The sequence below is a fragment of the Leptolyngbya sp. PL-A3 genome (assembly GCF_039962325.1).
Classification (GTDB): domain Bacteria; phylum Cyanobacteriota; class Cyanobacteriia; order Elainellales; family Elainellaceae; genus Vacuolonema.
Genome location: NZ_JAMPLB010000012.1, coordinates 56,988 through 114,658, shown reverse-complemented (window position 1 = coordinate 114,658; position 57,671 = coordinate 56,988). Strand labels below are relative to the sequence as shown.

The 57,671-nt window shown below is 50.9% G+C and carries 38 protein-coding genes and 1 riboswitch (2 of these 39 cut by a window edge); of the genes, 25 read left to right on the top strand and 13 right to left on the bottom strand.

Annotated features, from left to right (window positions below; translation table 11 throughout):
- Positions 1 to 1,254, bottom strand: partial view of a hypothetical protein gene (locus NDI52_RS11955; RefSeq protein ID WP_348256402.1) — the 5' portion only. It extends 18 nt beyond the left edge of the window; 1,254 of the gene's 1,272 nt are visible here — the first part of the coding sequence; its start codon is at positions 1,252 to 1,254; its stop codon lies off the left edge, out of view.
- Between the two features lie 1,565 nt (positions 1,255 to 2,819).
- On the opposite strand from NDI52_RS11955, the gene NDI52_RS11950 reads away from it, so the two are divergent.
- The 6 genes from NDI52_RS11950 (at position 2,820) to NDI52_RS11925 (ending at position 10,356) form a co-directional block, all read left to right on the top strand.
- Positions 2,820 to 3,275 carry a hypothetical protein gene (locus NDI52_RS11950; RefSeq protein WP_348256401.1) on the top strand — a complete coding sequence of 152 codons (456 nt, stop codon included), beginning with the start codon at positions 2,820 to 2,822 and terminating at the stop codon, positions 3,273 to 3,275.
- A 1,087-nt stretch (positions 3,276 to 4,362) separates the two neighbouring features.
- Positions 4,363 to 4,572, top strand: a complete 210-nt coding sequence (locus NDI52_RS11945; protein WP_190789436.1) for a hypothetical protein — start codon at positions 4,363 to 4,365, stop codon at positions 4,570 to 4,572.
- Between the two features lie 1,162 nt (positions 4,573 to 5,734).
- Positions 5,735 to 6,832: an amino acid ABC transporter substrate-binding protein gene (locus tag NDI52_RS11940; RefSeq protein ID WP_190771570.1), complete on the top strand. Its 1,098-nt coding sequence runs from the start codon at positions 5,735 to 5,737 to the stop codon at positions 6,830 to 6,832.
- 80 nt (positions 6,833 to 6,912) lie between these two features.
- Positions 6,913 to 8,088, top strand: a complete 1,176-nt coding sequence (locus tag NDI52_RS11935) for an ABC transporter permease subunit (RefSeq protein WP_190771569.1) — start codon at positions 6,913 to 6,915, stop codon at positions 8,086 to 8,088.
- Positions 8,089 to 8,130: 42 nt separating this feature from the next.
- A complete protein-coding gene (locus tag NDI52_RS11930; RefSeq protein WP_190771568.1) occupies positions 8,131 to 9,342 on the top strand; it encodes an amino acid ABC transporter permease in 1,212 nt (403 codons plus the stop codon).
- Between the two features lie 228 nt (positions 9,343 to 9,570).
- A complete protein-coding gene (locus NDI52_RS11925) occupies positions 9,571 to 10,356 on the top strand; it encodes an amino acid ABC transporter ATP-binding protein (RefSeq protein ID WP_277874408.1) in 786 nt (261 codons plus the stop codon).
- 241 nt (positions 10,357 to 10,597) lie between these two features.
- Here NDI52_RS11925 and NDI52_RS11920 read toward each other — a convergent pair whose 3' ends face one another.
- The 3 genes from NDI52_RS11920 to NDI52_RS11910 form a co-directional block, all read right to left on the bottom strand.
- Positions 10,598 to 11,278 (bottom strand): queuosine precursor transporter, encoded by a 681-nt coding sequence (locus NDI52_RS11920; RefSeq protein ID WP_190771578.1) that lies wholly within the window; start codon positions 11,276 to 11,278, stop codon positions 10,598 to 10,600.
- Positions 11,279 to 11,419: 141 nt separating this feature from the next.
- Positions 11,420 to 11,515 (bottom strand): cytochrome b6-f complex subunit PetL, encoded by a 96-nt coding sequence (locus tag NDI52_RS11915; RefSeq protein WP_190771577.1) that lies wholly within the window; start codon positions 11,513 to 11,515, stop codon positions 11,420 to 11,422.
- 173 nt (positions 11,516 to 11,688) lie between these two features.
- On the bottom strand, positions 11,689 to 12,657 hold the full coding sequence (locus NDI52_RS11910; protein ID WP_190771567.1) for a putative 2-dehydropantoate 2-reductase: 969 nt from the start codon (positions 12,655 to 12,657) through the stop codon (positions 11,689 to 11,691).
- Between the two features lie 365 nt (positions 12,658 to 13,022).
- Here NDI52_RS11910 and NDI52_RS11905 point away from each other — a divergent pair, with 365 nt between their 5' ends.
- Positions 13,023 to 14,600, top strand: a complete 1,578-nt coding sequence (locus NDI52_RS11905; RefSeq protein ID WP_190771566.1) for an AMP-binding protein — start codon at positions 13,023 to 13,025, stop codon at positions 14,598 to 14,600.
- Positions 14,601 to 14,691: 91 nt separating this feature from the next.
- On the opposite strand, the gene NDI52_RS11900 is transcribed toward NDI52_RS11905, so the two are convergent.
- The gene (locus NDI52_RS11900) at positions 14,692 to 15,351 is read right to left on the bottom strand and encodes a DUF1295 domain-containing protein (protein WP_190771565.1); all 660 of its coding nucleotides are present in this window, start codon (positions 15,349 to 15,351) and stop codon (positions 14,692 to 14,694) included.
- Between the two features lie 285 nt (positions 15,352 to 15,636).
- Positions 15,637 to 15,803, top strand: a riboswitch (cyclic di-AMP (ydaO/yuaA leader).
- A gap of 120 nt (positions 15,804 to 15,923) precedes the next feature.
- Between NDI52_RS11900 and ntrB the strand changes: the two genes are divergently transcribed.
- From ntrB to NDI52_RS11885, 3 genes are all read left to right on the top strand, one after another.
- The gene (gene ntrB, locus NDI52_RS11895) at positions 15,924 to 16,763 is read left to right on the top strand and encodes a nitrate ABC transporter permease (protein ID WP_190771564.1); all 840 of its coding nucleotides are present in this window, start codon (positions 15,924 to 15,926) and stop codon (positions 16,761 to 16,763) included.
- A gap of 98 nt (positions 16,764 to 16,861) precedes the next feature.
- Positions 16,862 to 18,283 carry a CmpA/NrtA family ABC transporter substrate-binding protein gene (locus tag NDI52_RS11890; RefSeq protein ID WP_190771563.1) on the top strand — a complete coding sequence of 474 codons (1,422 nt, stop codon included), beginning with the start codon at positions 16,862 to 16,864 and terminating at the stop codon, positions 18,281 to 18,283.
- Positions 18,284 to 18,356: 73 nt separating this feature from the next.
- A complete protein-coding gene (locus tag NDI52_RS11885; protein ID WP_190771562.1) occupies positions 18,357 to 19,196 on the top strand; it encodes an ABC transporter ATP-binding protein in 840 nt (279 codons plus the stop codon).
- Positions 19,197 to 19,415: 219 nt separating this feature from the next.
- Here NDI52_RS11885 and hisB read toward each other — a convergent pair whose 3' ends face one another.
- Positions 19,416 to 20,051, bottom strand: a complete 636-nt coding sequence (hisB, locus tag NDI52_RS11880) for an imidazoleglycerol-phosphate dehydratase HisB (protein WP_190771561.1) — start codon at positions 20,049 to 20,051, stop codon at positions 19,416 to 19,418.
- A gap of 217 nt (positions 20,052 to 20,268) precedes the next feature.
- A complete protein-coding gene (gene fabI / locus NDI52_RS11875; RefSeq protein ID WP_190771560.1) occupies positions 20,269 to 21,045 on the bottom strand; it encodes an enoyl-ACP reductase FabI in 777 nt (258 codons plus the stop codon).
- Positions 21,046 to 21,654: 609 nt separating this feature from the next.
- On the opposite strand from fabI, the gene ntcA reads away from it, so the two are divergent.
- The 3 genes from ntcA to NDI52_RS11860 all read left to right on the top strand — a co-directional run bounded on the left by ntcA (position 21,655) and on the right by NDI52_RS11860 (position 24,515).
- Entirely contained in the window at positions 21,655 to 22,326 is a 672-nt protein-coding gene (gene ntcA, locus NDI52_RS11870; protein WP_190771559.1) for a global nitrogen regulator NtcA, read from the top strand.
- 174 nt (positions 22,327 to 22,500) lie between these two features.
- The gene (locus NDI52_RS11865; RefSeq protein WP_190771558.1) at positions 22,501 to 23,907 is read left to right on the top strand and encodes a DUF3084 domain-containing protein; all 1,407 of its coding nucleotides are present in this window, start codon (positions 22,501 to 22,503) and stop codon (positions 23,905 to 23,907) included.
- 191 nt (positions 23,908 to 24,098) lie between these two features.
- Entirely contained in the window at positions 24,099 to 24,515 is a 417-nt protein-coding gene (locus NDI52_RS11860) for a pre-16S rRNA-processing nuclease YqgF (protein ID WP_190771557.1), read from the top strand.
- A 42-nt stretch (positions 24,516 to 24,557) separates the two neighbouring features.
- Here NDI52_RS11860 and NDI52_RS11855 read toward each other — a convergent pair whose 3' ends face one another.
- From NDI52_RS11855 to pyk, 3 genes are all read right to left on the bottom strand, one after another.
- Complete coding sequence (locus NDI52_RS11855) at positions 24,558 to 25,943, bottom strand: HlyD family type I secretion periplasmic adaptor subunit (protein WP_190771556.1); 1,386 nt, start codon at positions 25,941 to 25,943, stop codon at positions 24,558 to 24,560.
- Between the two features lie 194 nt (positions 25,944 to 26,137).
- Positions 26,138 to 34,426, bottom strand: a complete 8,289-nt coding sequence (locus NDI52_RS11850; protein ID WP_277874409.1) for a hypothetical protein — start codon at positions 34,424 to 34,426, stop codon at positions 26,138 to 26,140.
- Between the two features lie 1,274 nt (positions 34,427 to 35,700).
- A complete protein-coding gene (gene pyk / locus NDI52_RS11845; RefSeq protein WP_190771555.1) occupies positions 35,701 to 37,503 on the bottom strand; it encodes a pyruvate kinase in 1,803 nt (600 codons plus the stop codon).
- A 416-nt stretch (positions 37,504 to 37,919) separates the two neighbouring features.
- Between pyk and uvrC the strand changes: the two genes are divergently transcribed.
- Complete coding sequence (uvrC, locus tag NDI52_RS11840; protein ID WP_190771554.1) at positions 37,920 to 39,908, top strand: excinuclease ABC subunit UvrC; 1,989 nt, start codon at positions 37,920 to 37,922, stop codon at positions 39,906 to 39,908.
- Positions 39,909 to 40,023: 115 nt separating this feature from the next.
- Positions 40,024 to 40,431: a peptide-methionine (R)-S-oxide reductase MsrB gene (gene msrB / locus NDI52_RS11835; protein ID WP_190771553.1), complete on the top strand. Its 408-nt coding sequence runs from the start codon at positions 40,024 to 40,026 to the stop codon at positions 40,429 to 40,431.
- A gap of 469 nt (positions 40,432 to 40,900) precedes the next feature.
- On the opposite strand, the gene NDI52_RS11830 is transcribed toward msrB, so the two are convergent.
- A complete protein-coding gene (locus NDI52_RS11830; protein ID WP_190771552.1) occupies positions 40,901 to 42,394 on the bottom strand; it encodes a tetratricopeptide repeat protein in 1,494 nt (497 codons plus the stop codon).
- A gap of 15 nt (positions 42,395 to 42,409) precedes the next feature.
- A complete protein-coding gene (locus NDI52_RS11825; RefSeq protein ID WP_348256400.1) occupies positions 42,410 to 42,574 on the bottom strand; it encodes a hypothetical protein in 165 nt (54 codons plus the stop codon).
- Between the two features lie 264 nt (positions 42,575 to 42,838).
- Between NDI52_RS11825 and purD the strand changes: the two genes are divergently transcribed.
- From purD to accC, 5 genes are all read left to right on the top strand, one after another.
- On the top strand, positions 42,839 to 44,113 hold the full coding sequence (gene purD / locus NDI52_RS11820; protein WP_190771575.1) for a phosphoribosylamine--glycine ligase: 1,275 nt from the start codon (positions 42,839 to 42,841) through the stop codon (positions 44,111 to 44,113).
- 321 nt (positions 44,114 to 44,434) lie between these two features.
- Positions 44,435 to 46,414: a two-component system sensor histidine kinase NblS gene (gene nblS / locus NDI52_RS11815; protein ID WP_190771551.1), complete on the top strand. Its 1,980-nt coding sequence runs from the start codon at positions 44,435 to 44,437 to the stop codon at positions 46,412 to 46,414.
- A gap of 441 nt (positions 46,415 to 46,855) precedes the next feature.
- Positions 46,856 to 48,040 (top strand): citrate synthase, encoded by a 1,185-nt coding sequence (locus tag NDI52_RS11810; protein WP_190771550.1) that lies wholly within the window; start codon positions 46,856 to 46,858, stop codon positions 48,038 to 48,040.
- Between the two features lie 1,128 nt (positions 48,041 to 49,168).
- Entirely contained in the window at positions 49,169 to 51,703 is a 2,535-nt protein-coding gene (locus tag NDI52_RS11805) for a glycogen/starch/alpha-glucan phosphorylase (protein WP_190771549.1), read from the top strand.
- Positions 51,704 to 51,845: 142 nt separating this feature from the next.
- Positions 51,846 to 53,198: an acetyl-CoA carboxylase biotin carboxylase subunit gene (gene accC / locus NDI52_RS11800; RefSeq protein WP_190771548.1), complete on the top strand. Its 1,353-nt coding sequence runs from the start codon at positions 51,846 to 51,848 to the stop codon at positions 53,196 to 53,198.
- A 142-nt stretch (positions 53,199 to 53,340) separates the two neighbouring features.
- Here the strand turns inward: accC and NDI52_RS11795 are convergent, their stop codons facing one another.
- Complete coding sequence (locus tag NDI52_RS11795; RefSeq protein ID WP_190771547.1) at positions 53,341 to 53,631, bottom strand: YggT family protein; 291 nt, start codon at positions 53,629 to 53,631, stop codon at positions 53,341 to 53,343.
- Between the two features lie 250 nt (positions 53,632 to 53,881).
- Between NDI52_RS11795 and NDI52_RS11790 the strand changes: the two genes are divergently transcribed.
- The 5 genes from NDI52_RS11790 to NDI52_RS11770 all read left to right on the top strand — a co-directional run.
- Positions 53,882 to 54,004, top strand: a complete 123-nt coding sequence (locus tag NDI52_RS11790) for a photosystem II reaction center X protein (RefSeq protein WP_190771546.1) — start codon at positions 53,882 to 53,884, stop codon at positions 54,002 to 54,004.
- A 444-nt stretch (positions 54,005 to 54,448) separates the two neighbouring features.
- Positions 54,449 to 55,348, top strand: a complete 900-nt coding sequence (locus NDI52_RS11785; protein WP_190771545.1) for a Ycf66 family protein — start codon at positions 54,449 to 54,451, stop codon at positions 55,346 to 55,348.
- Between the two features lie 11 nt (positions 55,349 to 55,359).
- The gene (locus NDI52_RS11780) at positions 55,360 to 55,893 is read left to right on the top strand and encodes a PD40 domain-containing protein (RefSeq protein ID WP_190771544.1); all 534 of its coding nucleotides are present in this window, start codon (positions 55,360 to 55,362) and stop codon (positions 55,891 to 55,893) included.
- A gap of 142 nt (positions 55,894 to 56,035) precedes the next feature.
- The gene (locus NDI52_RS11775) at positions 56,036 to 56,554 is read left to right on the top strand and encodes a PD40 domain-containing protein (RefSeq protein ID WP_190771543.1); all 519 of its coding nucleotides are present in this window, start codon (positions 56,036 to 56,038) and stop codon (positions 56,552 to 56,554) included.
- A gap of 341 nt (positions 56,555 to 56,895) precedes the next feature.
- Positions 56,896 to 57,671 carry the 5' portion of a trypsin-like peptidase domain-containing protein gene (locus NDI52_RS11770; protein ID WP_190771542.1) on the top strand. Its footprint extends 667 nt past the window's final position, so 776 of the gene's 1,443 nt are visible here — the first part of the coding sequence; its start codon is at positions 56,896 to 56,898; the stop codon falls past the right edge of the window.

The following is a 57,671-nucleotide window of genomic DNA, read 5'->3' as shown; positions in this document are numbered from 1 at the left end:
TGGTTGTACATCAGGCGGCAGCCGACTAGGATCCTCCCATAAAAGAGCTAAATGGCAAGCGAGATGTTTATCAGGATCTGAGGCAGACGAACGCTGTTTCCAAAGTAGTTTAGGTAACTTAAACAGAGGACCAGAGGTAAGAAGCCCAGCTATTTCTTGGAGTAAGTCTGATTCTGGGATACTTTGTCTTGACCAAATAGCGATCGGAACAGCAGCATCCAAAAGAGCTAGGAATAGGTCTTCCGAATCATCTTCTGATATAGGACAATTTACTTTAATGCCGACTTGTTCTGTCCCAACAAATTCCGTAATGAATGAATTCCAATTACAACTATCTAATTGGTCAATAGGATAAAAAATACGTTCCTCAGGAATATCATTCAGCAAGTTCTTTACTTTATTCCAATTTTTCAGCCAGTCATTGCGGTAATCCGTTGTCCGATAATCTGGATCATCTAATCTCTCTGAGGATCTGACCGTTATTGGATATTTGGCTCCAATAGGAATTTGTCTACTTCTAAGTTTGATTGCATAACGATCTATTTCAGACCATATATGTAAAATTGGCAGGAAGAGCTCAATACTTAAATCGTATGGCTCTCTAAGAAATTGTTCACTTGATTTAAGAAAACTATTTAATAAATTTGGCAGCTCTGCTTGCAAATCCTTAATGAGATATGAGTTTGCATCCTGTAATTGTGCTTCATTCTCTTTATCCAAGCTTTCTACTATTAGTGAGATACAGTTACCTGGACTTTTTGAATCTGGAATTAACCACGCTTTGAGGCGAAACTGATCAGGCTTAGCTCGGTCAGGACGTAGCGCAAGCATTAAGTATGCTTGAAGATTTTCCAGAGATTGGCTGCTGAGCAAACCCTCAAGCTTTTTAGCAAATTTCTCTAAGCTTCTAAAGTCTTGAAGTTGCTGTATTGCACTCCCTAAATCAGTAGTACCTTGCCGAGACACACGGGAATCGGGTGGCAAGGAATCACGAAAAGCTTGAGTGATTTGGGAACTATCAGCTGCGTTGATCAGCCCTTCTAACTGCTGAAGTAGTTGAGCGGTAGTGCCAGCTTCAGTACCCGTTGGGGACACAATAATATTAAAAATTGTGTTTTTATTGACATCACGCCCAGCAAGATCCTGCCCGGCGCTATTTGTGTCTCCGTAATTTAAATTTACTGGACCTTCAGGTTTATTAATTACCCCCTGTGCCCCACCTGCCTCAATAGTGTCTCCAATATCTCCGCTCATTTAAGTCTATGCTACACGTGTTACAAACTTTGATTCTGAACTTGAGCAGCCATGCTGGGAGAACCTAGCAGCTTCAAAAGCCAATTGATACTTAAATTCAGTGATAACACTAGAGTTTCCGGAGTTGGAAAAATTAAAGTATTCTAAAGATAATAGTGGTCAAGTTCTTTAGATGATCATCAAGCTCAATTTGTCAATGAGTACAAATCCTTTTTATTTAGTTTAACCGAGGCTGGACGATTAAGTCCCTATAACCAATCTTGGAGCATAGCTTGTGAAGAGGTTATTCTGATAATCCCTTTAGCTAAAAAACCTTATTGAATCTGGGTTAAGGTGCTGTCAAATGGGTTGAGCCAGTGGAGTGAATCTATTTAGCTTGAAGCTCAATAGCTTTATCTTCACACAGTTAACTCAACTGCTTTGGGACATCCTTTTCACCGCCAAACAGCATTCTCCGAGGAAAAATTGGAGCAATCGTCTATTGGTTTAGCTATAGCTCATCTCCGATACCATTACCCAGGCTACAAAAAGCTTACGTCGGTGCTGCTTATGTCTGACTTTAGGGCTTATCTACTTGTTCTCTTATACACCTTCAAGGATGTGATAGGTAAAATCTCACACCTCACTTGCGACCCATGCACGGTTTTCAGACAAGGTATTTAGTCATTTCACATTAAGGATGAGAGAAAAGTCTAATTTCGCAAGCCCCTCTAACAGGATTTGCAGAAACAGCAATTATTTTTCTCTTCGCATGAATAAGACTATCCAAGATAAAAAGAGTCCTGGAAGAATAATTTACAACTCTGGAGGTAACCTCAAGAAAAAGTTCAACAGCGATGCAAATCTCGGTTGAGGAAGAATAATTACAGAATAGTGGCAGCAGGACAGAGGCGAAATTTCTTCAGAGGCTGAAACTTATATCCCTTAAGGGTTTTAAGCAAAGGAGAAGAATTAATCCCGATTTTTTCACTTAGTCCGCATTTAAATTTCACTTAGTCCGCTATTGTGAAGTCTGGAATGCCCGCAATCTCGTTCAAAAAATTTCACTTAATCTGCGAACTGGAAAGTTAGCGACAAAGATAGGTCCAGGACCTTGGCAACCTTGGGGCAGCAAATGGAACGATCCAATGCGGCAACTTTTAAGATCTAGTGGGAACTTTGCAGTTTGGGGCGGTAGGGGTAGATTTTGGTAAGTGCAATCGCTGAAGCACATCAGTGATGCCAAAGCTCAGGGTCAGGCTATGTATTATATGCCTAACCAACGCTTGGAACGAACTGCTAATCTGGATTTGATCGTTATTGTGACTTCAGCAGCAATCGCTTAAAGGGGTGATCGAACAATACTGCGCTTCTTGGAAGGATATTGGCCCAAATGACTGAGGCTATTGTATCGAGTCCGTACCCAACAATATATCAAGCAGTGGGAGCAAAACCTGCAAGACTGGAGCGAGTTATGTGGCAAATTACAAAATGAAGAGGAGGATAACCTTACCTCTAATGAATTGAACAAATACGCTTAACTCGATTGGTTAATCGTACATTCCTCCTCCAAGAAGAACCAGTTCATGCCTTCTCGTTTAAGGAATCTCCGAGCATCCAAATATCGCCCAAAGGAACGGTATGGATTAGATGCAGTTGTCTGCTGGCCTCGCCTCTGGCTGCTGCCTGATAGCACCCGAAAAGAATTGCAGGAAGCTTGGGCTACCCTCAATACATCTGTTCGGATTTGTCTTTGGAGCCTCCTCTTCTTGGTCTGGACTCCTCTGGCATGGTGGGCAACACTATTTGCCTTTCCCGCAGCTTGGTTAAGTTACCGCATGGTGCTGAACACTGCCTCCGTCTACGTGGACTTGCTGGAAGCGACATTTGACGTGCATCGCAATCTGCTCTATCAATTCCTACGAGTCAAGCTCCCCAAAAATCCGGTTACAAAATCTAAGGATGGTAAAAAACTAACCCAATACCTATGGAGAGAGCCAGATCAGTCTATGCCTGATTTCTGGGATTCACCTCAAAAATAAAGCATAATAAATGCTATCACAAAGGTATGTTGCAAGAAGGTCTCAAATGCTTGTATAGCAAGGTCTTAAGCGATTATGGAGGGTAGTAAGTGGCATTATATTTCAGAAATTTGCAGTTTATGCGCAATTTATCGGGTATATTTGCAGTTTATGTGCGAAAAAATTTTAGCTTATTGCGACTGAAGCAAGCTAAAACCCTCTATTTTGGCTTTAAAAATTGCAGCTTATGTGCGATCCGATACTCCGTTGTAAAGCAAGTTGTGCACGGTATTGAGTACTGTGCACATTTTTTTGCCCTTCTCTGAGAGGTTTGGGGCGATCGTAGTAAACCTGAGTCGGGGTTAAGGGTGTTTTCGAGTGCCGCGCAACGTGCGGCACTTGAAAACACTCATTTTGGCGTGCGCAAAGCGCACGCCAAAATGAGCACTTCAGCTTATTCCGAACTGAGGTTAGTGAGTTATCGGGCTGTGCTCAGAACAAGGTATTTTTGAAAAGCCGTACATAACAGTTTTTCAAAAATACCCTGTTCTAAGCACGTAATACTATACGCAGCGAAAGAACCCTAACTCTTTTTCTTTAAAAAAGGCTTTGCAATTACAGCCCTTAAAAGCGCTGTAAGAGGCTGTTTGAAAGATCCGCCAAGAGACGAATTTTTCGTACGTATAGCGCATGAAGAATCAATTTTTCATGCAGCCTCTCAAGTGTTCTTTACTATACGGGCTGTTCCGTCAAGCCTACTAAGTAACACTATCGTGTTGCAAATTATTGAGGTTGCCAAGCGTTTAATAAGGCCCTGTATGTAACCGAAAATTACGTTAATTCCTTAAACAGATTAATGCTGTATGCCCTCCAGAATAAGCATTTCAGCTTTTTGATTTACCTGGTTAGAGGATGTTCGTAATATAAGCCCCGCATTCAATAAAGATGCAGATGCACAGGTTTGGATACAACAAGGTCAAGTAATTCGACGCATTGTAACGATAATGGTACAACTTGTGTTGTCTTGTGTGTCCCCCTACCAGAAAACGGGGCTAGGATTTATCGTAGGAACATGTTAAATATTAAAAAAGCCTTAAGAGAGGTATCCATGACACCTCTATTGCTACACCGCTTCTGGTCCTTCATCGACGATACTCAATCCAGCATCCTGTTGAATCTGGACGACAGCAGTCTAGAGAACTGGCTCGTTAACCAATTCGGTTCTGAGCACCCCTTGAATGGCTTAGAAATGGATGTCCTAGGCGATTACGTTCGTTCCCGTCTTCCTTTAATTCGAGAACTGGCACACACCCGGTAGCCAGGGTATGCTCTCTGATATATCCATCAGAGCTAGGTGGTACATATAGCTCTGACAGTACTGGCGTTACTTACAGCTTGAGCCAAAACCTAGAATCCTGATTTTGCTATTGGAAGTAATGCCAAAATCAGGATTTTAGGTTTTGATTTGAGTAGACGAAAAAGTATCGCTTTATTACTCTTTGGATTCCGAAAAAGGTCTGGGGTCTTTGTCAAAGATTCTTTGACCCCTACTTTCCTATCAGAGCTAAGTTCGTTCGCTATGGTTTCTACATAATTTGTAAAACGGCTGTAGTTCCTGACGCCGCGCTATCCCTTGTTACGATTATCCAATCGATACCTATTAAAAATACTTCTAACTGGAGTTAAAAAGCTTAGGAGATTTCCAGTAATGAAATTACCCCCAGAATGTTGGCGCTTTGCCCGCTTCGCGGGCAAAGCGCCAACATTCTGGGTAAATTCTTATGCAGAAACCTCCTTAGTACTCAGTAGCGTAGATTTACTTATGTTTAGAGATGGAAGGTACCACACACCCCTTATCTCTAAACGTAGGCAAATTTACGCCCCTTAATACGAGTAGTTCTAGAAGCAAACTTCGACTAGTGAAGAACTTTGAAAGGTTGATATGGCAAGCTTCGTGCACTGTATTAACCTCTCAAAGTTTCTCTGGTAAATTCCTGCCACCTTCAGAGCCAAATTTGTTTTCATCTCTTAATCCTAAAATCTAAATTATTGCTTAAATTAAAGCTCAAAGTTGTAGTTTTATGCTTTGCTGCAATATCTGAAGTTATTTGAAACTGCCTATTACTCATTTTGCTACCTATATAGTTTTTATTAATGAAACTCTATCCTGTGACATTGTATTTCCTGATACATACAGAAATACAAAAGCAGTAGACTGTTGAAAATGTTCAAGCAGCAACCGGGTGTCGCTTCCTTTGTTATTGCATTCAAGGCTGGTTAAATAGACCGACATTGTATGCAATAGGAGCTGTAGATTTTGAGGGCATGAGCTATGAAATGTAGCTTGATACCCCTCACCTGCAATGATAGGTTTTTGCTTGGAGGGCGATGGTTCGCCAGTACAAGCTTGGCCTCATCCAACTGCTGTGTCTGAACGTTTCCAATGAAGTTATTCTTCGTCCAGAAGTGAGCAGTAAATCATGGCTAAGTGGAGATCTTTGCTGTTTGCAGCAACGCTTTCAGTTATCACTCTGACAGGTTGTACGTCAACAGCACCGTCTAATTCTGGTGGTGCGGGGGGTGAGGGAACCACCGCAAATGCCAGTGCCGGTAGCCGATTGGGAGCAATAAAATCGCGCGGCAAACTGATTTGTGGAGTGGAAGGCAGTATCCCTGGCTTCAGCTTCGTTGATTCCAGCGGGGCCTACTCAGGATTGGATGTGGATATATGCCGGGCTGTGGCAGCGGCTGTATTTGATACGTCCGAAAATATTGATGAAAAGATCGAATACCGTAACCTTGACTCGACCGAGCGTTTTACCGCTCTGGCCGGGGGTGAAGTGGATATGCTATCTCGTAATACCACCTGGACAAGTAGCCGAGATGCTGCCGGTGGTAATGGTCTGGAGTTTGCTCCCACCACTTTCTTCGATGGCCAGGGCATGATGGTTACCAAAGCCAGCGGTATTACAGATTTAGAAGATTTGGCTGGTAAGTCGGTCTGCGTGGAAACAGGAACCACCACCGAGCTGAACTTGGCTGATAAAATGCGCGCTCTGGGCGTTCAATATAACGAAGTTAAATTCCAGGATTCTGACGCGACCTACGCAGCTTATGCTGAAGGTCGTTGCGAAGCAGTGACATCTGACCGCTCTCAGCTAGCGGCTCGCCGGACAACCCTTGCCAACCCTGACGATCACGTCCTGTTGGATGTAACGATGTCTAAGGAACCTTTGGGACCTGTAACAGTTAACAATGACTCCCAATGGTTCGACGTGGTTCGGTGGGTGACCTATGGCTTGTTCCAGGCTGAAGAGTTTGATATTAGCCAAGCTTCAGTGCAAGATGCGGTGAAGAGTGAAAACCCGGAAATTCGTCGTTTTCTTGGCACTGAGGGTGACCTGGGGAGCCAGCTAGGCCTGAGCAATGATTACATGGTAAAAGTAATTGCTGCGGTCGGTAACTATGGCGAGGTTTATGAGCGCAACGTGGGTACTGGTTCGCCCCTGGCGATCGACCGCGGCCTCAACAAACTCTGGACTGAGGGCGGCCTGATGTACTCGCCCCCATTCCGCTAAGTTCAATGATTTTTTAGGAGGCTTTGGAATGTGGTTCCAGAGCCTCCTCTGCGTTTTAACTGTGCTTGAGGCTCCGGAGTATGGCTCCAACTGGCGATCGCGATAAAATTCCCCTTTGGCGAGACGAACGATTCTGGAAAATCGCCATCCAAGTTATTGTTTTAGTGCTTGTTGTTCTAATTCTTTCCACGCTGTTTGGTAACGCCTTTCGAACACTGCAACAGCAGGGGCGGCAATTCAATTTTGGTTTTCTTTTTAACCCCTCAAGCTTCAATATTGGGGAAACAGCGATTCCGTATCGACCCCAGGATCCCTACTGGAAGGCATTCCTGGTGGGCTTGGTGAACACCTTGCGTTTGATTCTGGTGGGGTTTGTATTGACTACCCTGTTAGGGGTTATCGCTGGAATTGCCAGTTTTTCAGACAACTGGTTGGTGCGTAAGCTCAATCAGGTTTATGTAGAACTGATTCGCAATACGCCGCTGCTGCTGCAACTGTTTGTCTGGTACTTTGGCATTATTTTTGGCCTAGCCGGAGCCCAACCCCGGCAGATTCTTGGTTTCTTCTACATCACGAAGTTGCAAGGGGGTGGGGTATTTATTCCCTGGATGGCCAGCACACTAATCGCCTGGATATCTCTGGTGCTGCTGATATTAGCCGCAATTGTTGGATTTTTCCTCTGGCAGTGGCGGTTGAAGGTGATGGAAACCCAGGGCGCTTCGGGTAAACCGCAATTAATTGCCTTACTGGTGTTGGCAGGAGTCGCGTTATTCCTGTTGCTGTTTGGGTTGGGTTGGCAGTTCCCGAAGCCCAACGATACGGGTGGTATTGCGGGTGGCTTGCGGTTATCGCTGGAATATACAGCCGTTTTAGGCGGCCTGGTATTTTATACCGGAGCGTTTATCGCGGAAATTGTGCGAGCTGGGATTCAATCTGTGTCAAAAGGGCAGTGGGAAGCAGCACGGGCATTAGGGTTAAACTCAGGGCTCTTGATGCGACTGGTGGTGTTTCCTCAGGCACTTCGCGTCATTATTCCCTCTTTGAACAGCCAATACATGAACCTGGCAAAGAACTCCAGTTTAGCTCTGGCGATCGGCTATCCCGATATTTACTCCACTGCGTCCACCACGTTTAACCAGACGGGGCGTCCCCTCGAAGTATTTTTCATTATTGCGGCGACCTATCTACTCATTAACCTGGTCATCTCAGTGGTGATGAATACGCTGAACCGCTCAGTTCAATTGCATGAACGTTAATTTCCCTTCAACCGCATTTAGTAAAGTTGTTTGGCGATCGCCATGACCACCACATTCCCTCCTTCCTCAAATCCACCGGCCCAAGCCTCCACCGGCGCTGTGGCCTGGCTACGTAAGAATCTTTTTAATAGTATTCCCAACAGCATTCTCAGTGTAGTGCTGCTGGGAACCCTGGCCTGGTTTGTGCTGAGTTTTGTTAAGTGGGCTACGACGACGGCGAAATGGACCGTTATCCCAGCGAACTGGCCGCTCTATTTCGTGGGTCGTTATCCTGCGGATCAGCACTGGCGACTATGGGCAATACTGGCGCTGATTGGCATTCTCAGTGGCCTTAGCTGGGGTATTCTGTCGCGCAATGTAGCGAAGCTGTATGGTTATGGGCCACTGGCTGTTATTGGGGTAGCCGCTTTGTTTGCGGTCATTATGCCAACACCTGTGCTGTACCGTGTGGCACTGCTTGCGGTCATTGGTCTGCTAGTAGCCTCCGCCTGGGTTGGGCAGCAGATGGGGCGCTCACAACCCGAATTTGGGAAATGGGTGTCGTTTGCCTGGATGGCTTCTTTCTTTGTGGTGATGTGGCTACTGGCTGGTGGTTTAGGCTTGAAGCCTGTTTCCACGAACAACTGGGGTGGTCTGACGCTGACCCTGTTTGTGTCAGTCGTTAGCATTTTGCTGTGTTTCCCCCTGGGAGTTTTGCTAGCTCTGGGACGGCAAAGTTCCTTGCCGGTCATTCGTTTGTTGTCGGTGCTGTACATCGAAATTATTCGAGGGGTACCACTGATTGCCATTCTGTTCATTGGCCAGAACATGATCCCGTTGTTCCTGCCGCAGGGAATTCGTCCAGCAAACGTACTGCGAGCCATTATTGGATTAACGCTGTTCAGTGCGGCCTATCTGGCTGAAAACGTGCGAGGTGGTTTGCAAGCGATTCCCCGAGGACAGGTAGAAGCGGCAAATGCCCTGGGCTTAAATCCTGCTCTCGCCACCGCGTTGATTGTGTTGCCCCAGGCCCTTAAGATTTCGATTCCGGCTATTGTGGGTCAGTTTATTAGTTTGTTTCAAGACACCACGCTTCTATCCATTGTTTCGATTTTGGAGCTGTTGGGTATTAGCCGTGCCATTCTGGCAAACCCCAATTTTATTGGGCGATACTGGGAGGTTTACCTCTTTATCGGAGCGATTTTCTGGGTGTTTTGTTATTTGATGTCGCTCGCGAGCCGTCGCTTAGAGCGCTCCTTAAACACAGGAAGATAAAGGCTCAAATGGTACGCCTCATGATGATCTGGTGTGATTGTTAACATTTCCTAGCGCTTCGTCACGCTATGGTAGTGCATATTATCTTTTTTGAAGATGGTCTGCCTGTGACACTTTTCTAAAAGTGCATCATTCAGCTTTTGAAGTGGACGTTATACCACGTCGAATGGGGTTTCAAAATTTTCAGGTTGGGCAGTCGCCGCTTAATGGACAGGAGATTCTAAAACAATGGCGCAATATCAAGCAGAGACAGTAAACGGTTCGACTCCCCCAGATAATGCTGGGCCGATGATTATCGCCCAGGATGTTGAGAAGTGGTACGACAATAATTTTCATGTGCTACGCGGCGTCAGCCTGACGGTACCGAAGGGCGAGGTGCTCGTCGTGATGGGACCATCGGGTTCTGGTAAATCCACCTTCATCCGTACCTTTAATGCTCTGGAATCCTACCAGAAGGGAAAGATTGTGGTGGATGGCATTCACCTTTCCCATGATGTGCGGAACATTGAAGCCATTCGTCAGGAAGTGGGAATGGTGTTTCAGCAGTTCAACCTGTTTCCCCACCTGTCAGTGCTGCAAAATGTGATGCTGGCTCCTATTTGGGTACGCCGTTGGCCCAAGGCAAAAGCTGAGGAGGTGGCCCTGCAATTGTTAGAACGGGTGGGTATTCTGGAGCAAGCAAAGAAGTTTCCCGGCCAGCTTTCGGGGGGGCAACAGCAACGGGTGGCGATCGCTCGTGCTCTTGCTATGCAGCCCAAGGTCATGCTTTTCGACGAACCCACTTCCGCCCTCGACCCCGAAATGGTGCGAGAAGTGTTGGATGTCATGCGTAGCCTGGCTAAATCTGGGATGACCATGGTGGTTGTAACCCACGAGGTTGGCTTTGCCCGTGAGGTTGCTGACCGCGTTGTTCTTATGGCCGACGGTCTTATTGTTGAAGAAGGAACTCCCGAAGCCTTCTTCAATAACCCGCGAGAAGAACGAACCCAAAAGTTTCTCTCGCAGATTCTATAGCATTACACGCTTAGAACCAGGACAGGTTGTTTTTGAAAAGCCGTGCGAACATGGCTTTTCAAAAACAACCTGTCCTAAAAAGATAAAGGCAGAGCGTGGGAGTGAATCCTCACGCTCTGCCTTTATCAGAACCAGGACTTACGCATTCTTGTTGTGTGGTGTGCTTCGCACACCACACAACAAGAATGCACTAAACGTCGTGAACCTGCGTAAGTCCTAAGAATAAAATTATTGAAACAGCCTAACGGTTCACCCCTGAAAAATGAAAGGGATTGAAATTGGTTTCTGTATCGTAAAAATCCTCATTTTCCTGGCGCTTTAACCAACCCGTAATGGCGTAAGTAATCGGTGTGAAGAGAATTTCGACGCCACACTTAAACAGGTAATTTGAGATCACCAACGTCCAAAGCAGATGACTGGGGAATACACCACTGAAGGCGATCGCGACAAACAATGCCGTATCAACCAATTGCCCCACCAGCGTTGAACTAATAGTTCGTAACCATAACCAGCGGCCTGCGGTTGCGATCTTCAGTTTCGCTAAGGTGAAGGAATTGGAGAATTCACCCGCCAAATAGGCAACCAAACTCGCCATTACAATCCGAGGGGTTTGCCCCAGGATACTCATATAGGCATTCTGCAATGGCCAATCAGCGGCAGGGGGCAGCGCGCCTACAATGGCAAAGGTCGCCGTCATAAGCGCGGCACACAGAAATCCCAGCCAGATCACTTTGCGCGATCGCCCATAGCCATACACCTCTGTCAGGACATCTCCAAAAATGTAGCTAAGGGGGAAAATTAACGTCCCGCCATCAAAGGTAAACGGTCCCAAGACCAAAATTTTGGTGGAGGCGATGTTGGAGATTAGCAGCACCGCAACGAAGAGTGCTGTGACAGTGTCGATATGGCGGTAGGCTTTCATGGGCGATCGCAAGGATGGAATATTGTTTGCAGGGGGTACGTCCCTCATTCAAAATCTATCGTGTGCAGAAACGAAAAATCGTGCTGGTGTTAATCTTTGAGATCGTTAACCAGCACGATGAAGTTTAGATCAGATCAATTTCTAGATTAGCTTAACCAAACGTAAGCCGTAGTAGAGGCCAATAGCAGTACCAGCGGCACCACCCAGCATGACGATGTAGGCGATCGCTCCACCCATAACATTTACTCCATCCAACACGATATTTTCTTATCAATTCTCCATTGAATCATGTTGTGGGCATGGATAACCAGGTTTTGTGTCAGCAATTCTCAGCTTTGAAGCCCGAAAATAGCCCGCCGAAGGCGGGCTATTTTCGGGTTGGATTCCAAAATAGATATGGCCTGAGGTGATTAGGATTGAGCCCGCACCTGACGATTGTGGCGATCCAGAAACTTCAACTGTTGATAGAGCATCTCGATGCGCGGCAAGCTGACGCCGCCTGACATAGCCGTGCGGAGAGGACTGCCATACATCGCTTCTACTTCTAAGGGGCGCTTTTCGTCGTAGTCAATTTTCATGCTGGTACGGTAGGGTTTCATGGCATCGGTGTGATCCAGCATGACTTGCAGAAACTCATCAGGGATATGGCGTCCCTGGGTTGCGGCTCCCTGCTGTACTTCTTCCATCAAACGGATGGCTAAAGCCCGAGCGTAGAGGTCTTGCATGATGTAGTCCGTCGTGGCATCGAGCACAACCGATAGACCATTGAACGGAATATTCCACATCAGTTTCTTCCAGCGGGCCAGCACCAGATCCTCGGCCATTTCAATGGGAATGCCCGCTTGTTCAAAGTCGGCAGCAATGGTTTTGAGGCGATCGCTCACCCCGCCAGGCGAATTGTCCCCTGTATATTCTCCCATCGTGATTTTCTTATAATCCAGATGGTTAATGTGCCCTGGCCCTGCTTTATTGGAGCAGAGGAAACAAAGGCCACCGATGACGCGATCGCTCCCAACAATTCTGGCTGCTTCTGCTTCGACTCCGAGGCCGTTCTGCAACACTAACACCACACCATCCGGCTTCACAATAGGCGGCAGTATTTCTTTCAAGAGGTGATTTTGCGTTGTTTTTAAGGCCACGATGACGACATCACAGGCCGGCATATCCGCGGCGTTACTGTAGGCATTGACCTGAGGCAATACAAAGTTGCCATCCGGAGAGTCTACTTTCAAGCCGTGAATTTTTACATGCTCATAATCACGGTTAAGCAGGTAATGCAACTCCATCCCTGCCTGTTGCAACCGTGCTCCGTAGAAGCCGCCCAGTGCTCCTGTGCCGACCACGGCGTAACGAAATTTGGATGTATTGGTGGTGGTCATAACGGCTCCTGGATACGAATGCGCAGGTGAATGGAATGTATAACGGTTTGTGCGGGGAAAATGACCCCGAAAAATAGATGATGAAACATTCTCTAAGATACAGACAGCACGGCATCTCGGAAAAGACATCACATATCATCAGCATTCCCAGTCGCAGCGAGGAAGCTGTGTTGAGTCTTATGCCAATTCATCGAACTTCATAACAGGTATGCTCAACCTACCGGTCTGGGTATCTGCCACAATCGCAATCTAATCTAGTTCAACCAGTCGTAAATTTAGATAGGGTTTACGGACGTAGGGGGCTTAGCACCCATACTCGCAAGCTCTACCTAAATTTATGACCCAAGCGACTCGGGTCTGTGCTCATGCCCACCATCACGGACATTCTTCACCAGCAAGTTGAACTTCGTCCTCATAACCCTGCGATCCTTGATCCCGCTTGTAACCAATTCCTTAGCTTTGCCGAACTGGAAGGCGCCTCAATTCAGGTCGCGGCTCGTTTACTGCAAGACGGATTACAGCCAGGGGACACCGTGCTGATTTTTCAGCCCATGTCGGCGAAGCTCTACATTGTTCTACTTGCCCTATTTCGATTGGGCCTTGTGGCAATGTTTGTTGATCCATCTGCGGGGCGATCGCACCTGGAACAGTGTTGTGCGATCGCTCCACCTCAGGCCCTCATCGCCAGCCCCAAAGCTCACCTGCTTCGCCTCACCTCCTCCACCCTGCGCCAAATTCCCCGCCACTACTCCACCGGCTTCACTCTTCCCCAAACCCCCGCCCTAAACCTGGAACGTGCCGCTGATTCATTGGATGTGGAGTATCCAATGAATCAACTTCTACAGCCTTCCACGCCTGCTCTCCTTACCTTCACGAGCGGTAGTACCGGTCAGCCCAAAGCTGCGCTTCGTACCCATGGATTTCTGCTGGCGCAACACCGTGTCCTCGCCGATAGTCTGTCCCTCACTCCTGATACCATCGACCTCTCCACCCTGCCCATTTTTGTATTGGCGAACCTGGCTTCCGGTGTGACGAGCTTGATTCCCAATGTTGATTTACGCTATCCCGGTAAAATTGATGCGGCACGAGTGATGCAGCAGATCCAACGCTACCGCCCTGTAAGCACAGCCGCTTCACCTGCGTTTTTGGATCGGCTGGCAGACTATGCTGAATCTTACAGGGATGACAGAATCGAACTTTTATCGAGTTTCCAACGCATTTTCAGCGGTGGCGCACCTGTTTTTCCTGATCTACTGGAACGCCTACAGCGGCTTGTACCCGACGCTACCGTCACGGCTGTGTATGGCTCAACCGAAGCAGAACCGATCGCCCATATTGACTTTGCGGAGATTCAGGAGGGCGATCGCCAGGCCATGCAACAGGGCAGTGGGCTGCTGGCTGGGCCTCCGGTGTCACAGATTCAACTGCGCATTTTGAAATTTCAATGGGGAACACCCATTTTGCCACTGACCCAGATAGCGTTCGATGCGCAGTGCCTATCGTCCGGCGAGATTGGCGAGATTGTGGTGAGTGGCGACCATGTGCTGTCCGGCTATTGGCAGGGGCAGGGAGATGCCGAAACAAAATTTCGAGTGGATGATGTGCCATGGCATCGGACAGGAGATGCCGGATACAAGGATGCTCAGGGTCGAGTCTGGCTACTAGGTCGATGCAGCGCTCGCATTGAGGATGATCGAGGAACGCTTTATCCTTTTGCGGTAGAAGCCGCCGTGCGTCAGTACCCTCAAGTTCGTCGCAGTGCTCTGGTGAGCTATCAAGGAAAACGGCTGCTCGCTGTGGAGTGGGCACAGGAAGGGGATATAGAGGTACTGCGATCGCAACTGGCATGGGCAGGAGTCGAGGAGGTGCGATCGCTTAAAATTCCTGTCGATCGCCGCCACAATGCCAAGGTCGATTACCCCACTTTATATAACAAGCTATAGCTGCTATTTACGTTAGGACAAAAAGGGTGGGGCGGCGCAATGCGCCGCCCCACCCTTTTTGTCCTAACGTAATGGCTATGGGAGAGCGCTGTCACCAAATCAAAGGAAACAAACGGGTACTGGATTGCTGGTAAGCAGCAAAGTCAGGATATTTCGCCGCCATAGATTGTTCTTTTTGGGTAATACGCTGCAGATATAGAAGAAAAATTACACCCGGCAATAAGAAAGCCCATACTGAACCAGAAATAACGCTGAAGCTGGTGTATCGCATTAAATCCCCAAGGTAATTCACGTGGCGCACAGAACGCCAGATACCATCATTGACCAGACTGGCTCCCATATCCTTAGCGATCATTTTCTGAACATCAGCAGCAGTATTGATCAGAGTTCCAAAAATATAGAGAGGCAGTGCGACTGCGACTGCACCGTATGGAATGGGATTGGGGTTGATAAATGTGAAGTAACCTGGCAGAGCGTAAAACACACCTACAAATAATAGGACAACTAGAAATGTAGCCAGCCCAATCTTGTCCGTGAAGATTTGCTGACGGCGTTGGGGAAACAACCATTGCTCAAGTAACCACCAACCGCAATAACTGATGTGTAGACAGAGATAAATAACTTGCCTCTGATCGTGAATGCCATAAATCAGGGCTAAGGTAATGAGACATAGAATGGTAATAGCCTTAGCAACATTGATCGCGGTTAGTTGAGTAACTTGCAAGCCAAGTGATGGTGTTGATGTTTGCATACGTCCGATAAGAGCTTGTTCTTAAATTAACTTAAGGCGGTAGTTACTGTCCTAGGCCTATGTGAGCAGCACAACATTTTAGGTTTTATGCTGCAACTGAATTGAGTTACTTGTAGACTCAAATAGTGTAATTGGATACGTTGTAAGCCATCACTCAGATACTTTAAATCCTTGACTTTGAATTGATAGAGCGTGAATACACCAAGGGTTTGAGCAAAAAATCAAAAACATTTTCAACAAAAATATGGACAATTTCAAGATTTAGATGTTAAGGTTTTAGGCAACTGAATAAGTCAGCCTAATTTAGACGTCTCTTGTCCTTAAAGGGCAGAGGCAGAAAAAGCGGGGGAACCAAGCTCATGTAGCTCGTGGGGCGTATCTGCGGAGATTGCAGAGGGGTATCTCTCAACCCTAGCCCGTCAGCTAACCTCGTAGGCATTGAGAGAAGACAGAGCGATCGCTCCAGGAAAAGGTTTATCTTCCTTTCACCTGTAGTGCCAGTTTCATCTTCTTTAGTGACGTTCAGTTACGACGATAACTGCTCCTCTCGCTTGAAGTGAGGCACTCTGCTTATGCCATTACTGCTGAATCTGGCAGTCGATGCCAGCAACGTAGTTGCACGTCAGTTTCGTGCTGTTTTTCTGCGGGAAAAAGTCCTGCTACCTCTGCTAGGTTTTGCAATTCTGATTGCGTTTTGGTGGTTGCTGGCAACGATACGTAGCGAGATTATGCCAACTCCATGGCAAGCGTTGGTGGAGAACTGGGATTATATTTCGCATCCCTTCTACCGTCGTGGCCCAGGGGATTTAGGGATTGGATGGTTGCTCATTGCAAGTATTCGCCGTGTTCTCATTGGCTTTACTTTGGGAGCATTGGTTGCCATCCCCTTCGGCTTTTTAATTGGGCTCTATCGTCCTGCTATGCTGGCGTTAAATCCCATTATCCAAATATTGAAACCGGTGTCTCCGTTGGCATGGTTGCCGATTGCGCTAGCCATCTTTAACCTGGCAAATCCCTCTGCTATTTTCGTTATTTTTATTACGTCGCTGTGGTCAACCATTATTAATACGGCTCTGGGTGTATCCAGTATCCCGCAAGACTATGTGGACGTGTCCCGGATGCTTGAGATGCCTCGCTGGCGACAATTAATTAAAGTGGTGTGGCCCGCAAGTTTGCCCTATATCTTCACCGGATTGCGCATCAGTTTAGGAGTTGCCTGGTTGGTGATTGTGGCGGTGGAAATGTTGACGGGGGGTATTGGGATTGGATTTTTCGTGTGGGATGAGTGGAGTCGGTTGAATCTTAGCTCCGTGTTCCTTGCCGTTGTGGTAATTGGCTTAACAGGATTGGTGCTGGATTGGATACTGACTAAGATTCAAGAGCTTGTGACCCGTCGACCTGCGCGTTCTTAACTGCTGGTTGAATCGATCCTTCTTAATGCCGATCCAGAATCGAATCTTCTCAGCCTCTTAGAAACGCTGTCCCATCACTGAAATTTTGAGCACTGCGTATGAGTAACCGCAATCGTTGGACGCGGCGAGACTTCCTCATCGCCGCAGGGGCAACCGCCGCTGGAGTTGGAATATTTTCGGCTGATGTGAACGGCGATCGCTCTCCTGCCACCTTCAGTTCGGAAGCGTTGGCTGTGGAACCTGTCGTCGATCCCAGCACACTTGAAAAGCCAAATCTGACGGTAGGCTATGTACCAGTGAATGACTGTGCGCCATTTGCGATCGCCTGGAAGAAAGGTTTCTTTCGCAAATATGGGCTGACTGTGCGCCTCAGTCGGGAAGCCAGTTGGGCAACATCCCGTGATGGCGTCGTGTTTGGCCGGCTAGATGCGGCTCCCGTTGTGTCAGGGGCCGTCACTAATGCCCGTACAGGGGCAGAGGGTGCCCGGCACGCACCGCTCTGTGCTGCTATGACAATTCACCGTCACGGCAATTCTCTCACCATGAACAAGGCCATGTGGGAATCCGGAGTGCGTCCGTGGCATGAATACAACGGGGACTTGGAAGCCTTTGGGCGCGATTTCCATCGCTATTTCACGAGCGTTCCACCCAGTCAGCGGGTAATGGCGGTGGTGTTGAGCTCTGCCATTTACGAATACTTTGTGCGGTACCTGATTGCTGCCGTTGGTATCAACCCCATGGAAGAATTCCGCATTATCATCGTGCCGCCGCCCCAAATGGTGAGCAACATGCGGATTGGTGCCATGCAGGCCTATATGGTAGCCGAGCCCTGGAATACCCGTGCCATCAAAGGAAATGACGGTATTGGCTTTACCTTTGCCCAGGGACGGGAGATCTGGCGGGGGCATCCCGATCGCCTCCTAGCTGTACAGGAATCATTTATCAATGAAAATCCCAAAACTTATCGCTCCTTGGTGAAAGCGATGATTGAAGCCTGCCGCTATTGCAGCAATCCACAAAACCGGGAGGAAGTCGCCAAGCTCATTTCGGAGCGTTCTTTTACAGGTGCTAAGGAAAAGCTGACACGTCCGGCGATTATGGGTGAGTACGACTATGGCGGGTTTGATAACCAGAAACGGGTGATTAGCGAACCTGATGAAACCACTATTTTCTTTGATACTCCTGATTCGTTGGCTCAGGCGGCAGGTGGAATACCCAACATCCATTCCACCTTCTTGTGGCAATCCCAAAGCCTCTGGTTAATGACCCAGGCCGTACGCTGGGGGCAGATTCCCGCTGTGCCCACGAATGCTGAGCAGATCGCTCGTCAGGCCTGGCGCACTGATCTCTATCGTGAGATTGCAGCAGAGCTAGATATTGAGTGCCCGGCAGAGGATTACAAAGTGGAACCTGGTGCCTTATTTATTGATAATAAATCCTTTGATCCAAGCGATCCAGAAGGTTACCTCGCCAGTTTTGAGATCCGGGCTAACGGACCAAAATCTATCTATTTGTCCTAGCGAGGGCAACCTCATCAGCTTTGATCGCGCCAATCAATCGACGACTACCCCTTGTCTTCGCAGGAGTATTGCCATGACGCATTCTTTCACACAACTGCCCGTTGAGACCAATACCTCTTCTCAATCCCCGGCCTTTCTCGAAATCGAAAATCTCGTCAAGGCATTTCCAAATACTCATCGCGGACATACGGTGGTGCTCGATCAGATAAATCTGACGCTGGGAGAGCAGGAATTTGTTTCGATTGTGGGTCACTCTGGTTGCGGCAAATCCACGCTGTTACGCCTAGTAGCGGGTTTGGAAAAGCCAAGCTCAGGTAGCATTCGGCTGGAAGGGCAACCCATCCGCAAACCGGGTTCCGAGCGCATGATGGTGTTCCAGCAGTACTGCCTGCTGCCCTGGCTGACTGTCCGTCAGAACATTCGTCTGGCCGTAGATGAGGTGTTTGAAACCCTGCGGCCTGCTGAGAAGTCAGAGATTGTGAATGACCACCTGGCAATGGTAAACCTGACCGCCGCTGCCGATAAATACCCGGATCAATTATCGGGTGGGATGAAGCAGCGGGTTGGCATTGCCCGCGCTCTGGCAGTACGTCCAAAAATGTTACTGATGGATGAGCCTTTTGGTGCGCTCGATGCCCTCACCCGAGGTAAACTGCAACAGCAGGTGCTCAACATCTGGGAGAGCCAGCGGCAGGCGGTGATGATGATTACCCACGACATTGATGAAGCGATTTATATGAGCGATCGCATCATCCTGATGACCAATGGCCCCGCTGCCACTATTGGTGAAGTCATCGAAGTGCCATTCCCCCACCCCCGCAACCGTGACCAGATCCGCCACGACCCGCTGTATGGCGAGATCCACGCCCGTGCTCTGGATTTTCTTTATCACCGCTTCGACAAAAACGACTAAGTTTTCCGAAATCAAGACTTACCAAGTTGTAGCTTGAGTTTGGGGTAGTAGCCCTGACAACAACGAAGACTGTTGTTGGGTTTCTCACTCCTCTGCTCAACCTGTGACTTTCAATTTTCCCTGTGACGAGGGCGTGCTGCTTCACCAGTACGCCCTTTTCTTTTCTCTGCCCGAATCCGTAGCTGCAAAGCACCAACGGATTCGGGCGATAGGCTAACTTTAGAGGACGCCTTTGGAGCTGGGGATCGCATTGGCACGGCGAGGATCGATTTCAACGGCCATGCGGAGCGATCGCGCGAAGGCTTTGAAGGTCGCCTCGATGATGTGGTGAGAGTTAATCCCATCCAATTGGCGAATATGTAGGGTGAGTTGGGCGTGGTTGACGATCGCGACAAAAAACTCCCGTACTAACTGCGTGTCGTAGGTTCCAACCCGTTGCGTGGGGATCTCCAGCCCGTAGCTGAGGTGAGGGCGACCAGAAAAATCAAGGGCAACTTGCACTAAGGACTCGTCCAGGGGGGCGACAAAGTGGCCGAAGCGGGTAATGCCTTTGCGATCGCCCAATGCTTGCGCTAAAGCCATTCCCAACGTGATCCCCACATCCTCATTGGTGTGGTGGTCGTCGATGTGGGTGTCGCCTACAGCTCGTACATCCAGGTCAATTAACCCGTGAGAGGCAATCTGATCCAGCATGTGATCTAGGAAGGGAACGCCGGTTTCTGCGTGGCAGGTGCCCTGGCCGTCCAGGTTGAGGCTAACCTGTACGTCCGTTTCTTTTGTTTTGCGGCTGACGGAGGCGGTACGGGCAGGCCGGTCTAGATCAATAGCGGAGGATTGGCGATCGCGGGTTTGCATAGAAATCAGTTTCCAAAAAGCATTAGTTCAATTATTCCGCACGCTTTGTAAAGCGGCATGGCCGGTCCCAATTAGGAGGCGCAGAGCCTCCAGGGGGCATGGGTGTTAGGTATGACAATGGGGGGCGATCGCACTTCTAGAAATAGATTCTCGAGCTATTTAGAATCTATCTCCATTCCCCCTGCTCCCCTGCTCCCTTGGCCCCCTGTCTCAACACCTACATCCCCATAATCTCGTAACCCGAATCCACGTAGATAATCTGGCCTGTGATGCCACTTGCTAGAGGGCTACACAGAAATGCTGCAGCATTTCCGACCTCCTCTTGCGTAACTGTGCGGCGTAGAGGGGCAACCTCTTCTACATGACGCATCATATCTAGAATGCCACCGACTGCTGAGGAAGCCAGAGTGCGAATAGGTCCAGCGGAAATGCCGTTCACACGGATATTCTGGGGGCCCATCTCTGAGGCCAGGTAGCGCACATTCATTTCCAGTGCAGCCTTTGCCACCCCCATCATGTTGTAGTTAGGAATGACCTTCACACCGCCCAGGTAAGTCAAGGTCACGACAGAGCCACCCTCTGTCATCAGAGGCTTGGCAGCCCGGCACAGTTGCACCAGGGAGTAGGCACTGACTTCCATCGCCAGATTGAAGTTGCCTCGGGAGACATTGCTAAAGTCGCCAGTCAGGTCTTCTTTGTTGGCAAAGGCCAGGCAGTGAATCAGAATGTCAAGACGACCCCACTTGTCGCGCACGGTGTCGAAGGCGGCAACCACCTGCTCCTCGTTTTGAACGTCACAAGGAACAAAGATAGAGGGGTTCAAAGGCTCAACCAGCTCTCCCACCTTCTTTTCAAAACGGCCCTTCTCGTCGGGCAAATAGGTGATGCCAAGGTTGGCTCCCGCTTTGTGGAGTTGCTGGGCAATGCCCCAGGCGATGGAGCGGTTATTGGCAATGCCAGTTACGAGGGCATTTTTTCCAGTTAAATCCAGCATGGGAATGAGGAGGTATGGAATATAAAGCGCCCTTCAGAATACAAGAAAGAGGGATCGTCGCGATAGGGGGCGGAGAGGAGACTTCGGGAACTCGCTTTTCTGGCTGTCACATCAAGCCAGTAGTAAAGGGAAAGGTTGAGTGCTTTACGCCCAACCTTTCCCTTTACTACTGGCTGCGTACTTCACCCAATTCAGAGCCCTAATTTTGCCGCTAGAAAGCAGCAGCAAAATTTGATTTTTGGGTTGGGAGAGACATGAAATAACAAAGTGCTATGGAGAGATAGCTCATTGTTATTTAATCCGTTCAAAATTTAGTTTTAATAAAAGAATACACTCTGACGAGATATTATTCACTATTAAGTGAATCTCATGGTTCAGGTCTATGGCCTCTGTCTTCTGGCAAATAATGCGATCGCAGCCAATCTACGGCAATATTTTTGGGCACCAGGGGTGTAACTTGAGGTAGTTCGCTCTGTAACGTAATTTTCGATACAAAAACTAGCTCTAAAGTTAGTTTAAGTGTTCTAAAGTCATGATTCGGTCAACTTTTGCTGACTTGAAGCAGGATTTGATTAGCCCCCTCACTACGGTTTAGGCAGGACGAGAGGAATGGTTGTGGCACAAGATAAGCCTCTGGCGGATGTCTTTCGTCAATTAAGTGGTGGTGTTTTCCCGCCGATGGTGGAGACCTTCGACCGTGGCAAAACCATCTTCTTCCCCGGAGACCCGGCAGAGCGTGTGTACTTTTTGTTGAAGGGTGCAGTCAAATTGTCTCGGGTGTATGAAGCCGGGGAAGAGATCACCGTGGCGCTGCTACGGGAAAATAGTGTGTTTGGTGTGTTGTCACTGATTACTGGGCAGCGGGCCGATCGCTTTTACCATGCTGTCGCCTTTACCCCCGCAGAACTGTTGTCAGTGCCCATCGAACAGGTAGAAAAAGCCTTGAAAGAGCACCCAGAGCTATCTATGTTGATGCTAAAGGGTCTGTCATCTCGGATTTTGCAAACAGAAATGATGATTGAAACCCTGGCCCACCGGGATATGGGATCGCGATTGGTCAGCTTCCTGCTCATTCTCTGCCGGGATTTTGGCGTGCCGACCCCGGAGGGGATCACCATCGACCTGAAGTTGTCGCACCAGGCGATCGCCGAGGCCATCGGGTCTACCCGCGTCACCGTTACCCGCCTACTTGGGGAACTCCGGACGGACAAGATGATTTCAATCCACAAGAAAAAAATTACGGTTTACAACCCGGTGGCGTTGAGCCAGCAGTTTACGTAACCCAATTTTATGGAGGAGGGCTGTGAAACAACCCTCCTCCATAAAATTTTGTTTTTCGTTGAGGAAAGATGCACTGCACCCTTCCCTGACAGAGTCTCGTTTCACATCCCGTAATTACACGCAAAACACTCAGCAGAATGCAGTAGGCTGTAGCTGTATTAGACAGAGCCGGGAATGACCACGGGGCTTGTATTAATTGCAGCAATTTTGATTTTAGGGGCGGTAATTGCCACGGTGGGCGATCGCCTTGGGATGCGTGTAGGTAAAGCGCGTCTCAGTTTGTTCAACCTGCGGCCTCGGCAGACGGCCACCCTGATTACTATCCTGACGGGTATCGTGATTTCGGCGGTGACCTTTGGTATCTTGTTTGCGATCAGTGATCAGCTACGGACAGGGGTTTTTGAGCTGGAGCAGATTCAGGATGACCTGGCGACAGCTCGGGAACAGTTGGATCAGGCCCGTACGGAGCAGGAGGAGGTTCAGTCTGAGCGAGATTTGGCATTGAGACAACAGCAACAGGCGCGGCGGCGGCTTCAGGAGACAAATCGAGAGTTACAGCAGGCGATCGCCCAGAGCCAGGCTCGAGAGCAGCGGCTCAAGGAGACGAGCCAACGTCTAAGTTCCACCGAAGCTCAGCTGCAACAGGTAGATGCCAGCTTCCAGGAGGCCCGCGGGCTGCTCCAGAGCGTCACGCAACAGGCCCGTCAGTTACGCAGCGAGATCAACCAGTTGCAGCGCGATCGCAACCAGCAAATTGCCCAACGCGAACAGGAGATCGCCGAACGCGAACAGGAGATTGCCGAACGCGACCGTCAGATTGCCGAACGGGAAGCTCAGTTGAGTACGCTGGAAACTCAGCGCACAATTTTGACTCAGGCAATCGCAGATCTAGATCGCGAGTTCCAGGGGTTACGTCAGGGGAATGTGGCATTGCTTCGTAACCAGCCGTTGAGCGCGAATCTAGTCCGAATTGTTGACCCCGATAGTGCACCTCAGGTCGTGCGGGAGTTACTCCAAAACGCGAACCGGGCCGCTCTGCTACGGCTCATTCCGGGTACAACCACTGTCGATCGTCAGGTGTTAGCCGTCACCTCAAATCAGGTGGAGTCTTTGCTAAATCAATTGAGCGATCGCCAGGAATACGTCGTGCAGGTGCTCTCAGCGGGTAATTACGTGGTGGGAGAGCCCTGTATTTTGGCAGGGGAAGCGTGTATTCAAGTCTTTATTTCAACAGCATTGAATGAGTTGCTATTCCCCAGCAATGCCGTGTTGGCCAGTTCCAATCTTAGCCCTGAGCGGCTCACCGCAGCCCAGCTTACCGAGCAATACTATATTCTGATTCGCACCGCTCAATTCCGCATGCGTCAGGCCGGGGTGTTAACCGACACCCAGTTGCAAATCGCTGATGGGCAGCCCGAAACAGTCGGTCGCTTTTTCCAGGCGTTACAAGAACTGAGTGGTGTGGTCGAGGTGCAAGCCCGCTCTAGAACTCCGATCCTAACGGGTGGCCCTAACCCGATTGTGGTGAACCTGGTAGCCCGCCAAAATGGACAGGACCTTTTTAGTACAGAATCGTTTTAAGGCATGGCTGAATGGAGTATGGTTTTTGGGTGTGTGCGATCGTCGTTTTTACGCCCTTACAGCGCTTTTCAAGCGCTTAAAATCTGGTTGTTTTTGTGAGAGCCGCGCGGAGCGCGGCTCTCACAAAAACAACCGTGGCTGATTCAAGCGCAAAGCGTTGTAAAAAATTGTTGTCGCAAACATACCCGGCTATGACCGAAGCAAATCATTTCTATATTCTCGGATTTGACCCTGGCCGGGATAAGTGTGGTGTTGCCGTCCGAAGTGCCGCTGGGCTAATTGTCGAGCATCAGGTCATTCCGGCAGGAGAGGCGATCGCCATCCTCCAAACCCTTTGCCAGCGCTACCCCATTGCTCAAATTGTCTTAGGTAACCAGACGACTGCCAAGCAATGGCAGAGAGAGGTGCAACGGGCACTACCCGACATAGCGATCGCCCTGGTCGACGAACGCTACAGTACCCTGGAGGCGCGCGATCGCTACTGGCAGATGTACCCGCCCCAGGGCTTGCAAAAGCTAATGCCGCAGAGCTTACGCCAAATTTCCCGGCCGATTGACGACATCGTAGCGATTTTGTTAATTGAGCGGTATCTGCAAGCCCAGACATAAAAAGAGGGGGCTGACCAGTGTCAGCCCCCTCTTTTTATGAATTTAGCGAGTCTTGAAGGCTTCGTCGAAGCGACGGGTAATGGGTTCCATTAGGAAAGTCAGAACGGAGCGCTGGCGGGTTACGATTTCGGCAGTCGCAGCCATACCGGGTACCAGTTCTACATCGCGATCGCGCACCCGTACCACATTACGGCTGAGGCGAACTTGAGCCGAGAATACAGGCCCTAATTTTTCATCAATGGTGGCATTCGGGCTAACCCGAATGACTTCTCCTTCGATGGTGCCAAACTCCTGGAATGGAAACGTGGCCAGTTTCACCTTAGCTCGCATGCCCGGCTCAATAAAGCCGATGTCCCGGTTCAGTACCTTCACATCTAGCATCAGATTGCCACCCTCTGGCAGGATGGAGAGCAACTCTTCACCGGGTTGGGTGGTGCCTTCGGCCAAACTGGTACGCAGATTGTAGATGGTGCCATTAATAGGGGCGCGGATGACATCCTGATCCCCCTGGCGGGTGGCCTGCCGCAGTTGGCCCTCCACATTGCTCAGTTCTTCCCGGCGACGGGTCAGCTGGCTGAGAATTTCGCTCTGACGTTCAGAACCGAGACGGCTGACCGTATCCTGAGCACCCCGGAAGCCCTCTTCGGCTTGTCGGATCTGCTGTTGCTGAGCCGCAATATCTTGCTGTAAAGAGGCTACCTGGTCCTGAGCCTGGGTCAGGCGATCCTTGGCTTCCAAATAGTCAAAGCGAGGAACCGCGCCATTGCTGGGGTCGGCCAGTTCCCGCATGCCTGCCTCACGCTCCTGAGCATTGGTTAAGGTCGTTCGCGCATTGGCCAGGTTTTCTTGAAGCCGGACGAGACGGGTACGAGCTTCAGCGATCGCCGAAGCTTGCCGACTGGCTTCTGCCGCTGCCGTCCCCCGTTTGGCCTCATACTCCTGCAAGCGAGAAGCTAACAGTTGATCTTGAATCGGCGTACCAGAATCAGACTGCCCTGTGCGCTCTGCTTCCAGGCGAGCAATATCCTGGCGGATGAGCTTGGCAACCCCTTCCAACCGCTCTACCTCAGCATTGGAAACAGCCGCATCTTGTTCGATGAGAATATCGCCCTTTTGGACGCGATCGCCCTCCTTCACCAAAATGCGTTCAATCTGCCCTCCCTGGAGAGCCTGGACGGGACGGATTTGCTGACTGGGTACTAGCTCACCCTGGGTGACAGCGACCTCATCTACTTTACTGAAGTGTGCCCAGCCAATGGCACTGGCCACAATAACCGTGAGGCTACCCGCCAGCAGTCGTAGATAGAGCGGGGGCAATTCCTGAACGGCCTTGCCTAATTCATAGGAAAGATAGTCCTCCGGCGTGGCAAACTGCTGCCGCGTTTGTCGGGCTTGTGCCGGAGAGGACGGTCGAATGGAATCGGTCATGACAACCCTGTAAAAGTGGGGGATGGTTGTAAAAGGGCTGATATCTCGTAGGTCACACACGAAATATCAAGATTGGTGGAACGGTCGTAAAAAGAATTAATATCTCGTACGCATTGCGCACGAGATATCAGGGTGGGTGAAATGCCCATAAGCAGAGACTAATATGTCGTACGCCATGCGTACGACATATTCGCTTAGTCTCGAATCGTGAAGCTACCGGTTGTGATATCAGGGTTCCCCTGGAACTGGATGAAGGCGACAGCCGCACCGGCACCTGCTCCATCGGCATTGTAGAACAACTGATTGGAAGCAGAGCTGTAGATAATGACAGCACCCAGGGTATTAATCCCCGCTTCATCCGTGACGGAAGCAAACTCTGTTTCACCCAGGATGCCTGGGTCGTCTCCTCCAATGATGGCTCGGAAGGTCGTTTTATCGAGCACAATCGTATCTACAGTTTGCTGGAAGTCAGTAATCACGTTCAGCCCTACGTCAGCGGCCTGGAACAGGCGCTGAGAGTCGAACACGAATTGGTCGTTTCCAATGCCACCTGTCAGGGTATCGTTGCCGACACCACCATTGATAACATCATTGCCCTGACCGCCATTCATGGTGTCATTGCCGTCATTGGCACCAATTTGCGTACCAGTGTTCGCTTCCCCAAGCAATGTATCATCGCCATTGCCGCCAAGCAGTGTATCATCCGCTCCAAGGCCCCTCAAGAGGTTGGCTCCAGCGTTTCCAGTGATGCTATTGGCAGAGGCATTACCTGTCCCATCAATCGCATTGCTTCCTGCCAAAGTCAGGTTCTCGATGTTCGTTAGCAGAGGAGTAGACAGGTCGTAGGACAAGGTAGAAACAATCTCATCACTAGTACCTGTTCCGAGTTCCAGAATCGTGTCGGCAGCGTTATCGATGTAGTAAGTATCGTTGCCGTCTCCACCGACCATTTCATCGTTTCCGATCCCACCATCCAGCAGGTTATTGCCACTATTACCTTCAATGCGGTTGTTTTCCCCATTACCGATTCCCGTGAAGTTGCCTGTACCAATCAGCACCAGGTTTTCCAGGTTGGCCCTGAGGGTGTAGCTACCGAGCGATCGCACGGTGTCAGTTCCAGCGCTAGCGACTTCATTGATACTGTCTTCGTTGTTGCCGCTAATAATATAGGTGTCATTGCCCTGCCCACCTTCTAGCGTATCCCGACCATCAGGGGCTCCGGTGGTTTCATTGACTCCCCCATCCAGAATGTTGCTGCCAGCATTGCCGATGATGTAGTTGTTGAGGCTATTCCCTCGGCCTGTTAGCGCCTCACTACCAGTTATCCCTGTCAGAGTAAGGTTTTCCAGGTTATCCCCTAAGGTGAAGGAGCGGGATGAAATGACCTGATCTGTGCCTGCATTAAGCAGTTCAGTTAGGGTTTCATCATCGCCATCAACAAAATAGGTATCGTTGCCCAGGCCACCCTCCATCACGTCATCCCCGGTACCGCCGTCCAGAAGGTCATTGCCACCGTTGCCTTTGAGGGTATCAACCCCTCCAAGACCTAATAGGACGTTGTTGCCATTGTTGCCAATGATGGTGTTGAGTCGGTTATTTCCAGTACCGTTCAGGGCTTCGGTACCGGTGGCCCCTGTCAGCGTCAAGTTCTCAACGAAGTCTGACAGAGTGTAGGTGACACTGGAGATGACATCATCTACGCCACCCGTGCTCAACTCCTCAATCTTGTCGGCAGCATCGTCCACTACGTAGGTGTCGTTGGCGGCTCCGCCGCGCAAAGTATCAATGCCAGCACCACCATCCAACCGGTTTGTACCTGCGTTACCCACGATAAGGTTGGCCAGACCATTACCAGTACCGTTGATATTGAGGTTGGGAGCGTCTTCAACCAGAATCAGGTTTTCCAGGTTGTTGCCCAGGGTATAGGTCGCGCTAGAGCGAACTTCATCCAGGCCACCACCAATTGCCTCTGTAATTTGCTCAGCCGTATTATCCACGATGAACGTATCGTTACCGCTGCCCCCCGTGAAGACGTCCTGGCCGGCACCTCCATTGAGGAAGTCGTCGCCATCCCCTCCGCCCAGTACGTTGATGCCCTCATTCCCGAGAATGGTATTGTTCAGGTTGTTACCGTTACCGTTGATATTCCCGGCGTTCAGCTCCAATACCAGGTTTTCCAGGTTAGCTCCCAGGGTGAAGGTAACTCGAGAATTGACGGTATCAGTGCCCTGATTGGCTACTTCTTCAATCAGGTCATTTAAGTCAACAATGATGTAAGTGTCATCACCACCACCACCACGCAGGGTGTCGTTACCAGCTGCACCATCAATACGATTGTTCAGGCTGTTTCCGGTAATAACGTTGGCTAAGGTGTTACCTGTGGCATTGAGGGCAGTAGGCTCTCCTTCAAGTAGGGTGAGGTTTTCAACGTTATTGCCGCTGGTACTGAGGTCGAACGTGATAGCGGAACGAATCAGATCAATACCAGCGTTAGCCGCTTCTACAATCTGGTCACCTGCTTCACTGACCACATAGGTGTCATTGCCAAGACCACCTTCCAGGCTGTCAACCCCATCACCACCATCCAGTAAGTTGTTGCCTGCGTTACCCAGAATGGTGTTGCTGAAGCCGTTACCGATGCCATCGATATTAACGGCTCCTCCCAACAACCGGAGGGTTTCAATTTCACTGTCATCGGCCAGGGCGTAGGAGACGGTGGTATTAACCACGTCATTGCCCTCACCGGGGTTATCAGTGACAACATCGGCAGAGTCATCGACGGTGTAGGTGTCATTGCCAATGCCACCAATCATCGTGTCAATCCCGGCACCGCCGTCCAGGGTGTCATTGCCACCCCGACCTTCCATGCGGTTGTTACCCTCGTTCCCCAGAATGACGTTATCAACCGCGTTACCAATGCCGTTGATATCTCCCGCTCCAGCAATCAGGGTCAGGTTTTCGATGTTGTTCCCCAGAGTCAGGGTTGCAGCACTGGATTGAACGGTGTCAATGCCATCATCAGTATCTGCTTCTGATACCACATCCCCACTGGCGTTGACGACATAGGTGTCATTGCCCAAGCCGCCGCTCATGGTGTCGTTGCCAATGCCGCCGTCTAAGGAGTCATTGCCTGCGTTGCCAATAATGGTGTCATTACCACCCCGCCCTTCCAATATGTTGTTTTGAGCGTTGCCTGTAATAACGTTGTTGGCGTCGTTGCCAATTCCTCGGATAGCGTTGCCCAGGAGAGTCAGGTTATCGATGCCGTTGAAGGCTGGACCACTGAGATCGATATCAGTGAAAGACTCGACCAAATCACCTGTGCTGGCTCCAGTTTCCTCAATCACATCGAGAGGACTGTCGATCACGTAGGTGTCGTTGCCCTCGCCCCCAATCAGGGTGTCGTTGCCTGCACCCCCAACCAGGCTGTCAGCACCTGCGCCTCCCTCCAGGCGATCGTTCCCAGCCAAGCCATCGAGAACGTTGTTGGCAGCGTTGCCCAGAATAATATTGCCGAGAGCGTTGCCGGTGCCGTTAGCCGCGCTACCTGCCAGGGTCAGATTTTCGATAGCCTGACGACCTGTAACATTAAGGCTAAAGCTAACCTGGCTAACGACCAGATCGGTACCGCCGTTGTCCGCTTCGCTGACAACGTCGCCAGCTACATCGACCAGGAAGGTATCATCTCCCGCTCCCCCGGTCATGGTGTCAGCACCGATGCCCCCGTCGAGGAGGTCATTCCCGCCTGCACCTGTGAGGGTATCGGCTCCACCCAAACCTCGCAGCTCATTATTGGCGTCGTTGCCAATGATGGTGTTGTCGAGGGTATTCCCGGTACCGCTGATGGCGGCGTTGCCCGTTAGAGTCAGGTTTTCAAAGTTGGTGCCCAACTCCCAGTTCACGGCAGATTGCACCAGATCAATGCCGCCGGTGGCATTGGCTTCAACCACAACATCGGATTCGATGTTAACGACATAGGTGTCGTTGCCATCACCGCCGACCATGGTGTCGCTGCCTTCGCCACCGTCTAAACTATCGGCACCACCACCCCCTTCAAGGGTGTCATTTCCGAGCAGACCGCGCAGGACGTTGGCTTCAGAGTTGCCACGAATCACGTTATCCAATTCGTTGCCCGTCCCGTTGATGGGGCCGGAACCCTCCAGCAGGATCAGATTTTCCAGGTTGTTGCCCAGGGTGTAGGTGAAGCTAGACTCGACGGTATCGGTACCGGCTCCGACGTCTTCTGTGACGACATCTCCGGTTCCGACGACATAAGTGTCGTTGCCTGCACCCCCCAGTAGGGTATCAGCGGCTCCATCTCCGGCTCCACCGATGAGGCGATCGTTGCCTTCTCGACCTTCCAGGCGATCGCTTCCCCCTTGACCATCCAGCACGTTATTCTGGTCGTTGCCCAAAATAGTGTTGGCGTTGGCATTTCCTGTACCGTTGGTGGCATTGCCTGTCAGCGTCAGGTTGTCCAACCCTGTGCGGTTGTTGCCGCTCATGTCAAAGTTAACGGAGGACACAACCAGGTCAATGCCTGTGTTGGCCGTCACCTCGATGACGTCGTCGCCTACATCATCAATCAGGTAAGTATCATTGCCGTTACCGCCGCTGAGGGTGTCGGCTCCAAGGCCTCCGTCGAGGCTATCGTTGCCGTTGCTGCCACTGAGGGTGTCATTGCCCTCGCCCCCGTCCAGGGTATCGTTTCCGTCGCCTCCTTCCAGGAAGTCATTGCCGGCCAGGCCCTGCAAATTGTTGTTGTTGCTATTGCCCAGAATAATGTTGTCACTGGCGTTACCAATCCCAGTGATGGCGGCCCCTTCCTGTAGGCTCAGATTTTCCAAATTAGCTGTGAGGGTATAGCTCAACAGAGCCGACTCAACGGTGTCGATCCCGCTTGCATCGTCGGCTTCGTCAACGACATCACCCGCTTCGGTGACGCTGTAGGTGTCATTGCCGTCGCCACCCACCATGGTATCTGTGCCCGCACCCCCGATCAGGCGATCGTCTCCGGCTCCACCTTCCAGGCGATCGTTGCCATCTAGACCCCGCAGCTCGTTGTTGAGGTTGTTACCAAGAATGATGTTGTTGGCCGCGTTACCAGTCCCCGTGGTAGCGGGGCCAATCAGAGTGAGGTTTTCCAGGGTGGCCGCGAGCGTGTAGTTGAAATTCGCTTCAACGGTGTCAATGCCACCGTTGGCCGCTTCAACGATGACGTCGGTGCTGTCGACGACAACGAACGTATCGTTTCCGGCACCGCCCACGAGGCTGTCAGTTCCAAGACCACCGATGAGGCGATCGCTCCCGGCTCCCCCCTCCAGAGTGTCATTTCCGGCGCCGCCATTCAGGATGTTGTCCAGCGCATTGCCCACAATCCGGTTATTGTTAGCGTTGCCTGTACCCTCAGTGGCTGCACCTGTGAGGATTAAGTTTTCGACATTGGTGAAGGCGGGCTGGCTCAGGTCAAAGTTAAAGGCGGCTTCGATGGTATCGCCTGTACTGGTTCCTGTTTCATTGACCGTATCCTCGGAGTCAACAAGAACGTAGGTATCATCGCCTTCGCCGCCATCGAGGATATCGGTACCCTCTCCTCCTATCAGGCGATCGTTCCCGAGTCCTCCCGAGATGGTGTCATTTCCGGCACCACCATTCAGAACGTTATTGCCATTATTGCCCAGGATTGTGTTGGCAACCTCGTTGCCCGTACCGTTGATGTTCCCGGTTCCTTCCAGGGTGAGGTTTTCCAGGTTGGCTCCCAGGGTGTAATCCTGAGCTGAAGAGCGAACCAGATCGACCCCTCCGCCTGCCAACTCTGTAATAACATCGTTAGTGCTGTCGATGACAAAGGTGTCGTTCCCTTCGCCGCCGATCAACGTGTCGACACCCCCACCACCGTTGAGGACGTTATTTCCTTCATTCCCGGTGATGACATTATTAGAGGTATTTCCAACCCCGTTGATGTTGCCGGCCTCTGCGACCAGAGTAAGGTTTTCTAAGTTAGGGCTGAGGGTAAAGGAGCCAGTAGCAAAAACGACATCCAGGCCTTCGCTGGCATTTTCTGTGATCGTGTCACCAGCGGTTACAAAGTAGGTATCATTGCCTGCACCACCGGTGAGCTGGTTGGTGCCTGCTTCACCGTTGAGCTGATCATCCCCTGTGCCGCCGAGAAGGGTATCATTGCCCAGGCCGCCCGTGATGATGTCGTTGCCTGCACGACCATCCAGGATGTTGTTGCCATCATTGCCAATAATTCGGTTGGCAACGTCACTTCCTGTTCCATTAATATTGGCGGTGCCCGTCAGGGTCAGGTTTTCAATGTTGTTACCAATGGTGAAAGTGCCGCTTGTTCCGGTGAAGGTTACCACCACCGAATCGATGCCACTACCTGGGGCTTCTACTGCGCTGTCACCAACATTGTCAAATAGATACGAATCGTTGCCGGCACCCCCCTGCATGGTATCGGCCCCGGCTCCACCATCCAGGGTGTCATTACCTGCTCCACCAAAGAGGTTATTGCTGCCTGAATTTCCTGTGATCTGGTTAGCGAGGTCGTTTCCTGTGCCGCTGATGTTGCCAGTACCGGTCAATGTCAAGTTTTCAACTTGCTGGCCGTTGGTGCTCAGGTTGAAGGTGACGCTGGAATTAACCAGATCAACTCCTTGTCCAGCCAGCTCGATCACGACATCGGTGGTGTCTTGGACGTTAAAGGTATCATCGCCCAGGCCCCCTTGCAGGGTATCGGTACCCGTGCCACCGATGAGCGAATCGTTTCCGGCTCCCCCAAAAATGGAATCGTTCCCGGCGGCCCCATCCAGAATATTGTTGCCCTCGTTGCCGAGGATGGTGTTGGCAAGATTGTTTCCTGTACCGCTGATATTGTCGGTACCCGTCAGAGTCAGGCTTTCAATGTTGTTAGCGATGGTGTAGGAAATATTGCTGCTGACCGTATCGACACCGCCGCCTACATCCTCTGTAACGACATCTCCGGCTTCTGTAACGACATAGGAATCGTTGCCCAAGCCACCCACCAGGGTATCCTCGCCTGTCCCGCCATTTAAGGTATCGTTACCTGCCCCACCAATCAGACTATCGTTACCCTCCAGGCCGAACAGGTTGTTGTTGCCACTATTGCCTGTAATGATGTTGTTAAGGTCGTTCCCGCTACCGGCATTGTTCGCGGTGCCAGTCAGAGTGAGGTTTTCGACGTTGCCCGCCAGAGAATACGACAGTAACGAGGTCAGTACGGTATCAACGCCTTCCCCACCGCTTTCCAGTACCACATCCTGGAGGCTATCCAGAATATATGAATCATTGCCGCCGCCGCCACTCAGGGTGTCGTTGCCACTTCCCCCATCGAGGGCATCGTTGCCATCTTCTCCAAATAAAGCGTTGTTACCATCGTTGCCTATGATGGTATTCGCCAGGGCATTACCGGTTCCAGTGAAGTTGCCGGTGCCTAACAGGATAAGATTTTCGACATTATCGCCAAGAGTGTAGCTAAATGCAGCCCGCACCAGATCGACGCCATTATCTGCAGCTTCTACAACAATGTCGTTAACAGTATCCAGAATGAAGGTATCGTTGCCGTCTCCCCCAACGAGAGAATCGATACCAGTGCCTCCGTTCAGGCTGTCATTACCATCACCACCATCCAGGGTATCGTTGCCCTCGCCGCCAACCAGGACGTCATTCCCTCCCAATCCACTCAGGCTATTGGCTCCGCTGTTGCCAGTAATGGTATTTGCAGTGTCGCTGCCTGTCACTACCAGGTTGCTGACCCCAAGTAGGGTAATGGTTTCCACCTCAGCGGTGACAGAAAGGGTATAGGAAACGGAGGTTTGCAGTGTGTCCGTGCCGCCATTGGCGACCTCGACGATAGTATCGCCCGCACTGTTGACGATATAAAGGTCGTTTCCTGCCCCCCCGGCCATCTGGTCGTCGCCAAGATTGCCGTTCAAGGTGTCATTGCCCGCATCACCTGCCAGCACATCATTCCCGCTGCCACCATCCAGGGAATCGTTGCCAAGGCCACCCTGCAAAGTATCGGCTCCGATACCTCCAACTAGGCGATCGCGGCCATCACCCCCAGAGAGATTATCATTACCGGCGCCCCCTGTAAGGATGTTGTTGCCAGCATTGCCGAAAATAATGTTGTTGAGGCTGTTCCCCGTTCCGTTGATGTTGGCTGTTCCCAACAGAGTTAAATTTTCAAAGTTGTTGCGTAGGGTATAGGAGATGCTGGCGCGCACCATGTCAACACCTGCGTTGGCGTTTTCAGTGACGACATCCCCAGCGTTGTCCACTACATAGGTATCATTTCCGACACCCCCTAACATGGTATCGGCACCACCGCCTCCATCCAGTAGATCGTTGCCCCGATCATCAACCAGGCGATCGCTCCCCAACAACCCAAAAATCAGGTCATTGGCAGTAGTTCCCTGGAGATTGTTGTTTCCGGATGTACCTCTGATCGTCGCCATGACAAATTAACCCCTCAAGACAGATCTGACTGGATAGTGTTTGGAAGATTTAATTAGTAGCAGAGAAATAATGCTTGGGCTGGACACTTCCCTATTGCATAGTGATGACTTTAGTAAGAGTTTCCCTGACGGTCAGGATCACCCCATTAAACATGAGATTTTGGGTTTCGGAGCAGTTTTTTATGAACTTCTTGTCCGCTTTTAGGGACTGAATTCCTGCCCCAGAGAAACAAACATACGTCTTTGAGAAACATGGCGTAATGCTGACTACAGCCAATATAGGGAGCCACACAATGGGCTAAAACTAGGGTTGTTTAATTGCATCTTCTAGAGCAATAGGAGGAAACGTCAGCAACGATTTATTGAATTGTGATTGACATTCTTTACTATGCAAACTTTTCTGAATTGAGCAGACAGCTTGCATTCTCCCACCCTAATGTTTGGGGTTAGCGTACCCAAATGCTCTAGAAAAATTACAGGTTTAAAGATTTATCTTGAAAATGATGGCTTAACCGACCTGAAGCATTGCTAAAACCCTTCAAGGACAATTACGTTAGGTTTAAACCCTCTTTATTTTGACGTACAAAACCCATTTTCAACGAAAGACTCTGTAAAACAAAAAATTTGCGATTTCTTTATTTTCCTACCTACGTATACTCAAACCTTGTACCCTAGCAAACCTAAACTCAAACTCTTATTTTGCTGTCCTAAAGCGATGCAGAATGAGGGTTTGGATTTTAGTTCATACAGGTATATGAATTACGTACTTCCCCAGAACTCCAAGCAAAAATCGTGAATTTTGCGCTAAAACGGGAGAAAAATCACAATTTTTGATGCTACTGAAAGCTGAAGTAACCTAATCTTGCACTTCTCCAAACCAGCATCTAGAAACCCACTTTGAACAGCGTGGGTGTAGTCCACTTCACCCTTCAAAAATTATGTGGGATTCCTGCGTTGGGTAGGACGGAAGAAGGATAGGCCAGAAGAAGGAGAAAGTAGTGTGGTGTACGGTTCGTTGCTCCTAGCGCAGCAAAACCGTGCGTGGTTCTAGTAACGATGCTTAACTAAGGCTCCGTAAAAACCGAGGTGTGCGTAATTTTGCATTCAGTATCTTTAAAAATAGAGCCCCCCTTCTGTCACCGAATGCAACGGCAAAAGGGGGGCTGAGTTCTAGGGCTTGCTTTAAAGCCCTCTGGAAAGGTTTTTTCGTGTACTTGGCGTACGGAAAAGACAGCTAAAACAGACCCTAGTGCATAGTTATCTTCAGTTCATATTTAGGCTTCAATGCGAGCAGGCAGCACTAAATCTGCAGGGACAACTCCCGGAGAACCTGAGAAGACAAGACCCCGCTGCATATCCAGAGTCAAGAGGGTACCATCGCGAATGACTTCAGTGGCATTCTTAAAGCCGACAATGACTGGAACACCCAGTCGTAACCCGATGACGGCTGCATGGCTCGTTAGGCTATCGTCCTCCGTGACGATGCCTGAGGCTTTCCGAATGGCTTCTACATAGTCAGCGCTAGTGTTGGATACCACTAAAATTTCGCCGGGGTTGAAGTTGCTGACTTCCTTGCTGCTACGGGCTACACGAGCACGGCCACTGACAGAACCCTGACCGATGCCGATGCCCTTGCCCAGTACGGCAGTAACCACATCAACTTTAATCAGGTCAGTAGAACCTGCCACACCTTGCAGGGTTCCGGCAGTCATCACCACCAGCTCTCCTTCAAAGAGGAGTTGTTTCTCTTGGGCCACGTTAAGAGCAGCCTGGAAGGTTTGCCCCGTAGACGGCAGGTCTAGCACCAACAATGGGCGCACCCCCCATACCAGTTGTAACTGGCGAGCCACATCAACGTGAGGCGTAATCGCCAGGATTGGGGTGCGGGGGCGGAATTTTGATACGTTGCGAGCCGTTGCCCCGGTTTTTGTGAGGGTCATGATAGCTGCGGCCCGAAGCTGCTCGGCAATATTCCCTACAGCCTGACTAATAGCATTGGGAATGGAATGACTGGAGGTGTTGTCATTTAAGTTGCGAGCCAGGCTCTGCTCTTGCTCGATACGCACAGCAATGCGGGCCATGGTTTCGACAGCCTGCACGGGGTATTGACCCACGGCAGTTTCGTTAGAAAGCATGACTGCATCCGTGCCATCCAGGATGGCGTTGGCTACATCGGAAATTTCGGCACGGGTAGGACGAGCATTGCTCACCATGCTGTCGAGCATTTGGGTGGCAGTAATGACTGGGATGCCTAAACGGTTGGCGGTGCGAATCAGTCGCTTTTGAAGAATGGGTACATCCTCCGCGGGCAGCTCAACCCCCAGGTCTCCCCGAGCAACCATGACACCGTCACAGATGGAGAGCACCGCTTCCATTTGTTCGATCGCCTCGTGTTTCTCAATCTTGGCGATCACCGGTACATTTTTTCCGGCGCTGGAGATCAGTTCTTTGACTTCCAGTACATCCTGCGGATTACGAACAAAGCTCAGGGCAACCCAATCGACTCCCTGATCCAGACCGAACATTAAATCGGTCTTATCCTTGTCAGTCAGGGCTTTGATGGAGAGGTAGACGCCAGGAAAATTGACTCCTTTGTTGTTGGAGAGTACACCACCAACCGTTACCCGGCAGTGCAGCTCTCGTTTAACGGGGTCTACCTTTTCGACCCGCATTTCGACCCGACCATCATCTAACAGAATGATGGCACCTTCGGGGACTTCATCAGCTAGGGGGTCGTAGGTGACACAGCTGATCTCCTGAGTACCCGGACAGAGATTGCTGGTGAGAATGTAGGGATCACCCTTTTGTAGAGTGATAGGGCCATCCTGAAACTTACCCAGACGAATCTTTGGGCCTTGCAGGTCTTGCAGGATGCCGACCGGCTGATTCAGTTCAAAGGAAATCTGGCGGATCAGGCGAATATTGCGCTGGTGATCCTCATGAGTACCGTGGGAAAAGTTGAGGCGAAGAGTCGTTGCGCCCGCCAGAATCAGACTTCGCAGAACTTCTGGGCTGCTGGTGGCCGGGCCGATGGTCGCTACAATTTTGGTACGTCGCAGAGAGTGATGAAAAGACATGGGATTCCAGAAGTCTATGGCGAGTGGGTTGGAGAAGAATCCAAACCCGGTTTAGTTCGTTATGCAGAAGGACGCCCAGGAGTCCTAAAAATTTTAGCTAGATATAAGAATTGGAAAAAAGAGATTAGAAAAGAGTGGATACGGTTGTACCATCATCCATTAGTAAGAATTCCCGTGAGCAACAGGGATAGTACCATGTTTGGTTGCCCTGTTTAGCAGCACTCGCTGGGATCTGCCTGGTTCTAGGCCAAGTCTGTTTCGGCAATCCGAATCATACCCCGGCTCTAGGGGTGGGATTCTTCAATTGTTTGATGAGTATATCGGAGTTGAGACTCGCTACCATCAGAAGGTGGGAGGGTTTCTCCTCTGTCATCGCTTTTATCCATTCTTTTTTGGCATTGATGCCTGAGCTGCCTGTGACGTCATCCTCTAAAGCTGTGCCTTTACTGAAGGATCCCGATCGCCTTTCAGCGCGCCTGAAGGAGATTCCCCAGGAACCTGGGGTCTATATGATGCGGGACGGGTCCGACAATATTCTCTACATTGGCAAGTCACGGAGTTTGCGATCGCGCGTTCGCTCCTACTTCCGTCAGGACCAAAACCGGGAACCTCGGATTGCCCTGATGGCCATGCAGGTAGTCGAGATCGAATTTATCGTGACCGACACCGAAGCAGAAGCGCTGGTGCTAGAGTCCAACCTGATTAAAACGCACCAACCCCACTTCAATATTCTGCTGAAGGATGATAAGAAGTACCCGTTCCTCTGCATTACGTGGAGTGAGGACTATCCGCGAATTTTTATTACCCGGAAGCGATCGCTGGGAAAGACGCGCGATCGCTACTACGGCCCTTACGTTGATGTGGGAGCCCTACGCCGCACCCTCGGTATTGTGAAGCGGGTGTTTCCTCTACGACAGCGACCTCAACCTCTTTTCAAAGATCGTCCCTGTCTGAACTACGACATGGGCCGTTGCCCTGGTGTTTGCCAAAAAATTATCTCGCCGGAAGAATACCACAAGATCATGCAGAAAGTAGCGATGATCTTTCAGGGGCGAACCCAAGAATTGGAGGAGGCTCTGAAGACGCAGATGGAGAAAGCGTCGGAAGACTTGAACTTTGAGTTAGCGGCCCGGCTGAGGGATCAAATTCGGGCTCTGCAAACGTTAGGTTCGGATCAGAAGGTGTCGCTGACGGATGATACGGTATCGCGAGATGCGATCGCCCTCATGGCCGACGAGCATCACGCCTGCATCCAACTCTTTCAAATGCGAGCGGGTCGCCTGGTGGGACGACTGGGATTTGTGGCCGATGCTCAATCTGGAACTCCTGGGGCAATTTTGCAACGGGTACTGGAGGATCACTACGCAACGGTAGACGACGTAGAAATTCCCGGCGAAATTCTTAGCCAGCATGAACTGCCCGATACCGAGATGCTCGCAGCAGCCCTATCGGAGCGACGGAAGCGGAAGGTTTCGATTGATGTACCCCAGCGCCAGAGTAAAGCCGACCTGATCGAAATGGTGGAGCGCAACGCCGGATACGAACTGGCTCGTACCCAGCGCTTCACCGAGCGCAACAATCAGGCCATGCTGGATCTGGCAGAACTGCTCGACCTTCCCGACCTCCCCCACCGCATCGAAGGCTACGATATTTCTCACATTCAGGGGTCTGATGCGGTCGGCTCTCAGGTGGTGTTTGTAGATGGTCTGCCTGCCAAACAGCACTACCGCCACTACAAAATCAAAAATCCCACAGTGCAGACCGGCCACTCCGATGACTTTGCCAGCCTTGCTGAAGTGATTCAACGCCGCTTCCGCAAGTACCGCCGAGATGCCGATACGGCTGCACCCAGTTTGGGAGATGCGCGATCGCCCTCCAAAGAAACCCCCTCCGTCCTCACCGGACGCGGTGACGACTTCCCCGACGTGGTCATGATTGACGGGGGTAAAGGCCAGCTCTCTGCCGTAGTGGAAGCACTGCGGGAAATGAATCTACTGGAAGAAGTGCGGGTGATTAGCTTGGCCAAGCAACGGGAAGAAGTTTTCTTACCGGGTGAATCCAAACCGCTCAACACAGATCCCGAGCAACCGGGTGTGCAGCTCTTGCGGCGTTTGCGAGATGAAGCCCACCGCTTTGCTGTGAGTTTCCACCGGCAGAAGAGGAGCGATCGCATGCGCCGTTCCCGCCTGGAGGACATCCCTGGTCTTGGCCTGCATCGCCAAAAACTCCTCCTCGGCCACTTCCGCTCCATCGACTACCTACGGGAAGCAACTCCCAAACAAATCGAAGCAGTCCCTGGCATTGGCCCCAAAATGGCCCAGCAAATTTACGACTACTTCCACCCAAACCGCGAAGCCGCCTTACAGGAGATTGAGGAGGGAGTGGTGTCGGAGATGGGGAATTAGGAGCAAGGGAGAAGGTGTGCGGTGTGGGAAGTACACCACACCACACCAATGGGTAAGCCCTGAACTTCGTATAATGAGAGCAGAAGAAACAAAACGTTACAAGCCCAGGCTATCCATGGAAAAAATCCAAAAAACTGAAGCTGAGTGGAAGCAGCAGCTCACTGATCAGCAATTTTATGTAACTCGGAAAAAAGGCACTGAGCGGGCTTTTACCGGGGAGTATCATGCAAACAAAGCGTCCGGCACCTACAAGTGCATCTGTTGCGGCACCCCCCTCTTTAGCTCCGAGACCAAGTATGAGTCCGGTACAGGCTGGCCGAGCTTCTGGGCACCGATTGACCCTGAAAACGTGGCTCTGGAAGAAGACCGTACTCTTTTTATGCGACGAACTGAAGTGCTTTGTGCAGCCTGTGATGCTCACCTGGGTCATGTGTTTCCCGATGGTCCTCGTCCAACAGGACAACGGTATTGCATGAACTCTGCGGCTTTAAAGTTTGAGCCGGAAGAAACAGCCGAGTCTTAATTCTTTAAAAGTTCTGATGAACAAAGAGAGCGTGGAGCTAAGTTCCACGCTCTCTTTGTTCATCAGAACTTTGCATGACCGCTTTTTAAGGGTGTGAACGTTAACCGGTGAAGTCGCCTAACAATTCATGCAGGCCATCTGAGCGCGTATCGCTCAGAATTAGGAAGGTTATTTTTTGAAAAGCTACGCTCCGCGCGGCTTTTCAAAAAATAACCTTCCTAACCTTACGTAACCTCAGTTCGGGATAAGCTGCAGTGCTTATTTTGGCGTGCGCAAAGCGCACGCCAAAATAAGCATTTTCAAGTGCCGCACAACGCCCGGCACTCGAAAATGGCCTTAACCCGAACTCAGGTTACGTAAGACCGTACTTTATGACGGAAAGCAACTGTTTGGTGGTATAGGGTGCGAATCACCACACACCACCAAATATGGGCGAACTTAAACTGTCGAGCTCGCTAGGGTGCGCCAGTTAAGGCGGGCCGAAGGGGTCGAAGGGCGTGGGGCGCACGGGTTCCAGAGGGGACGTATCATTAGGGGCGATCGCTTCTCCTTCATCTCCTTCCGGTGCCTCATCTGATGACGGCACATCAAAGGGAGGGTTTTCTTGCAATTCTGGCTCTGCCACGTCTTCGGAGGGAGGAGTTTCTGCGGGTGGCTCGGAGTCGGTTGAAGGTCGTGTTAACGCTGTCAATTGCTCATTGAAATAGCGGACACGGCCGGGGTAACGCATTTGTTCTGCAAGACGCAGGGCTTGCTGGTAGCTGCTAATGGCCCGCCCTGTTTGCCCCTGTTCCTGGTAAATCCGCCCCATTTGGCTAAAGACTTCCATAATGCCCAGGCGATCGTAAGACTCTAGCTGCACAGACTGCAATAGTTGGTAAACCACTAGAGCATCATCAGGGCGGTTGAGATCCTCATACAGGCCAGCCAACTGTTCTAAGGCATCGCTGGCATAGCCGTATTGCTGCTGGGCCAAAGCGGCTGCATAGGCTGACTGGTAGTGATTTGCGGCTTGTGCTGGCTGCTGCGATTGACGATAGCTATTGCCCAGGGCAATTTGCAACTCTGGTAGTTTGAGGGGGTCGGTCTCCCTATACCACTCCACCAGTTGCGACAGGATGCCAATGGCCTGCTCGTACTGTCTCCCCTGTTGGTAGGCGTAGGCTAACTGCGTCAAGATATCTTCTTCACGAGCGCGATCGCCCCGTTGCCGTGCCCGCTGCAATAGCTCCTCATAGACTTGAGCGGCTTCTGCATAGTAAAACCAGCCCAGGTGTAAATCGGCCAATGACATAAGCGTGGACTCTTCTACCGCTGTGTCTCCACTGGCCCGTGCCTGATCCAAAATCTGGTCGTAGAGACGCACGGCTGCACTGTAATTGCGAAGAGTACGGTAGCTATCTGCGATGGAAAGCAGCAGCGTGAAGTTGAGGGGTTGTTGCAGTTGTAAATCTGCTTCAATTTCTTCCAGCCGAGCCGTAATCAGTCGTACCGCTTGGTTCTCGCTTTCCGACCAGGCGTACTCACCCACCCGCCCCAGGGCTGGCACTTCTTCCTGATAGCCCAAAACTCGCCGCAAGCGCAGTTCTCGGTACCAAATTTCAAAAGCTTGACGTTTGTTACCTGCAGCCAGCTGGGCCTGAGCCTCCAGGTTGAGGCGATTCAGTGCTTGTCGTAGGAAGTAAATTTCTAGCGGGCTAAAGGGGCGATCGACTACGGGTTGCGGCAGCAGTGGATCCGGCTCAGTTAATTCCAAGGGATTGGGAGGAAACTCTTCAGCCTCCTCTTGAGCCAGAGCAGGTTTGACAAGTCCAGTCATGGTTAGCACGACTAACCCCATCAGCATCAGCGTTAGACGGGACGCCCGATGAGCCTGTCCCCAAGGGAATAATGCCCATCGTTGCTTGGCTCTGGCTTTTTGCTCCTGCATCCGCATCATGGTGTTGTCTCTTGTGTGATCCATACCCGTTAGGCCGCCTCAAAGCGTTTGGGTGCCATCAAAGGGAACGTAAGATGGCTCCCGTTTGACTAAGCCCGACTGCTGCTTGAGCTGTTCAATCCTATCCCTCAACAGCCTACAGCAGAACCCTGCCCCTGTTTTCAGGACGTAGAATTCCCCTCCGGGTGTTTCCATTCCAGTCATATCTTCTGTTCAAATGCGCTGTAGTAAAGAAAATGAGCTGTGCTCAGGATGCTGCCTAGCAATTCTCATTTTGGGCTTCAAAACCGAGAGTTCGCGCCCGACGGGCGCAAACTCTCGGCTTTGAAGTTTGAAAATAGCCTGCCGAAGGCAGGCTACTTTCAAACTTCAATTCAAAATGAGAATTGCTGGATGGTGCCCTTTCTACTGGAGTTGGGGTTCGAACCGCTATAGAATGCTTTGGTTTCAGCAAATGGAGTCGATGCCGTGAAGGTTTTGGTGGTAGGCAATGGTGGACGGGAGCATGCATTAGCCTGGGGGTTACTGCGATCGCCCCAAGTCACGGAAGTTATCTGCGCCCCTGGCAACGGTGGCACAGCGACCCTTGCACGTTGTCGCAATGAACCCATCGGCGTTAGCGATTTTGACGGCATTGCCAACCTGGTGAAAACTGCCGCCATTGACCTGGTTGTTGTCGGGCCAGAGGTTCCTCTGGCAGAAGGCATCACTGATTTCCTCCGAACTCAGAGTGTTGCTGTGTTTGGTCCTTCTCAAGCGGGTGCCCAAATCGAGGCAAGCAAAGCCTGGGCCAAACAACTGATGGAGGAAGCAGGGATTCCAACTGCGACCGCAGCAGTTTTTGAAGAAAAAGAGGGGGCGATCGCCCACCTCCAAACCCACGGCGCTCCTATTGTTGTGAAAGCTGATGGGCTTGCGGCAGGCAAAGGCGTCACCGTAGCGATGACCGTTGAGGAAGCCCAGGCTGCCATTGAATCTGCCTTTGGAGGGCAGTTTGGCGACGCAGGTAACCGGGTTGTATTAGAAGAATTTTTGCAAGGCCAGGAAGCCTCAGTACTGGCTATTACGGATGGGAAAACGATTCGTCCGTTGTTACCCGCGCAGGATCACAAGCAGATCGGGGAAGGGGATACCGGCCCAAACACAGGTGGGATGGGGGTGTATGCTCCGACTCCGGTTGTGGATGATGCGCTGTTGGAGCGGATTCAGCGGGAGGTGCTGGAACCGGCGATCGCTCAACTTCAAAAACGCGGCATTGACTACCGGGGCATTCTCTATGCGGGTCTGATGATTACTCCCAACGGCGACCCAAAAGTGATTGAGTTTAACTGCCGTTTTGGGGATCCAGAAACCCAGGTCGTGCTCCCTCTGCTCGAAACTCCACTGCATGAGCTATTCCTGGCCTGTGTTGAGCAACGCCTGGCAGAATTTCCACCACTGCAATGGAATCCGGGCGCTGCTGCCTGCGTTGTCATAGCGGCCAAAGGCTATCCCGGTAGCTATCCCAAAGGCGACCCCATCACGGGTATTGCAGAGGCAGAAGCCACCGGGGCTGTAGTCTTCCATGCCGGAACTCGGTTGGATGGCGAAACGGTCTTGACGGATGGGGGCCGAGTGTTAGGGGTGACCGCGACAGGGGAGAGTTTTGAGAAGGCGATCGCCCAGGCCTATGCTGCCCTCGAACCCATTCACTTTGACGGTGCCTATTACCGTCGCGATATTGGCCATCGCATCCTAAAGTAGTTCAAGCGAACGGTTTTCGAGCTTTAGAGCCGAGAGTTCGTGCCCATAGTGCATAAACTCTCGGCTCTAAAGTTCAAAATGAGAACTGCTGCAACATCCCAGCAATTCTCAGTATGGGCATCAAAGCCAAGAGTTCACGCCTGTAGGGCGTGAACTCTTGGCTTTGATGCCCGAAAACCACGCGCCTTTGGCGCGCGGTTTTCGGGCCTGATTTCAAAATGAGAATTGCTGACAACATCCCCCTTCTTAGGAAAACTTGCCGAAGATGTTTATGATTTGAGTAGTATCTCTATGACCGATCCACGGGATGGTTGAAGAGCTTTGATCGATCTGCTAAACAAACTGCGCGAAATTTTACGGCACTGGTGGTCTGAATTTACCCTTCAGACCAAACTGATGGCTGCGGCCACTCTGGTCGTGTCATTGCTGATGAGCGGCCTTACCTTCTGGGCCGTCAACTCGATTCAGCAAGATGCCCGCATTCACGATACCCGCTTTGGCCGCGACCTGGGGGTGTTGCTGGCAACCAACGTCACCCCCTTAATTGGCGAAAACAACCTGGCTGAGTTGGCCCAGTTCTCCCAACGGTTTTACAGCAGCACCTCCAACGTGCGCTACATGCTGTTTGCCGATGCCGATGGCGAAATCTACTTTGGCATTCCCTACTCCCAAACTGAAGTTCAAAACTCCCTCACCATCCGACGACGGATGCAGCTCCCGGACAACTTTTCGCCGGATCTGCCCTTCCCACTGGTGCGCCAACACCTGACCCCCGATGGTGAAGTGACCGATGTTTTTGTACCGATTACCTATAACGGCAAATACATGGGGGTATTGGCGATCGGCACCAACCCAAACCCCACGGTCGTCACCTCCTCGCACCTGACGCGAGATGTCACGATCGCAGTGTTCGTTTCCATCTGGGTCATGGTGATTTTGGGGGCCGTATTCAATGCCCTCACCATTACCAAACCCATCAAGGAACTGCTGGTGGGTGTTAAAAATATTGCTGCTGGAAACTTCAAACAGCGGATTGATTTGCCCTTGGGCGGTGAACTGGGGGAACTCATCCTCAGTTTCAACGACATGGCAGAACGCCTGGAAACTTACGAGGAACAAAATATTGAAGAGCTGACGGCTGAGAAGGCCAAGCTAGAAACGCTGGTTTCCACCATCGCGGATGGTGCAGTATTGCTCGATCGCAATCTCCACATCGTGCTGGTTAACCCAACGGCCCGCAGGTTGTTCGGCTGGGATGCTGGAGAGGAGGTGCTGGGGCATTCGGTGCTGGAGCGGTTGCCCGAACCCCTTCGACCCAAGTTGTCAGAATTGCTGACAGAATTGGCGGAAGGCAAGCAGGAGTGCGACATATCGCGCGATCGCGAACCCTGGGAACTGTGCGTCACCATTCCTGGTTCTACTAACCGCACCATTCGTATCTGGCTCACAACGGTTCTCGATCAATCCCGGGAAAACCTGCGAGGGATTGCCATCACTGTTCAAGACATTACCCGTGAAACCGAGCTGAACGAGGCTAAGAGCCAGTTCATCAGCAACGTTTCCCATGAATTGCGAACTCCGCTATTCAACATCAAATCCTTCATCGAAACTCTGCATGAGTACGGCGAGGATTTGAACCAATCGGAGCGACGGGAGTTTCTGGAAACAGCGAATCGTGAAACCGATCGCCTGACTCGCCTGGTCAATGATGTGTTGGATCTATCCCGCCTGGAGTCGGGTAAGCGCTATCACTTTGATGCGGTAGATCTGGCACAAACCATCGATCAAACCCTCCGTACCCATCAACTTAACGCTCGCGATAAGGGGATTGAACTTCAGCAGGAGTTAGCCCCCGATCTGCCCACAGTGCTGGGCAATTATGACTTGCTGCTACAGGTCTTCAACAACCTTCTGGGTAACGCCCTGAAATTTACCCGGAGTGGTGGCTGTGTAGTTATTCGAGCCTACGTTTTGGAAGAACCGTGGACGACAACACCGACCCACGTTCGAGTCGAGATATCCGATACCGGCATTGGCATTGATCCAGAAGATCAGCACGCTATCTTCGATCGCTTCTACCGTGTTGAAAATCGCGTCCACACCCTGGAAGGAACAGGTTTGGGCCTATCCATTGTTCGCAACATCATCGAGAAGCACCAGAGTCACGTTCATCTGGTTAGTGAAGTCGGAGTGGGCACTACCTTCTGGTTCGACCTGCCCATCTATCAAGCGGGGCTTCCGATGCTCGAAAGCCACACGGCTCCAGGGGCTACAAGCTCAACTCAGGCAATTTCGCTGTAGGCGTGTGTGCTTTGCTAACATGCTTCCTCGGAACGTTTCAATACACTATGTGACCCCTTGCATGGCTTTCCCAGGCAAGGGTTCGCGTCTTTAAAGCGAACTCATGCAGGCAAGCTATTGAGTTTCTAGCAATTGCTGCGAACCATGACAGGTTCATGCTTCCCAAGCCGAAGCTGCTAAGATCGTAACTTGGCGATCGTCCAATCCCTTAAGCGGAATACAGCAAAAGTGCTGACAAAACACATCCAAAGGGGTTGTCGGCCTTAGAATAATTTGACCGAGTTATCCTGTGTTCGGCCGTTCCGCTTGGAGTGCCCCCATGGGATGTAAGGTCTCTCGGGAGCCCGCTCGTTTGACTCACAGGGTTGCCTGTCAAGCCTTTCTAAGGGGATGGCGATCGCGGGTTTTGGCTAACCTTTAGTCCGGGTATACGGTGAAACTATGACGGTTGCTTGCGAATATAGACCGGGTTTGGAAGGAGTCCCCGCAACCCAATCCTGCATTAGCTATGTGGATGGACAACGGGGTATTCTCGAGTACCAGGGCATTCGAATTGAAAATTTGGCCAAGCATAGTAACTTTCTGGAAACGGCCTACCTCCTGATTTGGGGTACTTTGCCCACCCAACAGGAACTAGAAGAGTTTGAGCACGAGATTCGCTACCATCGCCGCTTGAAGTACCGCATCCGTGACATGATGAAGTGCTTCCCCGAAAGTGGCCACCCGATGGATGCCCTGCAGGCATGTGCGGCTGCGTTGGGCTTGTTTTACTCACGGCGGGCTTTGGATGATCCTGCCTATATTCGGGCTGCGGTTGTACGGTTGCTGGCCAAAATCCCCACAATGGTGGCGGCATTCCAACTGATGCGCAAGGGGAATGACCCCATTCAACCGCGCGATGATCTCGATTACTCCGCCAACTTCCTCTATATGTTGACGGAGCAAGAGCCTGATCCCCTCGAAGCCCACATCTTTGAAACCTGCCTCATTCTCCACGCCGAGCACACCATTAACGCCTCTACTTTCTCGGCGATGGTGACGGCCTCCACTTTGACTGACCCTTACGCTGTGGTCGCTTCAGCGGTAGGCACGCTGGCTGGCCCACTTCACGGGGGAGCCAGCGAGGAAGTGATCCTGATGTTAGAAGAGATTGGTTCTGTCGAGAATGTGCAGCCCTTTGTGGACAAGTGCCTAGAGCAAAAAGCACGGATTATGGGCTTCGGCCACCGGGTTTATAAAGTCAAAGACCCCCGTGCGACCATTCTGCAAGAGCTGGCAGAGCAGATGTTTGAAAAGTTTGGCCACGATGAGTACTACGACATCGCGGTCGAATTGGAACGGGTGGTTGCTGAAAAGCTGGGCCACAAGGGTATTTACCCCAACGTAGACTTCTACTCAGGGCTGGTGTACCGGAAGCTGGGGATCCCAACGGATCTGTATACTCCCGTGTTTGCGATCGCCCGAGTCGCTGGTTGGCTGGCCCACTGGAAAGAGCAATTGGAAGAAAACCGCATTTTTCGACCCACTCAAATTTATACCGGGCTCCACGATATCCCTTATATTCCCATTCAAAAGCGGGGATCAAGTCAGGAGGATAAATTGGTGGCTGAGCTGATGATGCAATAAGTCAGCCAATATGAAGATAAAAGCGTTGATTTTTGCTAAAAATCAACGCTTTTGTCGTTTTCAGGACTTACCAAGTTGCATTGGGTGCGGAGTGAAGCACGCGGTAACCAATAAAAAGGCACTTGAGCTGACTCTGTAGACTTCCTACGTGAATCGTTGCGTAGCCATCGCTACGCAACGATTCACGTCCTCAAAAACGGATTCATGCAGGAGGTCTACTGATGTTGCGCAAGTCCTTTTAGTAATACTTGCTACAAAATTTTGGAGACGTAGAGCTACGAGAAGGACGCTCGATGCATCGGGCCTATTTTCTCTGTTTCCTAAATGATGGGTCATGCCCCTCTTGTTATTTCTGAGAGGGACTGTAATTATTAACTCAAGTGACGATTTTCAGGAACTCCGAGCCTCAGGTGACTTATATCACCTGGGGTTTTTTATTACCTTAAGCGGCTCTTCTCAAAACGCTGTAGGGTAAGCCTGCAAAGATTTGGCTCTACTGATATATACACAGACTGTTTGGCACAATCCGCACATTGCTCGATTTGATCACGATTTTTTGGGGATCGAACTAGGGCTCACGAGCTCAGTACAGGACAGAATTTCTAAAATTTAGACTTTTCATCGTGCTAGTGAAGTTAGCGCAACGAAAAGCCTGAATTTTAAAGATGGTTTAATATTTCTCCCTTACTTGAGTACACCGTGTGTAGCCTGCAACCCCTAGAACGGAGTAATGATCTGGTCGGTTTAAGGTTTGTGAGTGGGATCAGTTTAGAAGTCTTGTGATCAAAGTCTTAAATTTTTTGGGGATCTCTAGACAATTCAAAATAGTCGGGCACAATACAGGCAGCAATGCCAGAGGTATGTCTTCCGGTACTTTGATTCAGACAGAAGCTGTTTCCATTGTAATTATTTAGGTAGAGCTGAACCTTGACGGGAATTCCAGTTGTACAGGTTGCTTCACTCACTGGGTTTCCGTTGCATTTTGTACTATGGGAAACATCCCATTGGCTTGACTCCAGTTAGGTTGACTTCGGTTGAAAACGTCCCGATCTCCCTACACATTTGAAGCTCCATCGCTCGTTGACAATCGTTTAGATTTTTCAGACTGATCCCTAAGGAAAGTAAGCTATGCAAACGTTACCCGATTCTCCACTGGTTTGCCCTCCTGTGCGCGTTGAGGACGACCGCACTGGGCTCAATGTGGAAACCTTGAAGCGGGCCTTTCTCGACAACCTTTTCTATATCCAGGGCAAGTTTCCTGACATCGCGACACAGAACGACTACTACATGGCGTTGGCCTATACGGTGCGCGATCGCCTCCTCAAACGCTGGCTCAAAACAGCTCACACTTACGCCCAACGAGGCTCCCGTACCGTCTGCTACCTTTCCGCAGAATTTTTGATGGGACCACACCTGGGCAACAACCTGATTAACCTCGACATCTACGATGACATCAAGCAGGCCATGGAAGAATTGGGCCTGGACCTGGATGTACTGATGGAACAGGAAGAGGAGCCAGGGCTGGGAAATGGTGGTTTGGGCCGTCTGGCCGCTTGCTACCTGGATTCCATGGCATCTCTGGAGATCCCTTCCATCGGTTATGGCATTCGCTACGAGTACGGGATCTTTGAGCAGGATATCCGCGACGGCTGGCAGGTGGAACGTACTGACAAATGGCTAAAGTATGGAAACCCCTGGGAAATTGCCCGTCCTGAATGGGCGGTTCCTGTTAAGTTGGGCGGTCACACTGAGCATTACACCGACGACAACGGACGCTACCGTGTACGCTGGATTCCCTATCAGGTGGTTCTGGGAGTTCCCCACGATACGCCGCTTTTGGGCTATCGGGTAAACACGGCGAATACCCTGCGCCTGTGGCGTGCCGAAGCACCAGAATCCTTTGACTTTGAAGCCTTTAACTCTGGAGATTATGTTGGGGCTGTACAGGAAAAAATGGTGTCGGAGAACCTGTCGAAGGTACTCTATCCCAATGACAACATTTCCCAGGGCAAGCAACTGCGTCTGGCCCAACAAATTTTCTTTGTGTCCTGCTCTCTGCAAGACATGATCCGCATCATGGAGCAGCAGAAGCTGCCCTTGGAGCAGTTCCACGAGAAGTTTGTGGTGCAGTTGAATGATACGCACCCGGCTATCTCCATCGCTGAACTCATGCGCCTGTTGATTGACGAGCACGGGTTTGACTGGAACAAAGCCTGGCACATTACCACCCATACGTTCGCGTATACCAACCACACCTTGCTTCCTGAAGCACTGGAGCGCTGGCCCCTGAAGCTGTTTGAAACCATGCTTCCCCGGCACTTGGAGATTATCTACGAAATCAATCGTCACTTCCTGGATGATGTGCGGATCAAGTTCCCCGAGAACCCGGAGATGCTGACCCGCATGTCCATTATTGAGGAAGGGGGCGAACGCTATGTTCGTATGGCTCATTTGGCCTGCGTTGGAAGCCTGGCAATTAATGGAGTAGCGGCACTTCACACTGAGCTTTTGAAGCAGGATGTGTTGCACGACTTCTTTGAAATGTATCCGGAGAAGTTTAACAACAAGACTAACGGTGTCACCCCTCGCCGTTTCATGGTGGCGAGCAATCCTCGCCTAACTAACCTGATTACCAGCAAGATTGGTGATGGTTGGATCAAGAACCTGGACGATCTGCGGAAATTGGAAGCCTATGTGGATGAGCCAGAGTTCCGCCATGAGTTCCGTCAGATCAAGCGCGCCATCAAGCAAGATCTGTCCAACTATGTTCAGGAAAATTATGGGGTGACGCTGAATCCCGACTCCATGTTCGACATTCAGGCCAAGCGGATTCACGAATATAAGCGCCAACACTTGAATGCGCTGTATGTCGTGACCCTCTACAACCGACTGAAAAATAACCCTGATCTCGATATCACCCCCCGCACCTTCCTGTTTGGGGGCAAGGCTGCACCCGGCTATTACATTGCCAAGCTGGTCATTAAGCTGATCAACTCCATTGGGGATGTGGTGAACCGTGATCCCGATGTGCGCGATCGCCTCAAAGTCCTCTTCCTGAAGGACTACAGCGTTAAATTTGCTCAGCGGATTTATCCCGCTGCTGACTTATCAGAACAAATTTCTACTGCGGGTAAAGAAGCGTCGGGTACCGGCAACATGAAGTTTGCCATGAACGGGGCACTGACCGTGGGGACATTAGATGGCGCAAACATCGAAATCCGTGAGGAAGTCGGAGCGGATAACTTCTTCCTGTTTGGCCTGACGGCAGCCGAAGTGTATGCGATGAAGTCCAAGGGCTACAACCCACGGGAGTACTACGAAAACAATGCCGAACTGCGGTTGGCGATGGATCGGATCTCCTCGGGCTTCTTTTCCCATGGCGATCGCGACCTGTTCAAACCCCTGATTGATGGCATGCTAAACCGCGATGAGTATATGCTCATGGCTGACTATCAATCCTACGTGGAATGTCAGGATCGGATTAGCGAAGCCTTCCGGGATACCGAGCGGTGGACACGTATGGCAATTCTGAATGTCGCTCGCATGGGTAAGTTCTCCAGCGATCGCTCCATCCGCGACTATTGTCAGGACTTCTGGCAAATCTCGCCAGTTTCCATTGAGTTGGAAGAATATAGCCCTGACACCATTCCTACGTTGCAGTAAACGCTTTTAGAAAAGAACGCGGGGGCTTTGCTCCCGCGTTCTTTTTTTTGTACAACACTCGCGACAGGCGTCATGTACGCTTCGGTTTCCACCGCATGGTAGGATGAAGCCTTGACTGTATTCTCTATAACCCGCTCTCTCGATGCGTTTCGAAAAGATTCTGATTGCCAACCGGGGAGAAATTGCCCTTCGTATTCTGCGCACCTGTGAAGAGATGGGGATCGCCACCGTTGCGGTACACTCCACCATTGACCGCAATGCTCTCCACGTTCAGTTGGCCGACGAAACTGTCTGCATCGGTGAGCCCCCCAGCAGCAAAAGCTATCTCAACATTCCGAATATCATTGCCGCAGCTCTGACCCGTAATGTTAGTGCCATCCACCCTGGTTATGGCTTCCTGGCAGAGAATGCTCGGTTCGCAGAGATTTGTGCCGATCACCAGATTACCTTCATTGGCCCGACTCCTGATGCGATGCGAGCGATGGGCGATAAGTCCACCGCCCGTGACACGATGTATCGCTTGGGTGTGCCTACGGTGCCAGGTAGTGATGGCCTGCTAACAGATGAGAAAGAGGCGTTGGCGATCGCCCAAACCATCGGCTACCCCGTTATGATTAAGGCCACCGCTGGCGGCGGTGGTCGTGGAATGCGCCTGGTGCGAGCAGAAGATGAGCTGATCAAATCCTTCCTGGCAGCTCAAGGTGAAGCAGACGCAGCCTTTGGCAACCCTGGTTTGTATCTAGAAAAATTCATTGAGCGTCCCCGCCACATCGAGTTTCAAATTCTGGCGGATAGCTATGGCAATGTAATTCACCTGGGCGAACGGGACTGTTCTATTCAGCGCCGCCACCAAAAGCTATTGGAAGAGTCACCCAGCCCTGCCATGACGCCAGAATTACGTCAGCAGATGGGTGATGCCGCAGTGAAGGTCGCTAAGGCTATCGGCTATGTCGGGGCTGGCACCATCGAGTTTCTGCTGGATCAAAGCGGGCGCTTCTATTTCATGGAGATGAATACCCGAATTCAGGTGGAACATCCCGTAACCGAAATGGTGACCGGAATTGATCTGATTGAAGAGCAAATCCGTGTGGCTCAGGGTGAAAAATTACAGCTGACTCAGGAGCAAGTAAAGCTGACCGGACACACCATTGAGTGCCGCATCAACGCCGAAGATCCTGATATGAACTTCCGGCCTAATCCTGGTCGTATCAGTGCCTATCTTCCTCCCGGTGGCCCCGGAGTACGGATGGATTCACACGTCTACACAGACTACGAAATTCCGCCCTATTACGACTCGCTGATTGGCAAACTGATTGTCTGGGGGCACGATCGCCCAGCAGCGATCCGCCGGATGAAACGCGCTTTACAAGAGTGCGCTATTACAGGTCTTTCCACGACCATCGGCTTCCACCAAAAGATTTTAGAAACTTCGGAATTCAACGAAGGCAAGGTTTACACCAACTTTGTTGAGCAAATGATGCAGCGCAAATCCTAGGACAAACAGGGTTTACGCACTCTTGCGTGTAACGCCTAACGAAAAGAGAGAGGGATTTCACCCTCTCTCTTTTCGTTGAAAAGCCTGACCTTGCTCGGAAGATCGCATGCAACCTTCCGGGCAAGGTCAGGCTTTAGGATTTTTAGAAGCGATTCATCATTGTCAGCAAACCCTGCTGGCCGACGATTAATTCTCGAAGCAGGCTAAAAATTCCCACCCAAACGATCGGTGTAATATCGACACCCCCTAAAGGCTGAATTAGTTTGCGGGAGGGAGCCAAAAACGGTTCTGTGGGAATCGCCACTAGGGAAAAGGGCAATTTGGTCAAGTCTGCTTGGGGATACCAGGTCAGCACGATGCGGAAAATAAAGAGCAAAATCATGAGCCCAAATAGCAGACTTAACCCCAGGGAGGCGATCGCAGTGGTAGTCATAAACTCGTAAACCTGGAACGTTACGTTTCTCAATCTTTATTTTATCGCGATCGCCTACTCAATAGTCTTCGCCCCCCCCTCATCACGAAGGGGCAAAGTACATTCACAATCCAGGGGGCGCTTATGGTGAAAAGGTTGCGTAGCGGTACTTTCACGACATTTCAAGACAGCTTTGAAACATAACTGAGTAAAGCGTAAGTCCCTGATAAAATAAGTACACACTTGAGATGACCACGTTAGGACAAATCCCATGACCCCATCTTTGATGAACTTTTTCTACAGCCTTCTGGCTGGTGTGCTCATCGTTGTGGTTCCCGCAACGGTTGGCCTGATCTTCATCAGCCAAAAAGACAAAATCCAGCGCGGTAGCTGAGGTTGTTTATTAACGTGTAAGCAGGGGGCTTCCATATTGGGAGTTCCCTGTTTTTCATATTCCTTTAAAGGGACAATCAGTACCCTTTCAAAACAATCGGTCTCCTTCAACGTACGAAAACGTGAATCTCCAGGCTTAAAACGGGCTTGAACGATACATGTCTTTACGTTCAAGCTGGACTCTGGTATAGATGGTCAAGCGGTTTTCGTGAAATTTTCTAGCCTCCTCAATAATTGAGTCCTTAAAAAGGAGGGTGAAAAGTTGATTTTTCGTCGTTATAGTGCACGAAAAGCTAACTCTTCCCAGGTTTTAACAGGTAGGCTCTCAGGGTTAGCTGACTCGATGAAGCCGCTAGAAGGCAGATTCATCTCCGTTAGCCATAATATATGGTGGAGAGTCAGAGCATAAATCGCTAGGATTAAAACAGGTTTTCGGAGAACGGCGATGGTAGAGGTCGGACTGAACTGGAGTAATTTTGTGGCATCGGGCTTGCTAACGCAGCCGGTGTTGGCCCAGGTAAACCTAGGGGCTAATCCTGCGGTGTTTTTGGGCGTTGTGCTTGCTGTTAGCGGAGCCGGTTTGTACTTTTTGCGCTCAATTCGTCCCCAATTAGCCCGGGATTACGACATTGCCCTGGCGGCGGTTGCCCTCCTCTGTGGGTTCATCCTGTTTTTCCAGGGATGGCGTTTAGACCCCATCCTCACCTTTGGTTACTTTCTGCTAGCTGGAGCTGCAGGCTTTTTTGCCTTTGAGACTCTGCGCCTGCGGGGAGCGACTGCCGAGCAAGCCAAGCGCTATACTCCCCTCGTAGATGATGAGCGCCCGGTAAGCCGCGTTTATCGTGCTGAGCTGGATGAACTGAGCCCCGTTGATGAGCGTCCTACGACTCGTCGCATTCGGGCCAGCCGCGACTATCGCTCTTCTGATGCCGAAGACTATGGTTCTGAGGATCGTCGTCCTTCGGTGCGAGGTTCGATTGAATCTCGAAGCGATCGCTCGGCCCGTCGTCGTTCTGCCTCCAGTCGTCCCTCCAGCAGTAGTCGTCCTTCCCGTTCTAGCCGTGCTGATGATTGGGGTGATGAACCACCTGCGCCCTCGGCTCGTCAGGATCGCAGCTTCTGGGATAATGACGATGATTTTGGCAGCGATCGCTCCTCCACTTCCTACCGTAGTTCGAGTAGCCGTGGGCCATCCTCCCGTCCCCGTCGCCCTCGTCCTCCCATCGATGACGATATGCCGTCGTCCCGTCGCCCTCCCATCGATGATCGCTCCTCGGATTATGTAGACTATCAGCCGGTGGACTACGGCGATTCTGAGATCGACAATTCCAATAATTTCGACTAAGCAGGGTATCCATGCGGGATAACGTCCTGCGTCGTATAGGAATTTTATTGGGGCTGATAGGGTTATTGCTGACCCTGTCAGCTTGTTCTAATCAACCCCAACCTGTAGAACCTGGGGTTCTAAACAGTCTTTATACCGATGAGCAGCCTTCCCTCAGTGGGAGTGGCCGCTATTTAGCGTTGGTTTCAAATCGGGATGGCCATCGCCGCTTGTTGCTCTATGACCTGGAGGAGCAAGGCTTTATCTCGTTGCCCCGCTTAAATCGACAGGATGCGATCGCCGAAACCCCCAGCCTGAGCAATAATGCTCGCTACATTGTGTACGTTGCTAGCGGCAGCGGTCGGCCCGAAGTCGAGCTGTACGATCGCATCACGCAATCAGCTCAGGTGCTGACAGCTGGATATCGTGGTTGGGTCCGTCACCCCAGTATTAGCCCGGATGGCCGCTACATCACCTTTGAGTCGAGTATTCGCGGTCAATGGGACGTTCAGATATTGGATCGTGGCTCTAATATCGAATTAGATGTATTGGATGGTCGTCTGTAACATTTGGATGGGTTTCGTGGGCGTTTTAAGCCCGCGAGATCAATGTTCTCTTGAAGGCGAATAAGCGAGAGTTTTTTCCTGCTTGGCCTCACAATAGAGGGTTGTAACCGATTGGCTCGATGTGTCTGGTAGTGCTTCACCTGTGAAATGGCTTGTGTGTGTGCTGGCGATCGCCCTGGTCAGTTTTCTCAGTGGTTGTAGCTCGGGCCAGCTCCTTGGTTTGCCCCTCGATACGGCAGGGGAGAGTCTCAATAGCCCCTACGCCGAGACGGAACCGCAGTTTGTCAATGGCCAATACCTCGTCTTTATCTCCGATCGCAATGGTAGCCAGGATGTTTTTCTCTACGACCTGAAAGCTCGTCAGTTAATCGATCTCCCCAATCTGAATACAGCCGATAGCGTTGCCTCCCATCCGGGAATTTCCTCCAATGGCCGCTACATTGTCTTTGCTAGCAGTCGCCAGGGGGAGTCTGATATCTACCTGTATGACCGAGAGGTGCAGACGCTGAAAAACCTCACAGCAACTCTAGAGGCAGATGTTCGTTATCCAACCATTAGTGGCGACGGAGAGCGCATTGCCTTTGAGTCTAACGGGCGGGGACAATGGGATATTGTGGTGTGCGATCGTATGGGTAAACCTCTTGCTCTTTCGAGTGAGTAATTTAAACCCATTTGTATGGCGCTGGGCGCTCAAACCGAGGACGTTTATTTCTGAAAAGCTCGGCTTCATGCGGCTTATCAGAAATAAACTGTCTTAAGCAACCTCAATCTGGGATAGTCAAGAGTTTTTTCGAGGGGCGCGCTAATCGCGCCCCTCAAAAAAACTCTTGGCTCAAACTCAAGTCATCCAGGTTACGTATGGCTATATAACGATCCGGAAAAAAATCCGGATCATTTTTCAGTAGGAATGGATGACGATCTGAAATCCCATTGTCACAATAAGAAAAAAGCTAACTTTTGAACCTGCTTCCATTGCGTATTTAATTGGCTAGCGATCGCAGCATGAAGAATTCTCTCATCCGTCACGTTTCCTCGGGTTTACTCGCTACGGGCCTATGCGCCTCTCTCCTACTGGATCTACCGGGCCTCTTGACTTCCCAAGGACGCCTTCTGACCCAAACTGCCCAGGCCCAAACCGAGGAGGAAGTTAATGTTCGAGTTTACGCTGAGGCCAGCCCGGCGGTTGTGTCCATTGAGGCTGGAAATAGCACCGGGAGCGGCAGCATTATTACACCAGATGGCCTGGTTCTGACCAATGCCCATGTGGTTAGTCAGGCTCAGCAAGTGACCGTCGTGCTAGCCGACGGCCGTCGGGTTCCTGGAGAGGTTGTGGCGTTTGGAGAAGGTGGCTTAGATCTGGCCGCTATTCAACTGCAAGGGCAGCGCAACCTTCCAACCGTAGAACTGGCGGAGCACAGCTCCGTTCAGGTGGGGCAGCGCGCCTTTGCTATTGGAAACCCCTTTGGTCAGTTCCAAAATACGCTAACCATCGGTATTATTAGCCGCGTTGACCCCAACCGGGGGCTTCTACAAACCGACGCTTCCATCAACCCAGGTAACTCAGGGGGTCCTCTGCTAGATAGCCATGGGGAAATGATTGGGGTAACCTCTGCCATCTTTGCTCCGACCGGGCCGGGAGGCAATACAGGAATTGGGTTTGCGATCGCCGTTGACCGTGTGCAGTCCTTCTTGACAGCTGTCCGCGATGGAACCGCTCCCCGTACGGCCCAACAATCGCCCCTCCTGGGTGGCGGTCGTGAGGCACAGCGCATCACCCT

Bases quoted from the DNA above. Each gene is read 5' to 3' on its own strand.
- NDI52_RS11950 (WP_348256401.1), top strand. From the start codon at position 2,820: ATGCCTTCTCGTTTAAGGAATCTCCGAGCATCCAAATATCGCCCAAAG.
- NDI52_RS11945 (WP_190789436.1), top strand. From the start codon at position 4,363: ATGACACCTCTATTGCTACACCGCTTCTGGTCCTTCATCGACGATACT.
- NDI52_RS11940 (WP_190771570.1), top strand. From the start codon at position 5,735: ATGGCTAAGTGGAGATCTTTGCTGTTTGCAGCAACGCTTTCAGTTATC.
- NDI52_RS11935 (WP_190771569.1), top strand. From the start codon at position 6,913: ATGGCTCCAACTGGCGATCGCGATAAAATTCCCCTTTGGCGAGACGAA.
- NDI52_RS11930 (WP_190771568.1), top strand. From the start codon at position 8,131: ATGACCACCACATTCCCTCCTTCCTCAAATCCACCGGCCCAAGCCTCC.
- NDI52_RS11925 (WP_277874408.1), top strand. From the start codon at position 9,571: ATGGCGCAATATCAAGCAGAGACAGTAAACGGTTCGACTCCCCCAGAT.
- NDI52_RS11920 (WP_190771578.1), bottom strand. From the start codon at position 11,278: ATGAAAGCCTACCGCCATATCGACACTGTCACAGCACTCTTCGTTGCG.
- NDI52_RS11915 (WP_190771577.1), bottom strand. From the start codon at position 11,515: ATGGGTGGAGCGATCGCCTACATCGTCATGCTGGGTGGTGCCGCTGGT.
- NDI52_RS11910 (WP_190771567.1), bottom strand. From the start codon at position 12,657: ATGACCACCACCAATACATCCAAATTTCGTTACGCCGTGGTCGGCACA.
- NDI52_RS11905 (WP_190771566.1), top strand. From the start codon at position 13,023: ATGCCCACCATCACGGACATTCTTCACCAGCAAGTTGAACTTCGTCCT.
- NDI52_RS11900 (WP_190771565.1), bottom strand. From the start codon at position 15,351: ATGCAAACATCAACACCATCACTTGGCTTGCAAGTTACTCAACTAACC.
- ntrB (WP_190771564.1), top strand. From the start codon at position 15,924: ATGCCATTACTGCTGAATCTGGCAGTCGATGCCAGCAACGTAGTTGCA.
- NDI52_RS11890 (WP_190771563.1), top strand. From the start codon at position 16,862: ATGAGTAACCGCAATCGTTGGACGCGGCGAGACTTCCTCATCGCCGCA.
- NDI52_RS11885 (WP_190771562.1), top strand. From the start codon at position 18,357: ATGACGCATTCTTTCACACAACTGCCCGTTGAGACCAATACCTCTTCT.
- hisB (WP_190771561.1), bottom strand. From the start codon at position 20,051: ATGCAAACCCGCGATCGCCAATCCTCCGCTATTGATCTAGACCGGCCT.
- fabI (WP_190771560.1), bottom strand. From the start codon at position 21,045: ATGCTGGATTTAACTGGAAAAAATGCCCTCGTAACTGGCATTGCCAAT.
- ntcA (WP_190771559.1), top strand. From the start codon at position 21,655: ATGGTTGTGGCACAAGATAAGCCTCTGGCGGATGTCTTTCGTCAATTA.
- NDI52_RS11865 (WP_190771558.1), top strand. From the start codon at position 22,501: ATGACCACGGGGCTTGTATTAATTGCAGCAATTTTGATTTTAGGGGCG.
- NDI52_RS11860 (WP_190771557.1), top strand. From the start codon at position 24,099: ATGACCGAAGCAAATCATTTCTATATTCTCGGATTTGACCCTGGCCGG.
- NDI52_RS11855 (WP_190771556.1), bottom strand. From the start codon at position 25,943: ATGACCGATTCCATTCGACCGTCCTCTCCGGCACAAGCCCGACAAACG.
- NDI52_RS11850 (WP_277874409.1), bottom strand. From the start codon at position 34,426: ATGGCGACGATCAGAGGTACATCCGGAAACAACAATCTCCAGGGAACT.
- pyk (WP_190771555.1), bottom strand. From the start codon at position 37,503: ATGTCTTTTCATCACTCTCTGCGACGTACCAAAATTGTAGCGACCATC.
- msrB (WP_190771553.1), top strand. From the start codon at position 40,024: ATGGAAAAAATCCAAAAAACTGAAGCTGAGTGGAAGCAGCAGCTCACT.
- NDI52_RS11830 (WP_190771552.1), bottom strand. From the start codon at position 42,394: ATGGATCACACAAGAGACAACACCATGATGCGGATGCAGGAGCAAAAA.
- NDI52_RS11825 (WP_348256400.1), bottom strand. From the start codon at position 42,574: ATGACTGGAATGGAAACACCCGGAGGGGAATTCTACGTCCTGAAAACA.
- NDI52_RS11810 (WP_190771550.1), top strand. From the start codon at position 46,856: ATGACGGTTGCTTGCGAATATAGACCGGGTTTGGAAGGAGTCCCCGCA.
- NDI52_RS11805 (WP_190771549.1), top strand. From the start codon at position 49,169: ATGCAAACGTTACCCGATTCTCCACTGGTTTGCCCTCCTGTGCGCGTT.
- accC (WP_190771548.1), top strand. From the start codon at position 51,846: ATGCGTTTCGAAAAGATTCTGATTGCCAACCGGGGAGAAATTGCCCTT.
- NDI52_RS11795 (WP_190771547.1), bottom strand. From the start codon at position 53,631: ATGACTACCACTGCGATCGCCTCCCTGGGGTTAAGTCTGCTATTTGGG.
- NDI52_RS11790 (WP_190771546.1), top strand. From the start codon at position 53,882: ATGACCCCATCTTTGATGAACTTTTTCTACAGCCTTCTGGCTGGTGTG.
- NDI52_RS11785 (WP_190771545.1), top strand. From the start codon at position 54,449: ATGGTAGAGGTCGGACTGAACTGGAGTAATTTTGTGGCATCGGGCTTG.
- NDI52_RS11780 (WP_190771544.1), top strand. From the start codon at position 55,360: ATGCGGGATAACGTCCTGCGTCGTATAGGAATTTTATTGGGGCTGATA.